Annotated in this window: 62 protein-coding genes (2 of these 62 cut by a window edge); 14 read left to right on the top strand and 48 right to left on the bottom strand. The window is 40.8% G+C overall.

The window, feature by feature from the left end; translation table 11 throughout:
* The 12 genes from QNM18_RS09190 to QNM18_RS09240 all read right to left on the bottom strand — a co-directional run.
* A protein-coding gene (locus tag QNM18_RS09190; RefSeq protein ID WP_284136969.1) for a phage tail tape measure protein crosses the window boundary here: on the bottom strand, positions 1-1,047 show its beginning. Its footprint begins 1,728 nt before the window's first position; only the first 1,047 of its 2,775 coding nucleotides appear in the window; it begins with the start codon at positions 1,045-1,047; its stop codon lies off the left edge, out of view.
* A gap of 5 nt (positions 1,048-1,052) precedes the next feature.
* The gene (locus QNM18_RS27320) at positions 1,053-1,169 is read right to left on the bottom strand and encodes a DUF6890 family protein (protein WP_417714798.1); all 117 of its coding nucleotides are present in this window, start codon (positions 1,167-1,169) and stop codon (positions 1,053-1,055) included.
* A 53-nt stretch (positions 1,170-1,222) separates the two neighbouring features.
* Positions 1,223-1,507: a putative phage tail assembly chaperone gene (locus QNM18_RS09195; protein WP_284136970.1), complete on the bottom strand. Its 285-nt coding sequence runs from the start codon at positions 1,505-1,507 to the stop codon at positions 1,223-1,225.
* Positions 1,497-2,123 carry a hypothetical protein gene (locus QNM18_RS09200; protein WP_284136971.1) on the bottom strand — a complete coding sequence of 209 codons (627 nt, stop codon included), beginning with the start codon at positions 2,121-2,123 and terminating at the stop codon, positions 1,497-1,499. The genes QNM18_RS09195 and QNM18_RS09200 overlap by 11 nt, the downstream gene beginning before the upstream one ends.
* On the bottom strand, positions 2,123-2,575 hold the full coding sequence (locus QNM18_RS09205) for a phage protein (protein WP_284136972.1): 453 nt from the start codon (positions 2,573-2,575) through the stop codon (positions 2,123-2,125). The genes QNM18_RS09200 and QNM18_RS09205 overlap by 1 nt, the downstream gene beginning before the upstream one ends.
* Before the next feature lie 9 nt (positions 2,576-2,584).
* On the bottom strand, positions 2,585-3,685 hold the full coding sequence (locus QNM18_RS09210) for a DUF2586 domain-containing protein (protein WP_284136973.1): 1,101 nt from the start codon (positions 3,683-3,685) through the stop codon (positions 2,585-2,587).
* Positions 3,686-3,702: 17 nt separating this feature from the next.
* Positions 3,703-4,248 (bottom strand): hypothetical protein, encoded by a 546-nt coding sequence (locus QNM18_RS09215; RefSeq protein ID WP_284136974.1) that lies wholly within the window; start codon positions 4,246-4,248, stop codon positions 3,703-3,705.
* Between the two features lie 121 nt (positions 4,249-4,369).
* Positions 4,370-4,843 (bottom strand): phage tail protein, encoded by a 474-nt coding sequence (locus tag QNM18_RS09220; RefSeq protein ID WP_284136975.1) that lies wholly within the window; start codon positions 4,841-4,843, stop codon positions 4,370-4,372.
* Entirely contained in the window at positions 4,840-5,277 is a 438-nt protein-coding gene (locus tag QNM18_RS09225) for a phage head protein (RefSeq protein WP_284136976.1), read from the bottom strand. Before QNM18_RS09225 ends, QNM18_RS09220 begins: the two co-directional genes overlap by 4 nt.
* 80 nt (positions 5,278-5,357) lie before the next feature.
* On the bottom strand, positions 5,358-6,056 hold the full coding sequence (gpM, locus tag QNM18_RS09230) for a phage terminase small subunit (RefSeq protein WP_284136977.1): 699 nt from the start codon (positions 6,054-6,056) through the stop codon (positions 5,358-5,360).
* A gap of 75 nt (positions 6,057-6,131) precedes the next feature.
* Entirely contained in the window at positions 6,132-7,169 is a 1,038-nt protein-coding gene (locus QNM18_RS09235) for a phage major capsid protein, P2 family (RefSeq protein WP_284136978.1), read from the bottom strand.
* Positions 7,170-7,179: 10 nt separating this feature from the next.
* A complete protein-coding gene (locus tag QNM18_RS09240) occupies positions 7,180-8,079 on the bottom strand; it encodes a GPO family capsid scaffolding protein (RefSeq protein WP_284136979.1) in 900 nt (299 codons plus the stop codon).
* Between the two features lie 190 nt (positions 8,080-8,269).
* On the opposite strand from QNM18_RS09240, the gene QNM18_RS09245 reads away from it, so the two are divergent.
* From QNM18_RS09245 to QNM18_RS09255, 3 genes are read left to right on the top strand one after another with little or no spacing between them, the layout of a single operon-like run.
* Entirely contained in the window at positions 8,270-10,033 is a 1,764-nt protein-coding gene (locus tag QNM18_RS09245; protein ID WP_284136980.1) for a terminase large subunit domain-containing protein, read from the top strand.
* A complete protein-coding gene (locus QNM18_RS09250) occupies positions 10,033-11,091 on the top strand; it encodes a phage portal protein (RefSeq protein WP_284136981.1) in 1,059 nt (352 codons plus the stop codon). Before QNM18_RS09245 ends, QNM18_RS09250 begins: the two co-directional genes overlap by 1 nt.
* On the top strand, positions 11,088-11,402 hold the full coding sequence (locus QNM18_RS09255; RefSeq protein ID WP_284136982.1) for a phage holin family protein: 315 nt from the start codon (positions 11,088-11,090) through the stop codon (positions 11,400-11,402). Before QNM18_RS09250 ends, QNM18_RS09255 begins: the two co-directional genes overlap by 4 nt.
* Before the next feature lie 105 nt (positions 11,403-11,507).
* Here the strand turns inward: QNM18_RS09255 and QNM18_RS09260 are convergent, their stop codons facing one another.
* Both QNM18_RS09260 and QNM18_RS09265 read right to left on the bottom strand, forming a co-directional pair.
* Complete coding sequence (locus QNM18_RS09260) at positions 11,508-12,230, bottom strand: DUF2971 domain-containing protein (protein ID WP_284136983.1); 723 nt, start codon at positions 12,228-12,230, stop codon at positions 11,508-11,510.
* A gap of 426 nt (positions 12,231-12,656) precedes the next feature.
* Positions 12,657-12,899: a PapB/FocB family fimbrial expression transcriptional regulator gene (locus tag QNM18_RS09265; RefSeq protein ID WP_284136984.1), complete on the bottom strand. Its 243-nt coding sequence runs from the start codon at positions 12,897-12,899 to the stop codon at positions 12,657-12,659.
* A 346-nt stretch (positions 12,900-13,245) separates the two neighbouring features.
* Between QNM18_RS09265 and QNM18_RS09270 the strand changes: the two genes are divergently transcribed.
* Positions 13,246-13,497 carry an Ogr/Delta-like zinc finger protein gene (locus QNM18_RS09270; RefSeq protein WP_284136985.1) on the top strand — a complete coding sequence of 84 codons (252 nt, stop codon included), beginning with the start codon at positions 13,246-13,248 and terminating at the stop codon, positions 13,495-13,497.
* Between the two features lie 157 nt (positions 13,498-13,654).
* Here the strand turns inward: QNM18_RS09270 and QNM18_RS09275 are convergent, their stop codons facing one another.
* The 10 genes from QNM18_RS09275 to QNM18_RS09320 form a co-directional block, all read right to left on the bottom strand.
* On the bottom strand, positions 13,655-15,052 hold the full coding sequence (locus QNM18_RS09275) for a HEPN domain-containing protein (RefSeq protein ID WP_284136986.1): 1,398 nt from the start codon (positions 15,050-15,052) through the stop codon (positions 13,655-13,657).
* A gap of 94 nt (positions 15,053-15,146) precedes the next feature.
* On the bottom strand, positions 15,147-17,699 hold the full coding sequence (locus QNM18_RS09280; protein WP_284136987.1) for a replication endonuclease: 2,553 nt from the start codon (positions 17,697-17,699) through the stop codon (positions 15,147-15,149).
* A 2-nt stretch (positions 17,700-17,701) separates the two neighbouring features.
* Entirely contained in the window at positions 17,702-17,977 is a 276-nt protein-coding gene (locus tag QNM18_RS09285; protein ID WP_284136988.1) for a hypothetical protein, read from the bottom strand.
* A gap of 22 nt (positions 17,978-17,999) precedes the next feature.
* The gene (locus QNM18_RS09290) at positions 18,000-18,584 is read right to left on the bottom strand and encodes a hypothetical protein (RefSeq protein WP_284136989.1); all 585 of its coding nucleotides are present in this window, start codon (positions 18,582-18,584) and stop codon (positions 18,000-18,002) included.
* A gap of 17 nt (positions 18,585-18,601) precedes the next feature.
* On the bottom strand, positions 18,602-19,198 hold the full coding sequence (locus QNM18_RS09295; protein ID WP_284136990.1) for an SAM-dependent methyltransferase: 597 nt from the start codon (positions 19,196-19,198) through the stop codon (positions 18,602-18,604).
* Positions 19,195-19,392, bottom strand: coding sequence for a hypothetical protein (locus QNM18_RS09300; protein WP_284136991.1), 198 nt, complete (start codon positions 19,390-19,392; stop codon positions 19,195-19,197). The genes QNM18_RS09295 and QNM18_RS09300 overlap by 4 nt, the downstream gene beginning before the upstream one ends.
* Before the next feature lie 13 nt (positions 19,393-19,405).
* Positions 19,406-19,759 carry a hypothetical protein gene (locus QNM18_RS09305; RefSeq protein ID WP_284136992.1) on the bottom strand — a complete coding sequence of 118 codons (354 nt, stop codon included), beginning with the start codon at positions 19,757-19,759 and terminating at the stop codon, positions 19,406-19,408.
* Positions 19,759-20,061 carry a hypothetical protein gene (locus QNM18_RS09310; RefSeq protein ID WP_284136993.1) on the bottom strand — a complete coding sequence of 101 codons (303 nt, stop codon included), beginning with the start codon at positions 20,059-20,061 and terminating at the stop codon, positions 19,759-19,761. Before QNM18_RS09310 ends, QNM18_RS09305 begins: the two co-directional genes overlap by 1 nt.
* Positions 20,058-20,366 carry a hypothetical protein gene (locus QNM18_RS09315; RefSeq protein WP_284136994.1) on the bottom strand — a complete coding sequence of 103 codons (309 nt, stop codon included), beginning with the start codon at positions 20,364-20,366 and terminating at the stop codon, positions 20,058-20,060. The genes QNM18_RS09310 and QNM18_RS09315 overlap by 4 nt, the downstream gene beginning before the upstream one ends.
* Positions 20,363-20,677 carry a helix-turn-helix transcriptional regulator gene (locus QNM18_RS09320; protein WP_284136995.1) on the bottom strand — a complete coding sequence of 105 codons (315 nt, stop codon included), beginning with the start codon at positions 20,675-20,677 and terminating at the stop codon, positions 20,363-20,365. The genes QNM18_RS09315 and QNM18_RS09320 overlap by 4 nt, the downstream gene beginning before the upstream one ends.
* Before the next feature lie 80 nt (positions 20,678-20,757).
* On the opposite strand from QNM18_RS09320, the gene QNM18_RS09325 reads away from it, so the two are divergent.
* A complete protein-coding gene (locus QNM18_RS09325) occupies positions 20,758-21,246 on the top strand; it encodes a helix-turn-helix domain-containing protein (RefSeq protein WP_284136996.1) in 489 nt (162 codons plus the stop codon).
* Positions 21,247-21,264: 18 nt separating this feature from the next.
* Here the strand turns inward: QNM18_RS09325 and QNM18_RS09330 are convergent, their stop codons facing one another.
* From QNM18_RS09330 to QNM18_RS09370, 9 genes are all read right to left on the bottom strand, one after another.
* The gene (locus QNM18_RS09330) at positions 21,265-21,630 is read right to left on the bottom strand and encodes a hypothetical protein (RefSeq protein ID WP_284136997.1); all 366 of its coding nucleotides are present in this window, start codon (positions 21,628-21,630) and stop codon (positions 21,265-21,267) included.
* 2 nt (positions 21,631-21,632) lie between these two features.
* A complete protein-coding gene (locus tag QNM18_RS09335; protein ID WP_284136998.1) occupies positions 21,633-22,190 on the bottom strand; it encodes a hypothetical protein in 558 nt (185 codons plus the stop codon).
* Positions 22,191-22,228: 38 nt separating this feature from the next.
* Positions 22,229-22,396 (bottom strand): hypothetical protein, encoded by a 168-nt coding sequence (locus QNM18_RS09340; RefSeq protein WP_284136999.1) that lies wholly within the window; start codon positions 22,394-22,396, stop codon positions 22,229-22,231.
* Between the two features lie 223 nt (positions 22,397-22,619).
* Positions 22,620-23,624 carry a hypothetical protein gene (locus QNM18_RS09345; RefSeq protein WP_284137000.1) on the bottom strand — a complete coding sequence of 335 codons (1,005 nt, stop codon included), beginning with the start codon at positions 23,622-23,624 and terminating at the stop codon, positions 22,620-22,622.
* Between the two features lie 375 nt (positions 23,625-23,999).
* Complete coding sequence (locus QNM18_RS09350) at positions 24,000-24,740, bottom strand: hypothetical protein (protein ID WP_284137001.1); 741 nt, start codon at positions 24,738-24,740, stop codon at positions 24,000-24,002.
* A 212-nt stretch (positions 24,741-24,952) separates the two neighbouring features.
* The gene (locus tag QNM18_RS09355; protein ID WP_284137002.1) at positions 24,953-25,672 is read right to left on the bottom strand and encodes a GmrSD restriction endonuclease domain-containing protein; all 720 of its coding nucleotides are present in this window, start codon (positions 25,670-25,672) and stop codon (positions 24,953-24,955) included.
* A gap of 388 nt (positions 25,673-26,060) precedes the next feature.
* On the bottom strand, positions 26,061-26,741 hold the full coding sequence (locus QNM18_RS09360; RefSeq protein WP_284137003.1) for a hypothetical protein: 681 nt from the start codon (positions 26,739-26,741) through the stop codon (positions 26,061-26,063).
* Positions 26,742-26,992: 251 nt separating this feature from the next.
* On the bottom strand, positions 26,993-27,637 hold the full coding sequence (locus QNM18_RS09365; protein WP_284137004.1) for an HNH endonuclease: 645 nt from the start codon (positions 27,635-27,637) through the stop codon (positions 26,993-26,995).
* Positions 27,634-29,136, bottom strand: coding sequence for an AAA family ATPase (locus tag QNM18_RS09370; RefSeq protein WP_284137005.1), 1,503 nt, complete (start codon positions 29,134-29,136; stop codon positions 27,634-27,636). The genes QNM18_RS09365 and QNM18_RS09370 overlap by 4 nt, the downstream gene beginning before the upstream one ends.
* A gap of 151 nt (positions 29,137-29,287) precedes the next feature.
* On the opposite strand from QNM18_RS09370, the gene QNM18_RS09375 reads away from it, so the two are divergent.
* Entirely contained in the window at positions 29,288-29,716 is a 429-nt protein-coding gene (locus QNM18_RS09375) for a hypothetical protein (protein WP_284137006.1), read from the top strand.
* Here QNM18_RS09375 and QNM18_RS09380 read toward each other — a convergent pair.
* Both QNM18_RS09380 and QNM18_RS09385 read right to left on the bottom strand, forming a co-directional pair.
* Positions 29,708-30,427: a hypothetical protein gene (locus tag QNM18_RS09380; RefSeq protein WP_284137007.1), complete on the bottom strand. Its 720-nt coding sequence runs from the start codon at positions 30,425-30,427 to the stop codon at positions 29,708-29,710. The two genes, QNM18_RS09375 and QNM18_RS09380, sit on opposite strands and share 9 nt — an antisense overlap.
* A gap of 4 nt (positions 30,428-30,431) precedes the next feature.
* Positions 30,432-31,652 carry a tyrosine-type recombinase/integrase gene (locus QNM18_RS09385; RefSeq protein ID WP_284137008.1) on the bottom strand — a complete coding sequence of 407 codons (1,221 nt, stop codon included), beginning with the start codon at positions 31,650-31,652 and terminating at the stop codon, positions 30,432-30,434.
* Between the two features lie 106 nt (positions 31,653-31,758).
* Here QNM18_RS09385 and sbcB point away from each other — a divergent pair, with 106 nt between their 5' ends.
* Entirely contained in the window at positions 31,759-33,228 is a 1,470-nt protein-coding gene (gene sbcB, locus QNM18_RS09390) for an exodeoxyribonuclease I (protein ID WP_284137009.1), read from the top strand.
* 40 nt (positions 33,229-33,268) lie between these two features.
* Here the strand turns inward: sbcB and QNM18_RS09395 are convergent, their stop codons facing one another.
* The 8 genes from QNM18_RS09395 to QNM18_RS09430 all read right to left on the bottom strand — a co-directional run bounded on the left by QNM18_RS09395 (position 33,269) and on the right by QNM18_RS09430 (position 42,309).
* Positions 33,269-34,438 carry a cystathionine beta-lyase gene (locus QNM18_RS09395; RefSeq protein WP_284137010.1) on the bottom strand — a complete coding sequence of 390 codons (1,170 nt, stop codon included), beginning with the start codon at positions 34,436-34,438 and terminating at the stop codon, positions 33,269-33,271.
* A gap of 3 nt (positions 34,439-34,441) precedes the next feature.
* Entirely contained in the window at positions 34,442-35,395 is a 954-nt protein-coding gene (nudC, locus tag QNM18_RS09400; RefSeq protein ID WP_284137011.1) for an NAD(+) diphosphatase, read from the bottom strand.
* A gap of 258 nt (positions 35,396-35,653) precedes the next feature.
* Positions 35,654-36,448, bottom strand: coding sequence for a glucosamine-6-phosphate deaminase (gene nagB / locus QNM18_RS09405; RefSeq protein WP_211010247.1), 795 nt, complete (start codon positions 36,446-36,448; stop codon positions 35,654-35,656).
* A gap of 254 nt (positions 36,449-36,702) precedes the next feature.
* A complete protein-coding gene (nagX, locus tag QNM18_RS09410; protein WP_284137012.1) occupies positions 36,703-37,830 on the bottom strand; it encodes a transmembrane glucosamine N-acetyltransferase NagX in 1,128 nt (375 codons plus the stop codon).
* Positions 37,831-37,897: 67 nt separating this feature from the next.
* Positions 37,898-39,016: an N-acetylglucosamine-6-phosphate deacetylase gene (gene nagA, locus QNM18_RS09415; RefSeq protein ID WP_211010249.1), complete on the bottom strand. Its 1,119-nt coding sequence runs from the start codon at positions 39,014-39,016 to the stop codon at positions 37,898-37,900.
* 2 nt (positions 39,017-39,018) lie between these two features.
* Positions 39,019-39,930 (bottom strand): N-acetylglucosamine kinase, encoded by a 912-nt coding sequence (nagK, locus tag QNM18_RS09420; protein WP_284137013.1) that lies wholly within the window; start codon positions 39,928-39,930, stop codon positions 39,019-39,021.
* 246 nt (positions 39,931-40,176) lie between these two features.
* A complete protein-coding gene (locus QNM18_RS09425; RefSeq protein WP_211010251.1) occupies positions 40,177-41,019 on the bottom strand; it encodes an isopenicillin N synthase family dioxygenase in 843 nt (280 codons plus the stop codon).
* A 180-nt stretch (positions 41,020-41,199) separates the two neighbouring features.
* The gene (locus QNM18_RS09430) at positions 41,200-42,309 is read right to left on the bottom strand and encodes an ATP-binding response regulator (RefSeq protein WP_284137014.1); all 1,110 of its coding nucleotides are present in this window, start codon (positions 42,307-42,309) and stop codon (positions 41,200-41,202) included.
* A gap of 108 nt (positions 42,310-42,417) precedes the next feature.
* On the opposite strand from QNM18_RS09430, the gene QNM18_RS09435 reads away from it, so the two are divergent.
* Positions 42,418-46,200 (top strand): response regulator, encoded by a 3,783-nt coding sequence (locus tag QNM18_RS09435; protein WP_284137015.1) that lies wholly within the window; start codon positions 42,418-42,420, stop codon positions 46,198-46,200.
* 56 nt (positions 46,201-46,256) lie between these two features.
* Here the strand turns inward: QNM18_RS09435 and QNM18_RS09440 are convergent, their stop codons facing one another.
* Positions 46,257-46,943 carry a DUF3334 family protein gene (locus QNM18_RS09440; protein ID WP_284137016.1) on the bottom strand — a complete coding sequence of 229 codons (687 nt, stop codon included), beginning with the start codon at positions 46,941-46,943 and terminating at the stop codon, positions 46,257-46,259.
* A 117-nt stretch (positions 46,944-47,060) separates the two neighbouring features.
* Here QNM18_RS09440 and cmoA point away from each other — a divergent pair, with 117 nt between their 5' ends.
* Both cmoA and cmoB read left to right on the top strand, forming a co-directional pair.
* Positions 47,061-47,786: a carboxy-S-adenosyl-L-methionine synthase CmoA gene (gene cmoA, locus QNM18_RS09445; RefSeq protein ID WP_211010377.1), complete on the top strand. Its 726-nt coding sequence runs from the start codon at positions 47,061-47,063 to the stop codon at positions 47,784-47,786.
* 10 nt (positions 47,787-47,796) lie between these two features.
* Complete coding sequence (gene cmoB / locus QNM18_RS09450) at positions 47,797-48,765, top strand: tRNA 5-methoxyuridine(34)/uridine 5-oxyacetic acid(34) synthase CmoB (RefSeq protein ID WP_284137017.1); 969 nt, start codon at positions 47,797-47,799, stop codon at positions 48,763-48,765.
* 46 nt (positions 48,766-48,811) lie between these two features.
* On the opposite strand, the gene QNM18_RS09455 is transcribed toward cmoB, so the two are convergent.
* Positions 48,812-50,365, bottom strand: coding sequence for an AbgT family transporter (locus QNM18_RS09455; protein WP_284137018.1), 1,554 nt, complete (start codon positions 50,363-50,365; stop codon positions 48,812-48,814).
* 213 nt (positions 50,366-50,578) lie between these two features.
* Between QNM18_RS09455 and QNM18_RS09460 the strand changes: the two genes are divergently transcribed.
* The 3 genes from QNM18_RS09460 (at position 50,579) to QNM18_RS09470 (ending at position 54,698) form a co-directional block, all read left to right on the top strand.
* Positions 50,579-51,421: an HDOD domain-containing protein gene (locus QNM18_RS09460; protein WP_211010378.1), complete on the top strand. Its 843-nt coding sequence runs from the start codon at positions 50,579-50,581 to the stop codon at positions 51,419-51,421.
* Between the two features lie 251 nt (positions 51,422-51,672).
* Entirely contained in the window at positions 51,673-53,223 is a 1,551-nt protein-coding gene (locus tag QNM18_RS09465) for a response regulator (protein ID WP_284137019.1), read from the top strand.
* A gap of 173 nt (positions 53,224-53,396) precedes the next feature.
* Complete coding sequence (locus QNM18_RS09470) at positions 53,397-54,698, top strand: Xaa-Pro dipeptidase (protein WP_284137020.1); 1,302 nt, start codon at positions 53,397-53,399, stop codon at positions 54,696-54,698.
* 122 nt (positions 54,699-54,820) lie between these two features.
* Here QNM18_RS09470 and QNM18_RS09475 read toward each other — a convergent pair whose 3' ends face one another.
* Complete coding sequence (locus QNM18_RS09475) at positions 54,821-55,585, bottom strand: helix-turn-helix transcriptional regulator (RefSeq protein ID WP_284137021.1); 765 nt, start codon at positions 55,583-55,585, stop codon at positions 54,821-54,823.
* 82 nt (positions 55,586-55,667) lie between these two features.
* Between QNM18_RS09475 and QNM18_RS09480 the strand changes: the two genes are divergently transcribed.
* Positions 55,668-56,063, top strand: a complete 396-nt coding sequence (locus tag QNM18_RS09480) for a DUF4345 family protein (RefSeq protein ID WP_284137022.1) — start codon at positions 55,668-55,670, stop codon at positions 56,061-56,063.
* 177 nt (positions 56,064-56,240) lie between these two features.
* Here QNM18_RS09480 and QNM18_RS09485 read toward each other — a convergent pair whose 3' ends face one another.
* A complete protein-coding gene (locus tag QNM18_RS09485; protein ID WP_284137023.1) occupies positions 56,241-56,585 on the bottom strand; it encodes a hypothetical protein in 345 nt (114 codons plus the stop codon).
* Positions 56,586-56,676: 91 nt separating this feature from the next.
* Positions 56,677-57,114 carry the 3' portion of an alpha/beta hydrolase family protein gene (locus QNM18_RS09490; RefSeq protein WP_284137024.1) on the bottom strand. It continues 387 nt past the right edge of the window, so only the last 438 of its 825 coding nucleotides appear in the window; its start codon lies beyond the right edge, outside the window; the stop codon is at positions 56,677-56,679.

A 57,114-nucleotide genomic window follows, 5' to 3' on the forward strand; every position in this document is an offset into this window, starting at 1 on the left:
ACCCATGCTCACTAATGCCGCATTTAGCGAGCCACCGAATCTATCCCATGCGCTGCCCATTGCTTCGGCCATTTCGACGGCAACACCCATATCTGAAATATTTGAGAGCTGATTAATATTGTTCTCAAGCTGATCGACTTGTGGCATGAGCTGTTTAATCAAAGCTACTGCTTCTTTTGTACCAAAGGCTTTTTGTAATGCGTCACTCTCAGCAACGGTGTCAATGATCCCAAACTTTTCATGAAGCCGGTTCATCACATCAACCATTGGCAACATACGCCCCTGTGCGTCAGTGAGTTGGATACCAAGCTTTTGTTGGGCCTTACCAACTCCGCCTAAAAAAGCGCGATATTTGGTACCCGCTTCGCTGCCAGACATAGTGGCTTGTAGCTGGCCTAAAACCGCCATAGACTCATTCATTGTTATACCGTGGGAATTGGCCTCTGCTCCCAAGGTGCTGAAGGCCCCCGCCATTTCTGAACCCGTTGTTTTGAACATGCGAACTGACGCGGCTGTTTGCCCAGTCAGCATTTGGATCCATTCGGATTTGCCAACTTCTTTCGCCGTGTCTTGGTAAATACCGTACATTGTGCCGAAATAATCGGTAGTTGTGGCGGCGTCTGATTTGGTACCTTTTGCAAGAATGGAAGATGACTCAGTAAACTGGGCTAGCTCTTTACCAGTTAGCCCACTGATAGCAGATTGAATATCATAAGAGCTGCGAATAACTTCAGCAGTATTACCACCATAGTTACTCACAAAATTCATTGCAGTGTTATTGAGTTGTGTCAGTGCTTGGTTAGACACATCAAGTGATTGCACTTCACCAAGTGCTGCTTGCGCTTCAATTGCTGGATTGAGCGAACCAACTAGCATCATGGCCCCGCCCGCAGCATTCATTAACCCGCCAGTTAATTGCTCTTTGGCGCTAGCAGTTTGTTCACTAAGTTGGTTTATTTTCGCCATGATCTTATTCACAGGCCCTGTGACTTTATCAATCAGGCCTATTGAATATGTAAGCTTGTCCATTTTGCTTAGTGAACTCATGTGTTTTACTCTTCGCCATTAAGTGCCATGCAAATGCCATTGTTTACTGCAACGGTTAGCAACTCCTGTTGCTGAGTTTCAATAAAGAGCGCTTGTGCCAAGGCTTCATCAGTTATTGGCAAATTGCCAAAATGCTTGGCGTGATAAGCAAATAACTGATCTAAGCGGTTTTGCTTTATTCGCTTAGCTCGCTCTTCGATTTTTTTACTGAGAAATTAAACTCTGGTGTGTAGTCTTCAATTACAGTGCCGACCATATGTAACGCTGCACCGGGTTGCTGTAACAGTGCCTTAAGCTCTTTTTTCTGAGCATCATCAACAGTGGCTAATAAAAAGTTAGTTGCTGGCTGAATTTTATTGGTCGGTGTCGTGCTGTTTAAATATTTGTTGTAAGCCTGACCCGTCACCTTGAACGTAAACTCTTGTTCATCGGTTTCAATAACAATTTGCTTAGTCTGCATTTTCCTTGCTCTCTTTTAGTTGGTTTTGTTCAAGCAATGTATAGCTGAAGGCATTGCCATAGCGTTCAGCCGATTGCTCACAAAGATTAATAAATTCGTTAAAGTCATCGGGGTTCGCCAATACCTGGCAACCCGCAGACCACTTATCAACTCGTTTTGATTCGGTGTGTGCACTTGCTCGATGGCAGTTAATGCCAAAGTAACCAAGCTGCAACTCAGCCTGTGTTTCATCCGTTTCAAGCTCAGCGTTTTTGTCGTTGTCACGAAGCACTAAAACAGGTTTGTTTTGCACGAGTGCTTTGTACTTGCCTTGGTGATAACCTAGCCTCCAAAGACCAAGATGTTGCCCTGGCATAAGGACAGCCGTACCATCAATATTCATTGGGTGTTTACGCCAATATAGGCCCGCGTCAGTAGTCGCTTTAAACTGCTTAAGTTGCCACTCGCCATTTTGCTGATACAGCACACAAATTAAGTCATTAAAGGTATTTGATCGGGTATTTGCAGCACGAATACCAATAATGTTTAGGTTAAGCTTACCCTCAAACACTTTGTGTTTACTAAATGCCATGGCACTGAGTAACACTTGCGGGCTTAGTTTGCTAAAGCCTCGCATTACAGGTTTCTCACTTCATCAGCTGTTAAGTACGGCACACCATTGATGTGCACAAAATCTGGTGACGTTATTGGGCATTTAATAGAAAATGTATTCTCTTCACCGCCTTCAGCTTTAATATTTAAAAGCTCTTCGAGCTGCGGCATACAGCCAAAGGCTTCAACGTTTAGATCGCCCGCTGCAACGCTTGCAGTAAATGCCACATCAAAAGGTTCTATGCCTTTCCAGCTACCAGCTTGTTGTGCTTGCGCTTGCAGCAATAAGAAGTTTTCGTGATCAAGTTTTAACGCCAGTTCTGCTTCAACAGGCCCATCAATCCAACCCATGGGAATACCGCGAACAGTTTTAGCTTTTCGGCCATCAGTGATCTTTACGCTGGCCTCAACAACGTGAACCATAGAATTGCCGATGAAGGCATCAAAATCCTTTCCGCCTAATACTTTTTTAGTCATGGTCTGCCCTTACTCTACGTCGTCTAACATGATGTTTGCGAGAACTGTGTTTGGAGAGTCAATCGGTCTAACTTTGATTGAAACCTGTAGTGTTCGAGCATCCATAAACGTCAACGTAATACTGTCATCTTTAGGCGCATCAATCAGTCCAGGAAATTTATCAGCTCCGATATTTACAGATTTGCTCATATCACGGAGCGGTCTTCCCATAACGCGCTTACCAAATTCAATGCCGCTTGTACTATTGTTTAAGCGACGGTTTTTAATTTGCTGAATGGCAATAATGCGTACAGATCGAGATGCTTTATCAACAATACGACCTGTTTCGATGCGCTGAAAATCCCCCCCTTCAGCGTCGAGCATATTGACGTCACCAAAATAGACACCTTCAAAATCAGAGTAAAATTGCGTGCAGCTAAAGCGCAATGAATCTAATGCCAATGTTGTTGCATTTGTTAGCGGATTGCCTGAAGAGTCTTCTGGTAAAGGCATAAGCGACATTGAACCTGTTAACACTCGCATTGGTGAGTCAGCTATGGTCACTGAACGTTTACACAATCGTCCTAACACACCACCCAGCTCGTCACCAAAAAGTAAAGGAACAACAGCAACACGATTACCCACCACACCATCAGTTAGGGGTTGTAATGCCGTCACTAATTCTGACCATGTTTGTGTACCGTCTAAACCAGGAGCAGCCACAAGAGTGCGAACATAACGCGCATATTTGTTTAAGATTTCTAGGTTCTTAGCCTGGTATGCCTCGACTTCAGCTTTACCAGTAACGGGCGTACAAATGGCGATGACTTCAGGGCTAATGTCTTGCTCCATGGCTTTATCAATTAGCGCAAAAATATTTTCTCCAATACCATGAGAAATGGCATACCCGTTCACTAGATCATCGCCGTTACGCTGCCAAGCATTAAGTTGGGTTTTTAGTTGTGAATCAGCTTCACCAAATAGCGAATCAAAATCACTTTGTGCATTGATAGCTTGAATCACACCATTATTTACGGGCGCAGCACCAATCACTAAAACCGTGCGTTCGACTTCTTTAACCGCACCACTACCCGTTTGAATGGCTGCAACCGAAACTTTACCTTGTGCCATAATCGTTCCTTGTTAAATTAACTTTTCTGCTTTAAATACATTTTCCGTTCAAGCTCAGTTGTACGAATTTTATTTTGCTCGTTCACTGTATTTCCTAACAATTCACGAACTGGACGCTTAATGGTCCACTGGGTTTTCTTACGTTCTTTCTCTTCTTCTTTGAGCAAATTAATGATTAAGCCTGCTTGTCCAAAGGTGAGTTTGCTCATAATTTTTGTTTGACTCACTTTTCTGTAGGCCTTTTTATCTTTGTCCCACATTTTGTAACCCAAACTAATCAAACGCTTTGCTTGTGCTCTGGTTGCCTTCGAGCCGTACGCTGGCAAACTTTTCTTTTTTAGATTTTTTATGGATTGTTCAACAGTAAACTTTTCCTCTAACCCTTTAGCATGTGCTTTCGCGATTGCCCCTGCATAACCTTTCCCGCCAGATTTATATCCAATAACCGCATGAGAACCACTTGTTTTTATATACGTCCGCTTTTTTTGGTTTATCTTTTTGAAGATCGCTTTTTTCTTGGGTTGCTTCCACTTTCTACCATCACGGTTCTTACCTTCTTTCACTCTATCTATCGCCAAACTTCGTGACTTTCGTCCCATATCTCTCAATATGGCTCTGCGCTTTTTTTCCGGTAATGAAAGCGCTTCAAGTTGAACTAATGCGTCATTGGTATCGAGCTTGATATTAAGCACGGTCAACTTCACCGGCTAAAGTAAACTTCTCTGCAATCCAAGTGCTTTGTTCGCCAAAGTCATAACTTTTTCCACCAAGTTCAAAAGGGCCATTGGCAACTTCTATAAGTTCTAATTCTTCCTCAAAAGTACCGATTACAATTTCAATTTCATTTGAGTTGTCATCGTTAATTGAGCAATTAAACTCTGCACTTTCTGAATCATCACCTTCTGCGTTGTTTTGAAGCCAGAAACTCACATAGGCACTCACCAACTCAACTGGCGCATAACAAGGATCAATTGAAATGATTGAAGAGTAATAAAGTCTTGCAGCTAGTAAACCATTGCCGTTTATTTGCTTACTCGCTGGGCTAATAACCCCCTCTTCTATTCGCGCTTCAAACTGTTCGGGTAAAGCTAACTTATGCCCCTTGTAATTGGCATCAATTAAAAATCGCTTAAGCTTATCTAACTTACTCATGCTCATATCAATTCCACCGATAAGCTTGGACTTAGCGCTCGAAGTAAGTTGATTTGATTGCGATATTCATCGTGCCAAAACTCAAAATTATCTGACGCTAGTTCATTTTGTGCATTGGCTCTATCTCGATGCGTAGTACTTAGTTTTGATATCAAACTTTTGGATTTAGCTAATGCATAAACTGCTGTTCTGTAAAATAGAATTTGTTGCTCATTGAGCGGTGTACCATTAGTTAAAACAGCTTCTTTTAGTTCGTTGTTAACTTCGGCCTGTGACTCTTTGAGAATGCTAACCAACGTTTTTTCATCGTTCGCAAATTCAGAGGGGATCGCATAGCGCTTAATAAAGAATGCAGTTTCCAAATCGGGATAATATCCGTTACCAGGCACCACAACGTTGTGCTGATGCTGATCGGCCACTGGCATGTTTGATAAATTCATATTGCCCTCCTTTATTAGTGTGAGCGCCACTTAGTCTTAAGCAGCTATTCGTATTCCGTTAACTGATTAAGCTAAGTTGCTCACTGGCGTTGGAGCTTTTTCTGTAATTTTGCGACCAAAGTTTTTACTCCAGCATCCCTATTTATCTTCTGTGCCTGTTCACCAAAGCACACAGCATTACCAGTGTTATCTCTGGCGACCTCCAGCTTGCAAGCAATTGCATATAATTTACCGCCTGCGATTTCTTGTCCTGCCCAGTCCTGGCGGCGCAATAGGTGGATCACCTGGTACAGGCAAAATGCCATGTCTTTGTATCCATCACTTTTATTGTTTTGTAGGTGCCAGTTCACTTCGTCATACAGCTGATCAATTAAAAAAGTTGGCCAGTGCTTAGTATTAAAACGTGTAGGCAGCGGCTGTTGTTGCTCGATTAACAGCGGCAATAATTCGATTGCCTGCGTCCAGCGCTTCAAGTCAACCAACCAGATAAACACCCATGAAAGTACGATGTTTGGATGGTTGCCACCGCTCATTCGATACTGATTTATGTAACCCATATAGTCATTGCGTTCCAAGGCCGCCGATTTGTAATCCGCTTTGTCTGCAATATCAGTGAATGTTTTTAGCTGAGCCAAGTCAGAACTTATTGCCGCTTTAAAAAACGCGTACTCAGTTTGCTTTTCATTGCTGCGTTTCACCTTGCTTGGTGCCTGCGCATCCATTGCGCTTTTAGGTACTCCGCCTTTTGATTTGGCTAATGCTTTCTTAACTAGGCTCATTTAAAAACACTCTCTATAAATTGCTGCTTGAACGACTGAATCAAGCAGCCTTCGTACTATTCTCAAAGAAGAAAACTAAGACCAAGTACCGTCTTCAGCTTTATCAGTTTTTACCGAGTCAGATTCGATATAAACCGCTTTCTCAAGGTCTTCTACGTAATAACAAGCGTTACGTGACTCATAATCTTCAACGCGTTTTTTCTTGGCATTGTTCTCAATGCTCATACGTGTAGAGCCCGACTGTATGTAATGGCTTAAATTGTCAAAACTGGTAACCAAAATGCCACGTGATGGAAAGAAGGACACCTGAAAGCTAGGTAAACCACCATAAGTGTTGATCACCTGCGCCATTTCAACTTTTGTTTTTTCACTGGGTGTATGCGCATTTTTGGAGTAATGCTTGCCTTTATCTTGGGCAATCAATTCATCACCAATAATGGCAACTAAACCAACACGCTTATGTAATGGGATACCTTGAATTAAGTCATGTACCGCACAATCAAGGTTTTCGTAATCGCCACCTGCACCAATACGAATTTCTCCTGTCACTGCGCCTTCTTTAACTACACGCTCAGGCGCATCGCGGCGAAGAAGTTGCAACCAACCAATATTAACGTCTTGCATCATTGGGTATTTTGCTAAATCAGTTATTGGCTCTGCTTTGATGCCGTGCCAACCAATCTTGATAATATCGAGGGCTTTTTGTTGGCGAACATGATTGCGATAACGATTATGAAAGTCTGGAAACTTTGACCAGGCATCCATTTTTGCCCACGATAAATGGACGTCGATTTCTTCTTCGTAACAGCGATATTCACGCTTGCTTAGGCCAGACACGTCTTTAGTTTGACGTTCATTGTTGCCATCTTCATCAACACCGGCGCGGCCAGTTACACCCGAGCCCGCAGACATAAACACCGATTGGCCAACTAAATCATCAACTAGTGCATGGTTAATACGAGTTAAAAACTCAGCAGATTCATAAACCTTATCGTAAAGCTTTTGTTCAATAGTAGGCTCTACAGCAAAGTTTTCAGATACACTTGCTACACCGTAATTGGTTGCAAGAGCCGCACATATGGCGGTAAATATTTGAGTTGTTTTCGTGCGCATTGCTGTTTCCTTACAGTAAGTTGCTGTACTTGCCTTCATCACCTGTTGGCTCATCATCGGCATCAGTTGTGTCGTCGGCTTCTTCAGTTGAAAGTTCATCAAACTTGTCTTGAAGCTGATTAAACTTCTCGTCCGTTTTATCGAGCTTTTCACTTATTTGGGTGAGCTGCTCCGTCAGCTCTTTATTTTGGGTTCCACCCTGACCTTCTTCCTGTTGGTCCTTAGCTTCCTGCTGATTTTGTTTATTGAATTCAGCTAATGAGGTATTAAGCTGAGTAAATGAAGGGTTTAAAGCGTCGGCGACTGCTTTTCCAATATCTGCTTTATCTTGATCTGTTAGTGGCATGGTAGCTTCCTTGTTGAATATATTTTTAAAAAATGGCTTTTTTGATGGCTTTTCAATTTCGCTATACAAGCCAAGGTCAGCACGAAGAAACGAAACATCCTTGTTCTCTATGCCACTCTCTTTGCTAAATTTTGCTCTTGATGTATAAGCACTAGCCGGGTAATCAGTAACAGCTAACCCTGTTAAGTAAGTTTTACCTGTGTCCCTAAAATTACGGTCGATTTCAATTGAGAAGTAAACATGCTGGTCGGCTTGATTTAACAATACGAAACTGGCGTTTGGCGCAAGTACAGCTTTTAGTACTTGGACTCCGTCTTCATTTTTTTCAGTAGTGACCGATATCACATCACCAAGCATCCCCCCATTAAGTTTTACTGATGAAAGGGCTTCTGCTTTCCAACCAGACCAATCCGCATAATGGTCAATGTTTATGCGTGCACCATACATATTAGGGTTATACGTTTCGACAATATCATTAACGTCTTGCTCCTCAATTTCTCTACCATCAACCGTTAAACCAACAGCGGCGATAGCAAGGGGTATTGTGCGTAATTGACCTGACATATTTTACTCGTTTTAATAATTCGTTCCTTCAACTTGATTGCAGTTTGCACCTGATTTTTAAGATTTTCTAACTGTTTAATTCCTAGAAATTCCTATATTTGCGTTTTAGGAATAACTAGGAATTGAAGTTACAGAATTGAAGCTTTTTAGCCCTTAAACTCACTTTCATGGATTGATTTAGGGGCGCAGGATGCAGCCAAAGTACGGGCCAGAAATACGCAAACAAGCACAAGACTTGTATGTGGTTAATAGCTACACGTTTGATGAAATAGCAGAGCTGCCAAATATGCCAAGCGCACGAAGTATTCGACGCTGGGCTGATGACGGCAAATGGTCTGACATGTGTCCAAGCTACAATGCTGAGATGGCATTCAGCCGCCGCATTAATGTGCTTACCGACAAGCCCGAAAAAACAGACACCGACTATAAAGAGTTAGAGTTTTGTACTCGCCAGCTTTGCGCACTCAATAAAAGCAAACTTGCACCAGCACCTAGACAACGCACCGCTAACGACGACGAAGCCGGTACCAGCACACGCAGTAAAAAGAAGAAGAAAAAGAATAACGACTGTTCAGGTATAACGGTTGAAATGCTTGACGAGCTAAAAGAAAAGCTACTCTACCCACACCAGTTGCACTGGTTTGATAATCAAGATCACCGTACTCGCTTTATATTAAAACCGCGCCAGATTGGTGCCACATTCTATTTTGCATTTGAAGCATTTTACGATGCAGTGGTAAATGGCCGAAATAAGATTTTTATTTCTGCATCGCGTGACCAAGCCGAAGTATTCAAAGCCAATATTATCGCACTGGTGCGTGAGCACTTTAATATTGAACTTACAGGTTCACCCATGGTGTTAAACCTGAAAGGCGGTAAAACTGTAAAACTTATTTTTAAGTCTACCAATGCCCGCACAGCACAATCAGAAAGCGGCGACTTATACATAGACGAAGTGTTTTGGATCCCAAAATACAAAACACTTCGTGGCCTTGCTCAGGCAATGGCAACACATAAACATTTACGCATTACTTACTTCAGTACGCCTTCAGTAACTAGCCACGAAGCATACGACCACTGGAATGGTAAGTGGTACCGAAAAACCAAAGCCTGTAACGATCCCGAATTTGCAATTGATTGCAGCCACAAAGCACTCAGAAAAGGTCGCTTATGTGAAGACGGCATTTGGCGACAAATGCTTAACGTGCACGATGTCGTTAATTCTGGCTTTGACCGCATTGATATCTCAGTACTCGAAAACGAATATTCACAAGACGAGTTCGACAACTTGTTCATGTGTAAATTCATCGACGATGCACACTCGGCGTTTAACTTAAAACAACTTATGGCCTGTGTGGGTGACTCAAGTAAATGGGATGACTTTGACGAAGAATATGAGCGCCCATTTGGTTTAAAACCTGTAGTGATTGGCTTTGACCCTGCCCGATTTGGCGACAAAGCCTGTGTCGCCGTATTAAGTTTACCCATGCAACCTGGTGAAAAGTTCAGACTACTCGAAACACTTGACTTAAGTGGCAATGATTTTGAAGCCATGGCCCGTGAAATTGAAGAGCTCACGCATAAATATAACGTGCAACATATTGGTGTTGATACAACAGGCATTGGTTACGGTGTTTGGGAGTTGATAACAGCGTTTTTCCCTAACGCTGAGCCAATTCATTACAACCCGATTATTAAAAACCAAATGGTCATTAAGGCCTTAAATGTTATTAAAAACCGCCGCTTTGAATACGACAAAGACGCAGTAAACATTGCCAGCTCATTTATAAACATTCGTCGTAAAGTAGTTGGCGACCAAATCACATACGCAACTAATCGAACCGAGACAACGGGCCATGCTGACATTGCTTGGGCAATAATGCATGCCATGAAATTTGAACCTCTTGACGGCAACATGATGGGCCGCCAAACATCAGTAGGAATTGAAGCATAATGAACAAGCCAAGGATGAAAGGCGTTAAATCTGGCAGCGCACCAAACTATACAGGTATGAGTGACGTGTTTAGTTTTGGTGATCCGGAGCCAGTTTTAGATAATCGGCTCACAGACTACACGGGCGTATTTTCTGATATGAATGGCATATATGAGCCGCCTATCAGTTTAATGGGTTTAGTTAAATTACTTAGAGTGAATGCGCAACATGGGCCAATACTTGGTTTTAAACGCAACATGATCCTGAAATGGTTTAAACCAAACTCTGTGATCAGTAACGACGCATTTAAAAAGTTTGCCTATGACTATTTATGGTCTGGTAATGCCTATCTTCAAATCATCAAAAATAAGTTTGGGCAAATAATCAGACTCAAGCACCTACCCGCTTTGAACATGCGTTACACAACCGAGCGTAGTGTTTATGCACAATTAACTAACCGTACTATCGAGCCAATTAAATTCAATGCTGGAGAAGTGATTCATATAAAAGAGTATGACCCAGCCCAAGGTATTTATGGCATACCCGAATATTACGGAGGTATTCAAAGTGCTTTGCTAAATGAAGATGCGACGCTATTTAGGCGCCGCTATTACAAGAACGGCGCACACATGGGCTTTATCTTTAGCATGGCCGACCCAAATTTAAGCGCAGAAGATGAAACCAAACTAAAAAATGCAATCAAAAACAGCAAAGGCGTTGGTAACTTTAGAAGTTTATTTTTCAACTTTCGCAGCAACAAAGCCGACGCGGAAAAGTCGATTAAGATCACCCCTGTTGGTGATATCTCTACCAAAGACGAATTCGAACGCATCAAGAAAATTACTCTCAACGACATGTTGAGTATGCATCGTGCGCAAGAAGCATTAAGCGGGCAAACTTCTGGCGATTCACCAGGCTTTGGTGATTTAGACAAAATTACCCGTGCATACTACAACAACGAAGTAGTACCACTACAACAAACTATGTCTAGCATTAACCGCTATTTGCCAGCCAAGCTACATATTGATTTTGCAATACCCGAATACTCTGATTTATTCCCAAGTAAGGACGCCGCATGATTGATTTAGAAAGCTTAAAGCATGCAGCAAAGTTTGGTGTCATTGCGCTCGCTGCCGCTGCAATACAGCTACATTTAAGCACACACAAATTCACGTTTAGACGATATCTTATAAACGTCATTATGGCCTTGCTTGCGGCATATTTGGTTTCAAGTTTTTGTGAGTATTTGGCCGTGGCCGAAAGTGCCAGACCAGGCTTTATAGGCGTGGGGGCATATATGGCGCCGCACTTGTTTGAAGGGTTGAATAATTTAGGGCAAAGATTTAGTAAGGACCCGTTGAGCGCAATCAATAAATTCAGAAGTAAATAAGTCTATATGAAAATTTTTGTCCTAGACTGTCAGATTGACTATTCAAACCTGACAGTCTCATATGCGCCAAACTCGGCCGTTCAGCACCTTTTTCTTTTGTTAAACTTACCAGCTTTTAAAGGGAATTTTTGACTGCTTAACTTTTGCATTTTTAAACCCATTAGATTCAAGTAACATTGAAACTGAACTAACACAATTTTGCTTACTTGGATTAGGTCCAACAATCACCTCTCTAATAGCATCCTTAGAAAATTGTAAAATAGGTAAAGTTATATAAGGAATGAGGTGGCTCGAACCAGCTCTAAAGTTAATCTTACAAGTAGGGTTCTCAGCAATAATTCTCCATTCAGACTCTTCATGAAAACCGTTATCCTTAAACAAAGGTGCTAACTTGTTTATTGAATCACATAGGTTTCTCAATGCGGAATCTGCTAGTATTTTACCTTCACCATTCATTACGTATTGGCGATAATCTAGTTCATGCTTTACTCTGTCGTTAGATTCAAATTTATCGTATTCAGTTCTCGAGGCAGTTGGCATTGGGAATTCCGCCTGGCATTTGCGTATTAACTTTTTCATTTCAGAATTTTGTTCTGCTTCACTATAGACACACTTTTTCAAATCAAAGTTATTTTCACGACAATACTCTTCTAAAACATCTCGGCTAAAACCAATACAAATACCTCGCCCAGGCGGACAATATCCTCTCCATTGACTTAATAAATCAGGTTTTTCACTGAAAGATGAAACATAAACATCATTATGTTTCATTTCATCCAAGGCTTTTCTGATCGAAAAGCCAAATGGTGATAGGTAATCATCATCCATGTAAAGATGATTTGATAACGAAATGGGAAAGTTGAGCGCATGAATATATTCTAATGAATCGTTCAAATACTTACAGTGACTGGCCCAAACGCTACTACAGTTAATAATTCCTAGCAGCCCATCAAGGCTAGTGTAATGATAAAGCATCGGTAATCCTTGTAGAGTTAACAGCTTATATTCACACAAGAAAAGTCTCTTGTAAACAGTGCGTTATAATGGCTAGTTCTATGAAGTGTGATATCTAGACAAAATACAACGAAGTCACTTTAACTTAATTGTCTATGAATTTTGATGTTCTTAATCGGTATAAATATTGCTGACAGAACTATTGAATCTCACTTAACCAGTGAAGTTAGTTTTAATTAAGATTAGCATTTACCCAATGGCCGCTATTCGCTCATCACTGTCTTTTCGGTCAAATATGAGTTACTTAACCCCATCAATCTCTTTGATCATTTCAACGACGGCCGCCTTTTCTTCAAGTTTTTTGAGCGCTGCTGAAAAGTTTGGCATTTCAACATGGTTTGTGATTGCAGCAGCTTTCTTATCCATGCCACGAACTAAATAATCTCTAAGTGCTGAAATTACTTTCTCACTGCTAATTCGTGTCAGTGATAAAAGCAGTTCGAACCGCTCTTGGCTTTGCATTCCTTTAAATAAATATCTCATGAAATAGTTATGAGTTAAGTCATAATAATTTAAATTTAAATGAGTTTTCGTTGAATTTCCAATATTTTGGATCTTTTCTTGTCACTCTCATGTCAAAACATGTCACAAGTTTGACATCCTGATCCTTTCGTAATTGCTTGCAGATCCTTATGTATAAAGGTTGCCACAAAACCTTGGTGTCATCGGCGATGTCAAAGTCGTCAATTTTTTGTGCGAAAGCGGAAGGCGAGGAGGAGTGAATTTTTCGCCCTTTTGGTTTCTTGCGATCGTTCTGGCGGTGATATTTGCGCCACGGCGTTAACTGTATATAATCACAGTATCCAGATTGAGATATGAAGGTGTAACAATGCGAGTGACGTGCCCACACTGCGGAAGTAAGGCGACAATAACATCTAGGGAAAACATCGCTGATAACGTATCGGACTTATACGTTTCATGTACTAACGTCAAAGAATGCGGGGCAACATTCGTATCATCATTAGCATTCAAACACTATTTGAATCCGCCAAGGGGTGATGTGGCAAGATTGGCTGCGGGTGTGTTGAAGAACCTGCCGAAGCCAATGCAGATTGAGTTGCTTGACCGGAGTCAGCTTTAACTTAATTTTTCAGTTAACCGGACGATTTTCAATCGAAAATCAGTAATTGAGCTAATTTAAAAAGCTTAACCACTGTCAGTTAAGAGCAATATACCAAAGCATCTAAGCACATGAAAATACATTACTAACCTTGAACTACTTCGTAATACTAAGCTTCTTAAGCTAAATCAGATTCTATCGGATACATCTTTCTAAATGCCTTGTCATTATCTTCACCAGTGTATTCACACAAACATTTAACAGCAGATATTAACGTAAGACGTGCTATCTGATAGGCATGCTTCCTTTCAGCCTCTAGGGATTCCAATCTATCGTAGTAAGTGCCATGTAATACTTTTGATCGACCATCATCATAAATTTGTTTAATCAACTCATTTAGCGTTTTAGGTTTATCCTGTTTTATAATATGTGTTTTCCTATCCATTCCAAGTAAGTTTGAAACCATATCTGCGATTCCTCCGAACTTTCCTCCATTAGAAAGCACATCTAAGCTGGTCCCTAACTTAGCAATAGCTACCGAATCACTCGACTCACGACATGCCTCACCAAACCAATCTAAAGCAGTGGCCCAACGCATGACTAGCTTGGGATGTGAATGTTTCCCCGGATTTAATAACCCTTCTAAAATAGAAATAATTGAAGGAAAAAATGACTCAATCTCCTTAATGAATTTCTCACGCCTTTCTTTTGGTAATCTACCCACTCTATCACTTAACCCTCCTCCTGGAAGCCAAAGATTTCCGTTTGTTTCAACCAGGCGATGTGTATGAATTGGTCCTAACCTTTCTTCATGAAGGGCTTGCTGTAAAAAGTAAGAACGTTGACCAAGGAGTAACGAAAGTGAATCAAGCGCAGTCTTCGAAACTATTAGAGCGAGTTTTCGAGAGTAATCTTTCTCAAAACCTGTGACGGTGACTTTTATCAAGGAAGGACAGTCTTTTACCACATGGTAAACTGTAGAAGCCAATCCTAGAATTTCCGTTTGATGATTCGGGCTCTTTAATGCCTCTTTCAACAAATTTTTCCAATTATTATTAGCGTCGGTTTCCCCCAAATATGTATCCTTACCTTTTTGGGGGAAATCAACTGTATCTATCCAATTTTCTCTACTGATCAGAGAGACAGGCCCTAACACAAAAGGGTTTTCAGACTCCATTCCCAGAGTCCAAGCTGGGAAATAGTGTGTGAACTCCTTTACACACTTAGAAATCAAATTTTCCGTCTCAAGCTTCAGCTTATTAATAACGGATCTATCACCAGTCCTAACATATTCATCAAAGTCACCTGCTACGAATAAGTTTGCAACAGCCTGTCTTGCTTGATTAATGTAATCTGGCAATTCGATTCTTGGCTGTTCCGGGCGACGGTTTTCAAAAATAACAATCGCTAGTTTTCTTAAACATTCATTAGCAGTTGGTGTAAAGTTTACTTGCCCCCCTTGCGGCATAGCTGTAACAAAACAGGGAATACCATGCTCTACACCCCAAGAAAACTCTTCTGAATGAATAAATTCCAATTCATTAACTAACTCGTTTAGGTGCTTTCTAATACTCATTTTCAAAAATACCTCAAGAAAATATTTTAAAAATAATTCAATAGTTTATATAGTTAAATTAATTTTTAAAACTTTTACTCTACCTAGTTTCTGACTATGCCATCATCCCTATCCCCCACCAGTCATTATCGCTAATCGTACTTGCCCCCCCTGCAACAGCGAGTTGGGCAAGTTCAAGATCACCTATCAGGTCTAAGCCCTTTCCAAGTGTTCGGTTGTGGCCATATATGGTGTTGGATGGAATCGTTCGTTCTTCTAATTGAGCATAGGTAAAGGCGAGGTCTACAATCTCCCTAGCTTTTTGCCAATGCACGTCTTGTGCTGCTGGCGTAGTTACCCGCTCCATGTCGTTTAACTCTATACGTTTGAAAGAGTTAAGTTTATTGCCGACAATATAATACACTCGACGACCCGCGACAACGTGGCCAGTTCGTTTTATCTGGTCAATTTGATCTTCATTAAGCACATCCCAATCTGCAATTGCCGACTCTTGGGCTTCATAACGCTGCTGCTCTGCCTCTTTTTGGGCGAGTGAATGCGCTACATGCTTGATGTAGTCTTGTTTAAGTGAGTTAACCTGGGCTTTTTTATCTAAAATGAGCAATTGCCCTCCTCTGATTAGGTAAATAAAGCCGTTTCTCATGATCCTTTTTCCTGCTAAGAGATCATTTTTAATGTCTCTGATCTCGTTTTCGCTGCAACCTTGCATATCTAGCACTAACTCGTCGCTATGCCCTGTCGTGCAAGGCGTACAGTTATTCCCACTAGTCCAAGAATAGTCGGCTACGCCGACGGAGGTGCTGTCTGCACGTGCGTTTTTCTCTGCCGTACCTTTGAGTTGTCTGGTCCATTCCACCAACCTAGTGACGATAGAGCTGTCACTAGCGGCATGCAAAACACCCTTTATACGCTGAACAACTTCACCGTAGTCGTTGCCAAACTCGGTGTACTCATACAGTAGTTTGAAATTGGCATCTTTACCTACAGACATGCCGCCTTGCAGTTTCACGTAATCCTTCCAGTGCCCCTCATTGGCTGCATACCTGATCGGCTCAATATTCTGGTCATCACATTCATTGCGTAACCGGCGCAATTCACGATAAACAGTAACGCTTGGTGAACCTAAAAATTGAAATTGACGAATACCCCAAACACTCGCCCACGCTCGAACAGGGTTTATATTGTTTTTCTTAATCTTGCCCTTTTCATCAAATTCAGCAAAACCTTCCCCTGTTTCAGCGTCTTGATGATCGAGTAGCATATATCCATCAATGTTTTTTGAGATGTACTTAGCTATATAGCTTGCAGCGCTACCTTTGCTTTTATCAATCAAGACAGCTTCAAATCGTGGATTAAACGTCTTGTAAAATTTGCTTGGCTCCTTCGCCTTTTTACCTAGCTTCTTCTTTAGCCCCCACTCTTTGCGCTTTTGTTTGTATAGCTTGAATTGACGGGTCCGGTCTGCACGTCTTTCATATAATTCGTATTTGTTTTCTTGGATAAAGTACCAACGCAAAATAGCGATGATTTCTTGCATCTTCTTTTTGGGCATAAAAAGCATCATATGCCAGTGCGGTGTGCCATCTGCGTGAGGTTCCGCTACACGAACACCGAAGTAATCAAGCCCTCGCCTGTTTAGCTTTGAACGTGCACATGACCATGTCCTGTTTAAATAAGCCTGTGCATCTTTAGGTGTGGTTCCAGCCCACTTGTGACTATTTGCGTGATAACGCGATGGTGCGGTAAGGGTAAGAAATACGCCAACATAACCCATTTCGTCGGCCAGCTCCTCCGTTTCACGAATCCTAAGCATTAGTTCATTACGACGGTTTTTAGGGTTTGCCATACCCGACTTAACGGCTTCAACTAAATCGATTACAGTTCCATCTGACCCCTCTAGCTCCATTAACTTTAAAAACTCCAAACCAGACTTTTCTGATTGAATGTACTCTTGCTGAGCCAACTTGCTCGAGTAAGGAGAGATACCTTTGCGGGAGTTCTTTTTGGTTCTCGGGTTATAAAACAAGTCTTTTCCGACCTGACCCGTTGAGATTTCCAAAAGCTCTAAATACTGGCGGCGTACAAGCTTTAATTTTCGCGCCCACCACTTGTCGCACTTTAACTTGAGCAAAGTCGACTGCAGTAATACATCTGGCAACTTAGAATACTTGGTGTTTGAAAATGGCACCCTCACGCCTAGGGGCTTAGTGAAGGACTTTAAAGCTATATGCGTCTCTATTAATAACTCTCTGTATGAGTATTCAGTATTGCTATCAGCAAGATCAATCATCAGTTGCATAGCTTCAGTTGCAACAAGCCTTGCGTGGTCCTTGGTCTTTTCAACACTGCTCAAAATATGCCAAGGAAGCGGCATACTTTGAGCAACCCTGAACAACACACCAAAGCGAGGTTTTAAACGCTTAATAGTGCGGCGCATCCATTCATTAGCTTTGTATTTGCTATCAGCTTTTTTACCGTTGTATCGGTCAATGTATTTGCGGGCCATACGGCCCTGCAATGGGATAGGTAATGTGGAGAGTCCGCGAGCTAGGTAGTTGTAATCATCTATATCGGTAATCGACGCTAATACACCTTTTGCTAGCCCGCTTAAGTTAAGTGTATCAACGTCAATGGGCCGAACAGTCATAACTAAACTTCTAGTTTATGAAGTAGCTCGGCGCCTAAATGCAACTCGTCTAATACCTTTTTGATTTGCGCGTAAATGTCAAAGTCTGCATGTTCACAAATAAGCTTTGCCATTGGCTGCAAATCAGTCAGTACATCTTCGCATGCAATTCGAGTACTAGATGTATCTCTTTTCCAAACCAGGTTAATCGCTTCGTTGGCCTGCTCTACAATTAAATTAACCATTGATTGGGTGATACTCTGATTTTCAGATAGATCTTGGTCTTTGATATACGTCATTTTCTTGTTCCAAATATTTTATTTAAAAGGGGATGTCATCTTTGCCAACAGTGATTGGTGCTTGTTTGTGGATGTAAGTACTTGGCCGTCGGATATTGAAAATACCTTTACTCGCTAATGTTTCTCTTTCAAAAGTGAGGTAGTCGATCCATCCACCTATGCAGCGCCCCATATATAATTTCCACAACCTTTTAAATAACTCTGGAGAAAACGCTGCAACAATATCGAACCAACTATTGAGTTTATACTGGGCTGGCGGGTAGCTTCCGTTCCACCTGTTTATAATGGTGTCATTAATCTTTTTGACAGCAGATTTTACAATTGAGGGAAGTCTAAAAGTTTGCTCTGCTTGAATTGCTCTTTCGGCTGCAATTAATGTAACGAATCCCCTATTTTTTTTACGCATTGGATTTTTATGAGAAATTTTACAAACTTTTATATATGCTGAATTGCACTCAGAATGTAGGTCACCAATAAACTGCTCTAATTGGTTTCTCAGCTCAGCAATTTTATATTCCATCACGAAAACCTTTTTCATCGCTGCCTTTTCATGTTTTGACAGATTTTTGTGATTTTCAGACGCAACTTGGTCTTTGATATGTTCCATTTCTTTGGTCCTTTGGATTAAATGATGAAAAGGTTGGGGACTAGCGTTTCGGTCTTGCTTTTACAAAACACAAAATGAGCGTATTCGATTGAGTCTTTGCGGCTTGGCTTTTCGGGATTAAAGCCGGGGCGCTTGTGGTGAACAAAAACAGAATGTAGAGGTAACTCTTTCCAATGCTCAAATCGCTTTTTAGAACCAAGCCAATTTAGGCGCTGTAGCATTATCACTAAACCAAAGTCACTCACGTGCTCTAAGCCTTTTTGTACAAACTCCATTGAAAGGCTAAATGGAGGGTTTGTAACCACTGTGTCGTATTCACCCCTTCCTTCTGTTTGCAAAAAGTCGACGCATGTTTTAGCTGCTCGGCTGTCTTCGCGTATATCCCATGTTTCAACATTGAGGTGACCCATTGAATTGAGCACTAGCGGGTAACTCATTTCATGCTTAGCACAACCACCTGCACTTGGGTCAAGAATGCGATTACCTAAGCACAAAATCGTTTTACGGTCTGGATTTTTATAATCAACCGCCTCCAAAAACTCCTTAATTACCCAATGCGGTGTTACGTAGTAATCGTCGTCATTACGCACGGTTAGTCTATTCGTAGAACTCATAACGCACTCCTTACTTTGTATTCGTTTACGTCATTGCACTCAGGTAACTTGGCGTAGTCGTCGGACGAAAGCTTGGTTAGCTTTTGCAACACCCACTTGTCCATGTAACTGTCAAAGACTTCGGGGTAACCGCTGTTAAGGCGGCGCTTTGTGTATTGGGGTTTACTGAACAGCTTTTTAATAAAGTTAAGCATGGTAGCTCCTTGCTTAGTTAACTTTGGCGAAACTGCTGCCTTGAATAAACTTTTGTGGGTCAATGGCCTTAGCATCAAAAAACTGCTGAGAAAGGCCTCTAAATTCAATTATCGCGTCTCTGATAGAAAGTCTCTGGTCATTACTCATTTCATGCCACAACATCCCGACTTGTGTTCTGCTAAAGCCGGCGGCGAAACAAAGCAGGTGCTTTTGCCTTTCTGGGAGTTGCGCATAAATGCGGCTTGGGCTGTTAAAGTCACCTTTTAGCTGCTTGCGTGCATTTAAAAAGCAATCAGGTAGCTCGCGCTTTGAGCCATTGATAACTGCTAATTCTGGTACTGTTTGAACTTGGTTTGGCTGTCTCATCACTTAGCCTCCCCGTTTATGCCTTTAATGTACTTGTCACGAAATGCTTTAACATCACCAAGGCGGTAGTAGTTTCTGCCGAACTTAATAACTTTGGGAAAGTCTTCGTAATTAGCCGCCATATCCCAAAACTTTTTATTTTTGCAGAGCAAAATTTCTTTGGCCTCGCCAGTTGTAATAAGACGGTCGTCTCCCTCTTTGAGCTGCTCTTTTAGCTCGATGTTTTCTTTAACCACTAAAGAGATAATGCCTTTTACGTCGTCAGGTACATTAAGTTGATCGACTACGTTTAATGAAATCATGAGTTACCTCCTGCTCTTGCTTCATCAACCAGCTTTTTACGAAAGGCTTTAACATCACCAAACCGATAATAATGGGTATACCCATAAGTAACCGCCTTCGGAAAGTCATCATGCTCTTTCGATAAGTCACAAAACTTGTTGCGAGCAACACGTAGGTAGCTCATTGCCTCAGCAGTTGAAACCAAACGCTCGTCCCCTTCGTCTAACTTTTCGTTAAGGACTTCGATTTCCTGATGCATGCTCATAAAAATACTTTCAGCTTCAGGAGACAAGCCAAGTGATTTGATTGATTGTTCAGTGATCATGCTGCACTCCTTTGAACTTCTGCCCATTTCTGCGGGCCAAGTGCGATATACGATTGAATTTCACTAGCACGCCAAGCAACGGAGCCCTCGCTAGTCTTTTCGTTGTGTGGGAAAGCGCCATCTCTCATCTTCCTGTAGATGTTGTCTTTCTTCAACGTTGTACGCCTCATCACTTCGTTTAAGTCTAAGAACTCATCCTTTTTAGATGACTCTGCGATTTTAACTAGTTGCTCAGCAAGGTAATTAAGCACATTAACAACAGTGTTTTTTCCTTCGCTTTCTGAGCATTGTTGGATAACTTTTTTGCTCATTATGTGTTACCTTTTACTTTAGTGTGTTTTTAAAAAGCTCTAACTTTTTAAACTTATCCTACCTACAAGGCAATATTAGTATGACAAGTCCTACTACGTCAACTTATGATCCAAAAAAATTAAAACAGATCCGTCAAAAATTAGGATGGACGCAATCTCAATTGGCTGAAAAAATTGGCGTAAGCCTGGCTTCTATAAAGAGTTATGAAACAAACGCAAACGATATAAAATTTGAAATTGTAAGACGTTTACTACAGGTTGAAGAAGTCAGACCTTATGCACTTTGGTTTGTGACTGGCTCGGCATACTCGTTTGATCAGGCTGACCCAACAACAACAGAAGAAGAGCAACAAACAAACTCAGCTCAGATGACAACAGACGAAATTGAGCAAAGCTTTGTTGATGGTGTTACTGAAGCATTATTGATGTTTACATACTTTGGATGGATTAAAATAGATAAGGACAAGATTGACTTTGACGCGTGTGGAAAATACGTATTAAAGCAAGTTAGCCCGACGGTAAAGGCTACATTCCAACTGCAAGATATTCAAAAGCTAAACACAAAATAAAAGCCGCTTGAGCGGCTTTTATTTTTTAGAGCTAACGAGTTTAAGCTGGACTATTTCGGGCTGTTTTATTTCGACTGGTGAGCTTGTACACTTTTGATAGTATTGCTCTGCGCGATGTATAAATCCCTCTGTCGCATCCATTCTTTCAAACACTGTTTTGCTACTAACTTGTGCTTTTCCAATTTGAAAAGCTATATAGTGCGCTTCCGTATCTTCTATTTCTTGTTTTTCTTCTTGATAAAAATTTTCATAAAAAGAAGTGCTTTTAATTTTTTCTAATAGTCTCTTCTCTAGTTTATTATTTGAATGGCTGGCAAAGGAACTCCCAGCCGCTATTAAAATCATCAAAAGTATCGCTGATAAGGCGATGATCACTAAACCCATATTTACGCTTCCTTAGCACTTTTTTTCTTAATTTTCTTAATTTGTTTAATTGGATAAATTGCGACTACGCAAAGTACAACAATGTTAGTTACATTCACAGCCACTTTATAAAATGGAGAAAGCCCATCAAAATCATATATGCCTCTCGCAACTAACTGAATAAAACATAGAGAAGTGGTAACCACTGCTAGGTACAAACACAGCTTAGCTGTTTTTGAAAATGTGCACTTTCTTATCAAATGAAAAAGGAATATAGCTGCGGCACAAAAGAAGCTATTCATAATCATGATGAAATAATAGACTCGCCTTAGTTCAAGCTTTTCCATTTCCATAACTAAAAGCTGACCACCTAATACACCGCCAATATTATGAAAAACAACCACACACAGAGCCGCGATAAAGCAAGAATGTAATTCATGGTCTTCAATGGATCGTAAACTGCGTTTACCTCCAAACAACAAACTCCATTTGTGTTGTCTGAATTTAACGAGGAAAAAAGCCACTATAAATACTTCTAGCGCTTTAATAACCCAATCCACTAAACCTAAAATATCATTCATGCTTTTCCTTAAACGCATTTTAAAAATTTGAACTGGTATTAGTTACCTTCGACACCGATTGTAAAAGTAACTGGAAAAACCTCAATGGCAACTGCGGCTTGCTGTGGAGGCTCCGTTCCTCCATTTGCACCACCTGTACCACCTTTTACTTTAACTAAGCTCTTGCTACACAGTACTTTTAATTTTCTTTTCTTGAGCTTCATCATTTAATCCTTATTCATTATTTTGAAATGTCCCTATTCCTTACATTGCACAAATGTTAACTTAATTGGTTATTTGTAACAAGCGCTTTAGTATCTTAGCGCATTTAAGAAATAAGTGACAAGAAAACACTGGTTAAAAACACAGCGGTTATTAAGCCAGTTAGAACAATGATAAAATAGCGATGCTTTATTTGGTAGTTATTCCGCCACCATAGCGCACGCTTCACTACGGCGCGGTTACCAAAGGCTTCTTCTCAACCTTTCCTGTTATTAGCAACTCCAAAAACTCCATTTGAGTCAAACTAAAACTGCTACCTTTTAGCCATTTAGCTTTCGCTGATACTGTATAGAAGTCGAAGGTAACTATTCCCTCATACATTGAGTCAGTATCTGTATCCCAACCCATTTCCATTGCATACGTAACTTGGATAGAAGTTTCTCCAGAGTTACTCTCAAATAAATCACCTTGTTTGAATGATAAAAACAACCCTTGGACCCACCTCATCACTGCCTTTTTGTTTTCCATTCTTTCTAGATATTCGATTTTTAACGCTTCTCTATGCCCGTATTTAACGTGGTACGCCCAATGGCTAGTCGTCAGGATTTGATTGCCTTTTCCATCCTTGATAGGAGCACAGATCAAGTTTTTACCAGCAATTGCTCGTGGCTTCCAATTTGCCCTCATAGTAGCCATAAAATCCAATTCGAATTGATATGTCACCGGTGCTTTGTAGTTGTCCAAGAATAGATCTTGGAATCGATTGGCTGCGTTTGAAAATTTGGAGAAATGACTATAGCTATTATCACCAGAGACTAATTGCCATGGTTTTTGTTTTTTAAATCCATTCTTATCTAAAGCAGCAAAGCTAAGCCCTATAAGGAGAGCACCATCTTGAATGTTGATAAGGTTTAGTGACTGTTCTTGCAACTCAAGCTGATGCTCCTTACTTATATAAGGATTTAGCATCGCAGCCAATTGGTGCAAAGTATCAATGCGCGGTGGAAGCTCAGCAAGCTCATAGGCTTCCACTTCGTCAGGGGCAATGAAAACTGACTTTTCTAAGTCGAAAACCCTTGTCTCACCTCTAACTTTGCAAAAAGCCGTTAAATAGTTATTGGATATTTCTGATGGAATAACTTCTCGGACTTTGCCCGGAAAACTACCAGCTGCGTATATCATATGTACACTAACTTTGTCGTCTAGTGCTTTGTGTGCAAGTGCAATTGACATTGAATCTCCTTGTCAAAAAACAAAACACTAACAATGCATTAACACTGATTCAAGTTGTTGATTTGTACAGTATCTACTCAAATGGAACAAAAAGGAATTCTGTTGGAACGGAACAACTGCCTGGGGTTTATCTTATGGTTTTGCGATGACCACATTAAATATTGGGTCTTCGAGATAGGATCTATGATAGCTAGATGGGTAATAGAATTGATAAGTTTAGCCGACTTATTCTAAAACCCTACACAAAAGGCAATGGAATTGCCTTTTCTTCTACGTTAAGTGTTTATTTACTTGCTTAACAGATTCAACACAAAAATATTAGTCCATACAGATCGCCCCGTCTACAGGTTTTATACATCATTTTTTCGCTCGCTCTCAGCTAGGTTGATGATATTTTGATATCCCTTCATTTATGAGCTCCGCTATGTCTTTTTCATCTACTTGATCCATCACAAGGTTGCACCTTAAGATTTCTTTACACTTGCGCCATTCTTTTCTACTGCAGTTTCGAGCTAAAACGAGTATATCTTGATCTAAGTCTTCAAGTGCTTTTTGACGAATAACTTGTTTAAAGGCATCTATAACCGCTTCGACTCTTTCTGGCTCACTTGATTCTACGTCTTTAAATACTGATTTGCTGTCAGAAAAGAAAGTATCCAATTGGTCACTTGTTGTTGAATACACTTTTTCAACTGCTCTTTTTCCTCTTAGCTTATAGGCAAGAACTGGTTCATCTTTTGACAGTTCAAACAGTGCATCATCATAATACTTTAAAATTTCGGTTTCTAAATTTGGTTTTATTGCTTCTTTGGTCGATTTAAAATGTGGCTTAAAGGCATTGTTTCTCATGGTCTCTATTTCTTCGTCAGAGAATTGAGTACCTGCAACATTTTTAATCTTCTCAGTGTATGCATTCACTTCGTCATTGGAATCAAATTCATTTATATAGAATGAGTACCTAATTTCTAAAAGCAAGTACAAAACACGTCTCGCACTGGCCTTTTTCTCTTGGCGGTTTTTGTAGTAATAGCTCCCACAAGCAAACATAGCAGTGATGAGAATCCCTACTAGAGCTGCTCCCCCAGTAATAAGGCTAGCCAGAACTTTCGTGTCCATATCTATGTTAGTATCCTTTAATCATTTGATATATAAGTGGGCTAGTGTTTTAACTCAGATTGAGTGGCGATGTAAACCTCAGTGAACCCTAAAGGTCAAAATTGTCTGGTTTGTTATTACATTAGCGGGTACTCGTAGATTACTTACAAGTATGCCGAAATTTCCCCAAATAATCCTAACTCCACAGGCACTCCTTCCTACAGTTAAACTTGTTACTCACACACTACACCATCTCCATCCGCATCCCTCATATATTGATAGGCAACATGAGCGCGAGTCACTGGTGCGATGTTATGGTTTCGGGCCTCCGTACAGCTTATCTGCCCGTTTTCGTTATCATCATATAGTGCCAAGGCATCTTGTCTTGGTAAATCATTATTTTCAGTATAAAAAATCATTGCGAAGCTTTGGCAATTGCTCAAAACCGCGTCTAGTGCATTTGCTTCTGCTCGGTCAACGCTTAAGGCGTATTTGGTTTTAATCTCTACAATGCGGTTTGCAAACCAACATTTGTTTTTGTTGGGCAACCACTCTGCTGCGTCATAGCCACATTTACCACCAGGGCCACAACGATTGATCTCGGGTGCGGCAAGCGTTAGGTTGAGTAAGTCACTCGCGAACTCTTTTCTGGTTTCTGCTGATGCATCGCACAAACCACTGTCGTGCCCTTCAGATGCAGCGACTATGTGCTCAATGTCTGTAGAAGTATCGGACTCAAAGTACCGGCCCGTATATGGCCCATAAACCAGCCCATCCATATCTTCAACAATGTCATCTTCGACGCTTTGGGAGTAAGGGTATTGTTTTTTCTTATCGTATGGTGAACAGCGGCTTTCTTCTGTGACCACCAAGCCCCGCCAAGTATCTTGAGCCATGGCGATAAATGGTAGTTGAGTACTAATGAGACAAACAATTGATAGACGTTTAAACATAGATTTCTCCTTGTTATTTGCAGCTCAAAAAAGTTTACTGCTCGTTTGTTTCAGCACTGTTTACCCTTGTCACCGCTATAGGGTTAATAACAGGCTTTTCACTTTTTCTGTGGATAGGTCAATTTTGATCTTCCTGTTGATCTAACTATAACAATTGCACATAAATCAATAACTGTTTAATTTGTTCGTGTGGGTAGTTGAATGCCATTACGGAGAAGGGTTTCGATTTACTTCATGGGGATCCGATAGGTAAGTTGAAAAGTGATAGGCTACATGAAGGTGCTTTGGTATTGAGGTTAAAGCCAATAAATTAGGAGATAAATTTGCTAGTCCATTCTTAAAAGCGCATCTGAACAATGCGCTTGATTATCAGGTACAAATTTGAGGATTAAGTGATTTTGGCTTTTATTTCATCAAATTGCTTTTCAAGACTATTTAAGTCTGAAAGGACTGATTCAAGCTCACCGTTTGAATTTTCAAATTTTGACGTGTATTTGATGTTTACTCTGACGTTCTCGTTGAGTTTGGTTGCTCTATCTAAGTACTCGCGTAAAAGAGTAAAACTTCTATTATCTAGCCTTTCAAAATACGCATCAAATAAATTACACAAACTTTGACCTTCAACGACATATGTGTTGATACCATGCTTCAAGTGACGATAGACAATATCTTCACATACTAAATGGTAAGCATCAAATAGGTTATCAAATAGTTTAACAAGATTTTTTTCTGCTTCACTCTCCTCTTTTCTCTTCATTATTTGGATTCTTGATTCAATATTAGTTTTAGAAAGCTCCAGTATTTGCTTTCTATTTTTATCTGCTTCGAACCTTTCTGACTCTGACTTTAGAAACTCCTTCCTTTGTGAATCTAAAGTGTATAACACAAGTAAAATGGATATAAAGCTGAGAAATGGGTTGGATATTCCCCCAAAGAAATCTCCAAATAAAGCCCATGTTTCTCGACTACCTTGAAACCCTAGCCCTAAACTAAATTTGTATGAGATAAGTACTAGACTAGTAAATATCATTATAGAAATAACGGTAATAAATATTGTAATTCTTTTCATAATAAGATTAGTGCCTTTTTGGTTATTTTTCTTAAGTTAGTTCTGTATCAATCCTACCATTAAAATATTTAACATCCACAAAAAGTACAGAATAAATTAATTATACCAAACAGAGTTCCAATGCTTTTCTCGTCACCTTTCATCAGGTCACAATTGACCTGTTCATCATAATTATAGTTGCACAAAATAAAACACTATGTACTTAATCAGGAGTGGATTAGCTGCTGAACCTTAGACGTCAACCACTTCCTCTAAGCAGAGCCCTTTATTGCAAGCGCTGCAATTTCCTTTCTTATTGCTTTTTGAACTTCAACCTCACTAGAAGATCGAAGCTGCTCTGACAATAGCAAAATCCTCTCGTCATCATCAACAGATGCACCAAAGTCAGCATATTCATAGAAACGATTCAGTTTACATACTGATATAGTTTTCTCGCCCTTACTTTTAATTGCAACGTAATAGAACCCTTCTTTTATCATTAATATATTTTTTTCGTAAATATCAAGGTAAGGGTGAACTATTGAAAAAAGAGTGTTCTTCATCGGGTAAGTTTTTTTAGCTTTGCTTGTCGTCACATTTTTATTTGATTTTGCGTTGTTACAGTCGTGGCAACTCGCACACAAATTGTAGGGTTCAAACATAAATGATGGTGCAGTATCTCTTGGGATTATATGTTCAATAGCCCAGACTTGGCCATTTGTAGTCTTATAGTCTTGTTTGCAATAGGCGCATTTGTATCTCTGAAACTTAACACAAGCAGTTTTTATTCTGCTTTTCAGGTCTTTAAGTTCTTCATCAGACCATGAGTTATGTGTGAAACTATTACTTTTTAACTTTTTATCTATTAGCTGTTGCTCTTCAGCTGTATACTTTATTGGAGATTGAACTACGCTCATTTTTTATTGACCTTTCTCCATGCTGAGACCAGAATTTCAATCAGATCTTTTACATGATCATCGTCTTCCATTTGCTTAGATAGATTTTTCAACATTTTTAATTTATCCTGCTCTGTAGCAGTCAATGTGCCATTTTTGCTTAGAGAGGAGAGAAGAGATACAGATAAACGATTTAAATACTCATTATTATTCCCAGCAACACCAAACACTTCGGCCAATTGAAAATCTGAAGAGTTCTTTTGATATAAATCTACTTGTTGAATTACTTGCTTTTCCATACTTAAGACAAAACAGTTTTCTTGAGAAAACTCAGAAACTATCAAAGGAGAATGTGTTGCAATAATAAAGTGGCAGTTTTTGTACTTGTCAAAAAGTTTAGTAAGGTAACCAATATACTCTTTCTGCCACCTAGGATGTAAGCTAATCTCAGGTTCATCAATGCATATGACACTATTATCCTTTATAACGCTTCCGATATTTAGCATCGTTAAGATTATACATTTTTGACCAGAACTTAAATCAGACTCCTTTATTAATTCAAACCCTTTATCATCACGAAAATAAACATCAGAAACATTTATAAAATCATTATCAAGCAAAAACAATAAAGACTCGAATTGACTGCTATCTATTTCATTTATATTAGCACGTGAAATACACTCATAAGAAAGCAAATAATGCTTAACAACTTTCAATGAAAAACCAAGGTCATTTATAACTTTCTTGAATTGCTCATTGGTCATACCTCTCTTGTGTTTTTCTATACTTTTAAAATCAATATTTTTTTCCACAAAAAAGCTCATTATCTCTTCTGCACTTTTGGCTTTATATAAATCAGCTTTTTCCCAATTAGTTTTCCAAGTCATAGTGTCAGATTTAACATCATAATGAGCACTTCGCCATATTATCTGATGGTATAGGCCATTTAGCCTTGTACTAATCTCGAAAGAAATATGAGGGCTTAACCCTAATACCTTAAAAATATCTGATTTGTTGAAAAAGCTGGAATTTCTAAGATAAGTTCTAAGAAGAAGGTTTAGCAAGTTTGACTTTGATAAAATATTTTTTGATTGCTTTAAGCCTATATAGTGATAGTTTTCATCATCATGGTACCTTACATTAGTACCCTTTTTATCCACTAGAGGGAACTTGTCAAAAGGCGAAGAAGATACCGAGATAGCTTTCGTAGCAGGAGGAGTTATAATTTCATCATCCTTATTTTTGGATAAGAATGAACTACTTTCACTTTTTGGCCCAAAGTAGGTGTATATACCTCTTTCTAGAACGACGTCTAGATGCCTACTATAATTAAATGGAATCGAGAGCCCCTCACCAGACAAATTGTTCTTAATACAATTTGCAATAGTTCTGAGGAGTGTGCTTTTTCCAGTTCCATTACTACCTACTAAGACTGTAAATGTATTTAAGTCAGTAGGTTTATAACTCTCAGCAATGAAGTCATATTTTTTACGATTTAGATAAACTGATTTTATTAACACAAATTTTCCTTTTTTATATGCTCACCATATGTGATTAAATAGTAAAGCTCTAACTGCACCAACTATGGTCACTAAATTCTATACTTTTTTAACATTGCAGGTCAAAATTGACCTGTATATTAGCCTCATAATTATAAACAATATAGCAACAATGTTTTCTCCTGTATTCGATATGCCTGTTGTAAAATTTAAGTTCAATTACGGACACACTTACCTTACTAGCGGTGGCTTAGCCGCCAAGACCAATTGCATAACTGCCGATAGCGTGGCGTGCACTATGGTAGATGGCACAAGCCAATCATTAAAGTTTCGTGGGTTTACTTCAATTTTTAGAACTCGCCAATTTGAATGTGTGACAGTGCATAACATTATTGCCATCAAGAGTGGTAATGCGTTGTTTGGCGGTGGCAACTGGGTTGATGTCAAAGGTGACTTTATTGGCGTTTATATTGATGGGTATGTGTATTTGGTGCTCGGAGATCGGGGATTACCTGTTGTAGATGAGAGCTACGAAAAGCCCAAAGAGAAGCCCCTTGGGCAGGTTGTAAGTTTGGAGGAGTTTAGAAAACTCTCATATTAAACAGAGGTTTTGTAGCTTAGTTAATATATCTTTTTCCACGTGCTCTTTTGGAGTGTCATTCAATAGCGTTTCAGTTTTGTGGCGTCTAGGGTAGAGTAGTTCTTTCAGTTGCACATGAAAAAATGATGATGTAAGGCCCATCATTTCAATAAGTGCAGTTGCCGATTTTGCCTTTAAAAATAGAGATTTTTGCAATTTAACCTTATCATGAAAATGCCCGCTATTTAGTTGCTGAATTAATTTATCGGCACATCGTTTACTGATACCATTCCCAATAATTTGAAGTTGAAACAGCCTGATTATTGAGAGGTCTGTGTAGTGATAAGAAACTTCTATATCGCCAAGCAACATTTTAACTTCCTGAAGGATTACACCTCCCGAAACACCAACTTCCATATTAGCGGACATTCCGAATTTTAAAGATTCACTTAGCTCGGGCCTTAACAAGCCCCTCTTAATGTCCCAGCTAGTTGTAGTTGCATCAAGCATTCTAGATTTGACTTGGATTTTTCTGCTGACCATTTCTGTATCAAAAATAAGATCATAACCGTTATCGTCAACATCTGTTCGATATGCTTTTATGTATTGACCAGCTAGCGCACTCGACAATTGAACATCGTAAAGTAGCTTATTTAACAGCAACGCTTCTCTTTTGGTCGAGTTTTCAGGTTTGTAAAAAAAATCCCTAAATCTATGATCAGTTTGTTCCATATTCTTAGTCTAACTCCTTTAAAGCCAACTCAATTTTATCCCAATACAGCTCATATGCCCCAGCCTGATCTTTTAAGTAATCATGTTTATTGTATACAGCCATGACTCCACGCATAGCATGGCCTAACATTTTTTCTGTTACATGGGGCAATACCTCTTGTTCACTTAGCAATGTACTTAAAGATCGGCGAGCATCGTGCGGAACGAATTTAGCAACTTTGTGATTTTCGTTTAAGTGTTGCCACATGCGCCCACAAAATCGGTTTACTGAGTGGGTTGTGATTGGAGTGTTCGGTTTGCTGCCTGGTAACACGATTCCTTGGTTGCCATATACAAGCGCGAGATTGTCTAGTATTTGATGCATCTTTTTGCTTATTGGGCGACGTATTGCCTGATTGGTTTTTGAGTTCTCAGGCGGTACTGTCCAAATATTGTTTTGTAGATCTAGGTCTTCCCACTTCATTAACCTGACTTCAGACTGGCGAGCGCCGGTTAAAAAGATCAGTTGTAAGCATGCTTTGTTAGCTGGTGTTGCTTTGGCCTGTTCTATTTGACGCCATAACAATGCGATTTCATTGAACTGCAAAAAACGCTGCCCTTGTGATGCAGGCTCACCAACATGCTTAGTTTTAATATTAAATAAGGAATTATCGTTGGTAACCTCTCCTCTTGCGGCAGCCCACCTAAAAGCAGTCTTTAACCTAACCAGCATAATGGGAGCAAGTTTCGGTGAACCAGATTCAAAAACAAAATCAAAATAATTGTTCCAATCTAGTGGCTTCATTTGGCTGGCAGGCTTTTCGGTGAGGTATTTACTTGGTGCAATCCACTTACTGATATTGTTTTCATAGAGTGTTTGCGTTTTGGGCTTGAATAAACGTTTATTTTTGTTGTACCACCTATCTACAATTTGAGCCGGCGTTAATTGCTCTTCTTCACTTGCTTTGTGCAATTTAAGCTTAAGCCTCGGGTCTTCACCATCGGCTATCCAGCCTTTGAGTTTATATGCCAAATCTTGCGCACCTCGAATAGAGAGCTGTGGATAATAGCCTAATGTAATTACTTGCTGCTTTCCCGCATATCGACAGCGATACTGCCAAGATATTGTTCCGTTGTTATTACGTCTTACTCTTAGCCCGTCTCTATGAGATAATGTGACGGGGTCGTTCTTCTTATTTACTAGGTTTCTTAATTTAGCATCAGATAGCATTTTACGACCATACACACACTTGCAAGTTTTGATACACACACCTATACACACACTTGGGCGATATTGCAAGAGACACGAACAAACAAAGTAAAACATTATTTTTATATAAGCCAATGATTTTATGACGAATAGCGACCAAAAAAAGAATCAAGAAAACAACGATAATACCCCAACAATTTATTGGCACGATTATGAAACATGGGGCGCAAGCCCTCAAAAAGACAGACCAAGTCAGTTTGCTGGTATTAGAACTGACTACGACTTGAATATTATAGGCGAGCCACTAATTGAGTATTGTCAGCCTGCGCCTGATTACCTTCCACACCCTGAAGCTTGTTTGATCACTGGGATCACGCCACAACACGCGCTAAAACATGGGCTGCCTGAAAGCGAATTTATGGCAAAAATACATGCTGAATTTAGCCGCCCAAATACCTGTGTAGCCGGATACAACAGCATTCGATTTGATGACGAAGTCACACGCTATAGCCTTTACCGCAATTTTTATGATCCGTATGAACGAGAGTGGCAAAATGGTAATAGCCGCTGGGATATCATCGATTTGGTGAGAGCGTGTTACGCTCTGCGCCCTGAAGGCATTGAATGGCCAAAAAAAGAAGATGGTTCGCCCAGTTTTCGCCTTGAAGAACTGACAGTTGCCAATGGTATTGAACACAGTGCTGCCCACGACGCGCTAAGTGATGTCACTGCCACAATTGCACTTGCAAAATTGATTAAAGAAAAGCAGCCAAAGCTGTATCAATTTTTCTTTAATCTGAGAACAAAAAAAGCACTGTCTGACATTGTTGATGTCTTTAACATGCAGCCTTTAGTGCATACTTCTTCAAGGATCCCTGCTACACAAGGGTGCACGACTTGGATTGCACCAATGAGTTTTCATCCCGTCAATAAAAATGCCGTTGTATGCTTTAACCTAACGCACGACCCGAGTGTACTGGTTGATCTATCTGTAGAAGAATTGCGCGATAGACTTTATACCAAGCACTCTGAGCTTGAAGAAGGCATGTTGCCTGTGGGTTTAAAACTCGTTCATTTGAACAAGTGCCCAATTATTGCACCAGCAAAAACCTTGCTACCTGAAAATGCAGCAAGATTAGGGATAGACAGAGAGCAATGTTTAGAACATTTAAAATTCTTAAAAGCGCATCCAGAGTTACGCGATAAGGTGTCGCAGGTATTTGCTGAACAAGGCGACTTTAGTGAAAACACTAACCCTGACTATCAGCTATATAACGGCTTTATTAGTAAATCTGATAAGGCAAAGTTAGCAATTGTTCGCAGCGCATCGCCTGTTGAGTTAGGTAGCCTAGCCTTAGAGTTTGAAGATCCCAAATTCCACACTCTGCTGTTTAGGTACCGCGCACGTAACTGGCCTGAAAGTCTGTCTCAGTCAGAACTAGAAACTTGGAGAAAATACTGTCAAGGTAAGCTTATGCACGGTGAAGATAATCCATCCATCAATGCACAAGACTTCATGCTCACCCTTGAGAACCTAGTTTATGAACATGAAGGAAACGAAAAGAAGGTCTCGATTTTAAAAGCCCTGTATCATTACGCTCAGAGCCTTTAATTTAAAGAGGCTGTGTTTTTGCAGCCTCTACTAACCTTGCTTAAAGGTGAGATTCGTAAACAGCTAACGCTTGCTCTAAGTCAGCAATTAAATCTTCCACATCTTCCAAGCCGATATGCAAACGAATAATGGGGCCGTGCTCCCAACCAGTGGTTGTTCTCAGCGCAGCCATAGAGCGGTTGGCAGTCACCAAACTCTCAAATCCCCCCCAAGAAAAGCCCATTTTAAAATGATGTAAACTGTCTAAAAAACGGTTAATTGCTTTTTGGTTTCCTGTTTTCATAACAAATGAGAACAGACCATTACTGCCGTCAAAGTCACGCTTAAAGTGCTCGTGACCTGGGTTTGACGGCAATGCTGGGTGACGTACATGATCAACCAGTGGATGCTGCTCAACCCATTTAGCTACCGCTAACGCACTTTTTTCATGTTGCTGCAAGCGAACTGGCATTGTTCTTAAACCTCGCAACGCAAGATAAGCATCGTCCGCCGATGTACACTGCCCCAACAAATATGAGTTTTCTCGAAGTACAGGCCAATATTCCTCGTTGGCTACAGCAACGCCCATCATTACGTCCGAGTGACCAACAATATATTTAGTTGCAGCTTGAATACTGATGTCTACACCGTGTTCCAATGGTCGATAATGCCAGCCATTTCCGTAAGTGTTGTCAAGCATGGTGATCAAACCATGGGCCTTGGCTTCTTTCACTAAGGCGGGAACATCTTGTACTTCCATTGTGATAGAACCAGGAGACTCCAAAAAGAGGACTTTGGTATTTTCCTGTATCAAATCCTTTATCCCTGCACCAATCATGGGATCATAATAAGTGGTTGTAATACCGAGACCAGATAAGATCTTATCACACAGATCACGAGTCGGCTCATAGGCGGTATCAACCATAAGTAAATGATCACCAGACTTTAAGAAAGACAACAAGCTCTGGCTGATCGCAGCTGCACCACTGGGATAAAGTGCACAACCAGCGCCATTTTCTAGCTCTGTGATTGCGTCTTGCAATGCATAGTGCGTATTGGTGCCTCGACGACCGTAAAATAATGTACGATTACCACGCTCTTTAATTGCTTCATGCATATCTGCTACTGAGTCGAAAACAACGGTCGAAGCACGTTGAACTACAGGGTTCACTGTACCTTGCGTATATTGAGGTTTACGGCCAGCACTGGCTAGTTTGGTATTCTTTTTCATTCTTTACTCTTTTTCTGGAAGTTGACGCCAATGTTCAACTAAGTAACGTGATATTGAATCTGGTCTGGTAAGTTTAAAGCCGGGTTTATCGTCACCCCACTCTCCAAATGTATCGAGATCGGCGCGAGAAAACCATTGCGCTTGCTCTAGTTCATCTTGCTCAACAAAAATGTCTGTGCTTTTCGCAGTCGCAATAAAACCGAGCATAAGTGATGAAGGGAACGGCCAAGGTTGAGATGCCATATACTGGACATCATCGACTAATACGCCAGCTTCTTCTTCTACTTCTCTGGCTACCGCTTGTTCCAATGACTCACCTGGGTCCACAAAGCCTGCCAATGTCGAAAATACACCGTCAGGCCAATTCTCTTGGCGGCCTAATAGGCAACGCTCCACCCCATCTTTAAAAGTATGAGTGACTAGCATGATCACAGCAGGATCCGTTCGAGGAAAAGTCATATGATTGCAGCTTTTGTTAGTACACACTCTCGCATGTCCCGCTTCAACAGGGATATTCTGGTGTCCGCAACGGCCACAAAAACAATGTGTTTTGTGCCAATAACACAGACCTCTGGCTAAAACTCCAATAGACGCACTCACATGCTCAAGTTTAGGGCCTACCTTTCTCATATCATCAAAACGATATTCGCCATCATCACAACCGTCTGAACAGACATCTATATGCGCTCGTAAATCGCCTAATTCAATTTTGGAAACATCTAGAGCAAAATAAGCGTGTTGTTCATCTTTGCCCAAAAATACTGCCTGGCTTTTATCAAGCTGTTCTATTTGCGATTGCTTTAAATAGGCTAACTGGCTCAAATCTTCAGTGTATAGGTTTTTATCATTATGAATAAGCAACCAGCGGCTTTTGTCTCCGTATTGAGTCAACAGCCAGTTTTTATCTTTTCGCTGAGCAGACGCCCTGTCTAGCGTCATTTGTGTATAGTACAACAAGCACTTTATCCTTTAATGTGAGTTACCTAATATGATAAGCAGATAATCCTAGATTGTATGAATTAAATTTGGGGTTCACAGCCAAGCACTCATAGTGCCACCTAAATTCAATGCAAAATCAGAGAAAACACGACCAATAATTAACAGAAATCTAATTTTAGTTTCTACGCTGTCACGCTAACAATAGTCGCGTTGTTTGCCAAGTATTTAGGCAAAAAAAAAGCCCGTAAGGGCTTTAAACTACAGTGTGAATTCACACTACAGAGAGGCAAGGTGCGCTTGAAGCTTTTGATTCTCAGCTTCGATATGTTTGTAAAACTCAATATTCTCTAATTTGCTGGCAGCGGCTTCATCGATCACGATCACCGCATCACGGTGCAGTTGCAATGCTGACGCTGGGCATGAAGCCGTTAATGGGCCTTCAACCGTAGCTTTAACTGCTTCAGCTTTATTCTCACCAGTAGCCAGTAAAACTACTTTTTTAGCATCTAAAATTGTTCCGATACCCATAGTAATTGATAAATGCGGCTGATACTCATCAGGACCGAAGAAACGAGCATTATCATCAATAGTCTCTTTAGTCAGCGTTTTAACACGTGTTCTCGAAGTTAAACCTGACGATGGCTCGTTAAAACCGATATGCCCATTGCGACCGATACCTAATAGCTGAACGTCCACTCCACCAGCAGCTGCGATCTGAGCTTCATATTCTTGACACGCTTCAACCGGGTTTTTCGCGTTGCCTGGAGGCACATGTGTATGATCTTTATTGATGTCGATATGGTTGAACAATTGCTCGTTCATGAAGTAACGGTAGCTTTGTGGATGCGTGCCTTCTAGGCCTAAATACTCATCAAGGTTAAACGTCACGGCATCTTTAAAACTGATTCCGCCCTGCTTGTTTTTTTCGATAAGGTTTTGGTACAAAGCAACCGGGGTAGATCCTGTTGCTAAACCCAACACAGATTCTGCTTTGCGATTTAATTGTTTTTCAAATATATCTGCACCATAAGCAGCGACTTCAGCAGCATTTTTTAAAATTACTATTTGCATGATATTAAAGCTCAATGTTGAGTTTGAATTAAGAAAAATGGGATCTGAGCCCTGCTTCGCGTGCAATCAAAACAAGGCCAGATCTAAACCTAATTGGGATACACTATATTAGGTCATTACCATTATGACAACGCTGTCATTATTATCAGAAAAAAAGCCTTTGTAAAGTAAAAGTGAAGAAAAATTTGTGTTTTTTTTGAGCCAATAAAAAACGGCCATCAAAATGACGGCCGTTTTTACTCAGAATTAGGGGATTATACGCTGACAAATATTTTGCGTTTGTACATCCAGTGAAGAACCAATAACTGCACCAGTAACAAAGCAATCACCGCAAATAAAGGCTGCCAATCTGGTCCAACTGCATTGATAAATCCACCAAATACACTCTTACTAATAAACTCCCAATTAACCAAACTGGAAGCTAAGTAAATAATAATCGAGTTAGCGCCGATGATCACAAATGGATAGGCAAATCTCTGCCCATTCAAAATATCAACCAACGCATAAAATAGCGCAAGTAAAATTGCGCTCCAACCTACGGTTACAAATACAAAAGAGCTGGTCCAAAGTTCTTTGTTTACCGGAAATTGCAAATGCCATAGCCAACCTAGCGCTACACTGATTGCACCTGCTCCGAATAGGTAACCAGCAGTTTTCCATTGCCCTATTTTGTCTACACGCGCAATAAGTTGACCAGCAAATACACCTGCTATTGCATTAACAATGGCCGGTACACTAGAAAGAATGCCTTCAGGGTCAACCGGACGGTTTTGATAAGTAATACCTGGCAGTAAGTTTTGATCAAACCAAGCGTTCCAGCTGTATGTGCCTGGCGCGGCAAGTTGACCAGCACTTCCTCCGGGGACCGGGATAAAGTTCAATAATACCCAGTAGCCTAATAAAATGGCCCCAGCCACGATACCTGTCGTCCGCAAGCTTGTATGCCACACCAACATCGCACAGAAGAACCAAGCAATTGCAATACGACCCAAGACACTTGAGTAGCGAATTTCATCAAGCGCTAGTGGAATACCTGTTCCCCAACCATGGTTGTACATAATCCCTAAGCCACATAATAAAAATAACCGCTTGAGCGCTTTTTGGTAGTAAGGCTTTCTTTCACTAAATGGTAAATGATCTATACGCTTTGGGGATAACCCCATAGCAACACCAGATAAGAAGATAAACAGAGGAAATATTAAGTCATAAAATGTAAACCCATGCCACGGGCTGTGCACAGTGTGCGCTTCAAAGAGTTTCCAACCTTGCCAACCAGTCAGTACAAAAAGCGCCGCGAAAATAGACTGACCACCTAAGATCCAAAACATGTCCATACCACGCAGGGCATCTAATGAAGCCAATCTTTGTTTTTTATTCGTCATCAATACCTTTCCTGTAAAAACAAAAAATCCCCGCTAAACTGCAGCGGGGTTTTTTACCCAGGGAACTTTAAATTTTTTTTCCGCCAATGAAGTTACTTAGAACTTCTTGACTGTTGTTTAATACTACAAAGTCTGCGTCAGCCCCTTCCAATAGATGGCCTTTGTCAGATAACCCTAAGTATTGCGCAGGATATAACGAAGCCATTCTCAATGCTTCAGTTAACGTTATATCAAGTGTATTAACCGTATTTCTCACCGCACTTGCCATATCAAGCACACTACCCGCTAATTCACCAGTTGTGGAATTGAGTCTGTCACCGGTCCTAATCACTTTCCGGCCGTCAAAAAAGTCAAACTCCATATCATTAGTACCGACTGGAGGCATTGCATCGGTGACAAGCATAATTTTACCACGTTGTTTGGAGCGTATCGCAAGCTTTGCAGACGCAGGGTGCACATGGTGACCATCTACAATCAAACCACACCAAGCGTTATCTTCCCACAACGCGGCACCAACAACGCCAGGCTCTCTCGATGTATATGCCGACATCGCATTAAATAAATGCGTAAAGCCATCTACACCGACCTCAAGTGCAGCCATGGTTGTTTCAAAGTCTGCATTTGAGTGGCCAACACTTACCTTCACACCCAAATCAATTAAGCGTTTGATGTCTTCCAGCGGTACGGTTTCTGGCGCCAAGGTTACCATCTTTATACCAAGGTCCTGCCTTGCATAAATCGCGAACTCTTCTTCAGAGATAGGTCTGATGAACTGCTCACTATGCGTACCTTTTTTAGGGTAAGACAAATGTGGGCCTTCAAAGTGGATCCCGACAACACCAGGCTCTCCTTGCGCAATTGCTTGTGCAGTTGCATCCGCAGCACGTGCCATTACTTCAACTTTATCGGTAATAAGTGTAGGCATTAACGCTGTTGAGCCATATTTTGCATGTGCTGTAACAATGGTTCTTAAGCATTCGATGGTTTGTTCGGCATTAAAGAAGCCGCCGCCGCCACCATTTACTTGCACATCGATCAATCCTGGTGCAACCAGCCCTTCTAGGACTTCAGGGTTTTCATCACTGTTTTGAGTTGCGAATGAAATTTTTCCATCTACTACCAAAAACTCGACATTATTTTTGAGTTTGTGCCCATCAAATAACTGGCGTGCTAAATATTTCTTCATTTTTATACCGCCTTTTCGGACTGCTGCTCAACACTTTGGATTGCAAAGAAAATTGCGCCCATTTCTGGCGGCTGTTTTGGAGATTCAACAATCTTTGCAATTTCAGGGTCAAGCCATTTACGCAATGGTTCAGAAAGACCACCTATCATAGATAAACGAGGCGGGTTATTTTCCATTAAGCGATGCGCTAACTTGCTAATATAGTCGGCCCCTTCTTTGACAATGTTCAAAGCGACATCATCTTTGTCTTCAGCAGCAGCCAAAACGAATCTCGCTAACTGAGCATAACTACTGGAAGGTTTACCTGCCATTTGTTCAGCAATACCCATCGCTGTTGTGGTGTTAAAATGCTGTTTTAAGGTATCACTCAAAGAAGTAGTTGGACCGAGTTTATCAATTGCTAATAAAGCAGCTTTTACCGCTTCCAAACCCATCCATGCACCACTGCCCATGTCACCTTGTGCAAAGCCGTGTCCGCCATAATTGACCGAAACACCATCAACCATTGCAAAGCCACAAGAGCCCGTGCCAGTTATAATTACAGCTCCATCTCCACCTTCGTGCGCGCCAATACACGCCGTATGTAGATCTGTAGTTAAAAACATTTGTTTAAATGGGTGGTCCCATCTCATTATTTTTTCGTGCAATGCTGGAAGGTTCACACCAGCAAGACCTAAGCCCGCATATAAGTTGTGAACAGCTTCAATTCTAAGTCCTGCATCCTGCAGTGCTAATTGAGTCGACACCATTATTGACTCAATGGTTCTTTCAAAACCATGAAGAGGATTAGCAGGTCCACCTAGACCAGTTCCCAAAACGCCGTTTTTGATTGAGTAGATGGTAGCGCGGCACTTTGTCCCCCCTCCATCAATACCTATATACAACTGGTCTTGTTCAACCTGTTTAGCCATCATTAAGCGACCCCTAAAAAAAAGATATGAACGCAAATTTCTTCGCGACACAGTATTCAGTCATGTTGATTTGATGTTACACAATAAATGACAGCGTTGTCATTAAGTTTTTTATTATTTTTTCTCAGTTTGAGAAATTTTAATATTGCACACTTTGACGTAATTGTCAGGAAAAATTCAAAAATCAGGACTTTAAAAATATAAAAAAGCGGCTATAACAAAGCCGCTTTTTTATTTTAAATCAGAGTGTTACTTAACACCTAGTTCTCTTAGTCGCTCTTGCAAATATGAGTCCGCAGTATATCGTTCTGACAACACTACTTCCGGCTTAGGGTGTAAAAACAGCGGTAGTGAAATTCGCGATTTGTCACTCGCCTTGCCCGTCGGATTGATCACACGGTGAATTGTTGATGGGAAGTATCCACCTGATGCCTCTTGCAGCATATCACCGATATTGATGATTAGTGAGCCAAAATCACATGGTACATCTAACCAACTACCATCACCTTTTTGAACCTGTAACCCAGGCTCATTAGAAGCTGGTAATACAGTTAATAAGTTAATATCACCATGCGCTGCCGCACGAATTGCACCTGGCTCTTCGTCACCAGTCATTGGTGGGTAGTGTAAAACACGTAACAGTGTTTGATCTGAGTCTTTGATCATATCTTTTAGATCGATCGAAAACTTAGCACGTACATCTTCAGGCGCTTCGGATTGAACCCAGCTTAGAAGCTCGGCTGCAAACTCGTTTGCTAAACGGTAGTATTCTCTGATCTCAGCATCTAACTGAGCAGGTACTCGGCCTTTTGGATAAACGTGAAAATATTCCTTAATGTCTTTTACAGTAAAGCCTTTAGCGACTTCTGAAACTTCCGGTGGGAAATAGCCATCTTGAGTGTCCTTGTCAAATAGGAAGTCGTGCTTTTCTTCTGAGTAGAAGAACTCTTGCCAGTTTTTATATATAGACTCTACAAGCTCTTTAGGAATTGGGTGATTTTTAAGAACACCAAAACCCGTGTTGCGAAGAGACTCAACAAATTCTTTTGCTGCTGTAGCTGACTTATAATCAACTGTAGGTAGCTGTTGCATAATGGTTCCACCAATTTTTTTGCGTGACTTCAATTCAAAACATTAACTATAAGAATTATTTATAATTAACCCCTCGAACAAAGATATAATATCTTTGTTCGCGAGCTTAGTGAAATAAAGGCACCTACATAAGGACTTATGTCCGCTTCACTCTCGATAATTATTAATCGTTGATTCAGATCAAGCTGAATTTAATGGAATTTCAATTGACCACTCTAATCCTCTACCCCGGTTAGATAACTGGTAAGAACCGCCTAAAGCACTTCCAATTAAATTCGCGGTAACAGAAGCGCTCAACCCAACGTGTCCGCTATTGCCTCGCTTAGTTGTAATAAAAGGCTTTATAACCTCTTCCGGGGTGATATCAACTAGACCCTGCCCATGATCGTAGTACAAAAACTCAATGTACTGCTCTTTTAATGTCACTTCTATGGAAATGGCTTTACCACTGCTCAGGCCGCCATGGGACAATGAGTTGTCTATCAGATTGTCAAAAATGGTCAATAATATGTCCCTGTCGGCCATAAAGTTTGCATCCATCGCGCGCACCTCAATAGAGATGTTCTTTTTAGACCAACTACTTTTCAAATCATTTAATAAAGCAATAACATTAACAGCAGAGGGGGTCGTTGGACGCTCAACGCGTGCGATCTCTTTTAACACTTTAACGAACTGTGCTACTCGCGTCAGATTTCGCTCACATAGTTCCACGCCTTGTTTGGATTCTTCTAGTCCCGTAGCAAGCTGCTCGGCGCTGAGCGTTTCACTGCCAAATGCGTCAATCAATTGAGATAAGATACCTTCAAAATGCGTCACAGCTGTGATAGCTGCACCTAGTGGTGTATTGATTTCATGTGCGACACCAACCACCATTTGATTCATTACATGGGACAGCTGCTGGCGCACAGCCAATTTATGCGCATCTAACAGCTTTAATTGGGTATTTACTCTTGCTAATACTTCTGGGGGCTTAAAAGGCTTTGTAATATAATCAACACCACCAACTTCTAACGCGGCGACAATATTGTCCGTCTCTCGCTCTGCACTAACAAATATTATTGGGATCTGTGCAGTTCTTTGTGTTTGCTTCAATGTTTTGCACAATGTAAGTCCATCCATACCTGGCATTTTTATGTCGGAAATAATCAAAGTAGGAAGATGTTCGTTTGCAATTTTCAAAGCAACTTCGCCACTAATCGCAGCAAACACCTTATGTCCTTCGTTCCTTAAAATAAGTTGAAGGATTTGCAAGTTTTCTGCAACATCATCAACTATGAGTATTTCAGCCATCTTTTGACACCCTTCACATTTCGTCAGCTCCCTACGTCATCTCACACCGCTTGTTAATTACGTGCGTGCGACTATTGTTAATATTAGTCAAGTTTTGGAAAGTAAGTTATGTCAATAAAAACAATGTTTCATTCGTTTTTTGTAATACTCCCTACCTTACTCGTCGCCAACTTAGTTTTTATGTCAAGCTGGGAAGGCGAAATGACGTCACAGAAGCTTCACATCAATCAACTCAGTGCACGTTATGACGCGCTAAATCAACTTCAAATGACGAACTTAACGCTGCTGTTTGATGTAAAAAACCATGTGTTAGACAACTCTGAGAGCAGAACACAACTAAAACAACAATTGATCCGCTCTCGCGTCACACTAGAATCGCTCAAATCAAATTCAGAGTCCCTCGATACCAATAGCAAGCTCAATCAAGCATTTAACACCTATATGGTGATGCAAACGCTATACGAAACACTCTCTGACCAGCAGACAAACATTCAGCAACAAACCTGGGATAAAAGTTTGATGCCTGCCCACCAGCAATCAACCAGCGCAATTGCACTTGCCTTAGATGCGACCAACGCACAATTACTGTTGGCAAAGCAGCGCATGTATCAAAGCAGTAACAATTTACTGTTTTACCTCTGGGTAAGCCTAATTACTTTGTTGTTTATTACGTTGTTTATATTGTATTACTTGAATAAACGCTTTATTTCCCCTTTTAGTTTGTTACACCGCGCTTTTTGCATCGACAAAAATTACAATGGCCAGAGCATTTCATTGCCTGCAAATTTACAGGGGGAAGTCGCTGACATCGTGCAATCTGTTTCACTGACCTACCAAAGCCTCGACGAGCGCGCTGATACAGCCAAAATAAGACATGCTTTTAGCGGCGAAATACGCCACTGTACCGCTCCCTCACAAATGAACCAGATAGCCGCAAAATTTATCGCCGAACATTTTCAAAGTCCAAGCGTCGCCCTCTTCAAATATGAGGGCGAAAGGTTTATACAACAGTCCGTTATAGGTTTCCCAGCCTATTTTGATGAACAATCAATTCAAGTTAATAAACTCGTGTCTGAAAAGTGTACGCAAGCCTTCATTAGTGAGAACAAAAACGCTGTGTTACACAAAGATGGTTTAACTCTTGAAGTACATACCATACTGTACTTACCACTCATTATTGGTGAGGAACTTACGGGGTGTGTTGTCGTTGCCTTTACTAGCCCTTTAAAAAATGCCCATGAACAATGCTTAAAGCTATTGTGTGAAGACCTGAGTATACAGCTAAGGTTAAGTGAAAATACGCAAAAACAAATTGAAGCAGAAAATGCCTTAGCAGCCCATTTAGAACTCACCTTACACATCATCAATGCTATCCCTAATCCAACCTATTACCGAGACACAAAAGGCATTTTTATGGGGGTCAACCGAGCCTTTTTAGCGTTTATCGATAAATTCGAAGTCGAAGTCACTGACTCCCATTTAAACGACGTGTTTGATGATAAAACTGCGACTTACTTGGATACAAAGTCCCAGCGTACCATTACAGAAAAGGACGCCCACTCATTTGCACTTTCCATGGAGAATAGCCTCAAAGATCCCCGAGAGCTCATTGTGTACGAGGCACCATTTTTTGATAGCTTAGGAGAAGTGGGCGGTGTTGTAGGCACCTTCTTAGATGTGACTGAGCGCAATGAACTTGAACGTCAGATGCTAAATGCAAAAGAAGAAGCTGATAAAAATGCGCAAGTAAAAGGGGAGTTTCTTGCCAATATGAGTCATGAAATCCGCTCACCTATGAACGCGATTATCGGTATGGCTCACCTCGCCCTTAATTCAGACTTGTCACCAAAACAGCATGGATACGTGACCAAAATTGATTATGCGGCAAAACAGTTACTGAAATTGATCAACGACATACTGGACTTTTCCAAAATAGAAGCAGGCAAAGTCGACATTGAGCATATTCCCTTTGAATTGGATAAAGTACTCGATAATGTAACTACGATAGTCGGACTCAAAGCACAAGAGAAACAGCTAGACCTGATATTTAATGTACCAACAGATCTCCCCAATAATTTTGTGGGCGACCCGTTGAGACTGTCACAAATACTCATCAACTTAGCTGGCAATGCAGTTAAGTTCACTGAAACTGGCGGCGTAACTCTCTCGGTATCAATACTGAACAAGCAATCAGATCAAGCCAAGCTCACCTTCTCCGTCAAAGACACCGGAATTGGTATGAGTAAAGAGCAACAAACAAAGTTGTTTCAATCCTTTTCTCAAGCAGATACCTCCACCACCCGAAAATATGGTGGCACGGGACTTGGACTGACTATTTCTCAGCAGTTGGTAAAATTACTCGGTGGCGAGATTTTCGTTGAGAGTGATCTAAATTGTGGTTCGGAGTTTTATTTTACTCTGCCGATGGCTATCAATAACTACGCATCAACACCTGCGAAAAGTGGCCAAAGCTTTGAAGGTAAATCAGCCTGTGTTATCGATGACAACGAAGATGCTAGAGACATCATGGAAACCATGCTTGAATCTCTGGGTTTTAAGGTGTCACTATTTGAAAGTGGAAAAAGCTTTATCGAGCAACTAACGCAATCACACTATGAACACGATATCTACTTTGTAGATTGGCATATGCCTGATATCAATGGTGTGGATACCATTGAGCAATTGAAGGAAAAAGGCTTGTCCGGCTTTTTTGTACTCGTCACCGCTCACGGTCATGAAGTTGCGTTCAAAGAATCACACAAGAGCATGATTGATAGTATGCTGCTGAAACCATTTAACCCGTCGAGCTTGTTAGACTGTATTCAAGTTTGCTTTGGCGCAACCCCCTCCCCCTCGACACAACAAAAAATTGAAGATAATCAACAAGTGCTTGCAGGTCTGCATATTTTGGTCGCAGAAGATCAGCCAGTAAACCAAGAGATTGCCGTTGAGATCTTGAGCTTCCACGGCGCACAAGCAAGCGTCGCCTGCAATGGTGAGGTGGCACTCAAAGCCGTGCAAGACCATGATTACGATATAGTCCTTATGGATATGCAAATGCCTGTGTTAGATGGGATCGAAGCGACAAAGGCCATTCGTAAACTTATGCCTATGGATAAGCTACCAATTCTTGCAATGACAGCCAATGCAATGGGACCTGATATTCAACTTTGTTTGGATGCAGGGATGAACGGGCATGTCTCAAAGCCGATAGATGTCGAGGGGTTGCTCAACACCATTGTAGATACTTTAGCATCTATACAACCTCTAGAAGAAAAAGCTGAACGTATTATAGACGACCCTCATCAACCACAACCTGAAACCATTAGCCACGTTGAACTCAATGGAATTAACGTTAAAGAAGGTATACAGCGTGCAGCAAACAACGAGTCTGTTTATTTCAAGTTGTTAAATAAATTCATAACTCAGCAGATTGAAGAGGTGATCAATTTAAAGCAGGCCATAAGCATGGGGAATTCAGAGTTATCGCTCGATATTCTTCACGCGATGAAAGGCGCTGGGGCCAATCTATCAATGGAGTACTTTGCAGAAATTGCACATGACATTGAAGGGCAAGTAAAAACTGACACTATAGATCTCACTAAACTGGATCAGCTATCAAACTACCTAGCCGAGACAAAAAACAAGGCTTCTTTATTACTTGAACAGAAAAAGGAGAAAGCAAACGAGCAGCATCAATACTCTGTCAATGAATTTGCTATGGCGCTAAAAGAATATGACTCAAAAGCAACCGATATTGTTGAACACCTTGCAGAGACCGAAGGTTTAGACGAGCACACCATTAACGAACTCAAAATTATGGTGGCAAGATTTGAATTCGCCGACGCGTATAAATTACTGCAAAGCGTAACAGGCGAACTAGAAAGTTAAATGGGTTTGCTTGCAACAAACAGCCTTGCACGGCAAACCCAGATTATTAAATAAATTTACAATCCTAACTCTGCCATGAAGTCGTCATCTGCCGCGTCTTCTTGCGTCTGCGCTGGCTTCTTTGTTGCTTTGTCCGAAGTCGCATTTTGATTTGCGATGATATCATCTGGGTCTACAGCTTCTGAAATATCAAAATCATGCAGCTTAATAAACTCGGTTTTATCCATCGCTAACTCAAGATAAAAAATGTTCTGCCCTTGTGTAGTAAACGTAACTCGTCTCGCTTGAGGCCTATCCATCGTTGTATCTACCGAGATCTGCACCTGTTTGTTAATCGCCATCATCTTCGGCTGGTTTTGGGTAATGGAAGTATGTAGCTGCTCCCGCACTTTACCAGTAAAGTCACCCACTATCTGGTTCATCAATTCGCCCATCACATTGGACACATCGTCAGATAAGTGGCTTTGAGCTATTTCGCTTTCAGGCATCCCCATATTTCGCATGTAATCCTGATATACTTCCATTGCCGCTTGTGCTGTAAAATTCGTCACGACAAGCCCTGTAAAACCACCGTCAAACAAAACAAAACAACCGATATCAGGTCTCATACATGTACGAGTGATTTTTTGTACCATTGCTGAATACGATATTTGATTACCGCTTGCAGAAGAGAGCACCTCAGTAACTGAGTGACATAGGGTGGATAGGATATCTTCTGTGCTGACAACTTTATTTTTCGCCATTTTTTATCTCATTTTTTACTTCTTATGACTAATAGTAGCCAAGCTACTCAATTTATCACTGACTATCCAGTATAAAATGCTAAAATGGCAAGATTATTTTTGTATGAGAGTAGTATTGTGACTGGCAAAGACAGTATTTATGCCGCAGAGCAAGAAGTAAAAGACTTTACATTTGACGCTAATGTCGTTGAAGTGTTCCCCGATATGATCCAACGGTCGGTACCTGGCTACGCCACAATGGTGAGCACAATGGGTAAGTTAGCGGGTCAATTTGCACAGAGTAATTCTAATTTATATGATCTTGGGTGCGCGTTAGGCGCAGTTACACTCAGCATGCGACGTAATATTGACAAAGAAAACTGTCAAATTATCGCGGTTGATAACTCAGCCCCTATGGTAGAGCGCTGCCAACTTCACCTCAAAGGCTTTAAATCAGAGGTGCCTGTCGATGTACAACTGGGCGATATCAACGAAATCGAAATAAAGAATGCAAGCGTCGTAGCAATGAACTTTACATTGCAATTTATCCCTCAAGAGCAGAGACAAACTGTACTTGAAAAAATCTACGCAGGACTAAAACCCGGTGGTGTTTTACTTCTATCCGAAAAAATCAAAGGCGAAAATGATGTAAAAGACAATCTATTGATTGACTTACACCATGACTTCAAACGCCAAAATGGCTATTCGGAGCTAGAAATCAGCCAAAAAAGAACTGCCATTGAGAACATTATGCGTACGGATGCATTAAGCACCCACATTGAACGACTCCATACTGTTGGATTTGGAAATACCCAAGTTTGGTATCAGTGCTTTAACTTTTGCTCAATGGTAGCAATCAAATAACGAGAACATTATGAATACCTGGTTTAACGACTTTTATGCAGCTATCGCCAAAAATCAACTGTGCCATTGGCTAGATACTTTGCCTGCACAATTAACGCACTGGCAAAAAGAAGCACAGCACGGTGATTGGCCAAAGTGGGAAAAAGTTCTTAAGAATTTACCGCAGTCACAAACAAACCATATTAATATCGCTGACCGTGTTGAGTTTGGCCTGAGTGAGGAACTTTCAGAGGGCCATACTAAACAGCTGACACACCTGCTCAAACGCATGATGCCTTGGAGAAAAGGTCCTTTTCATATACACGGAATTCATATTGATACTGAGTGGCGTAGCGACTGGAAATGGGATCGCCTATTACCACATATTAGCGATTTGCACGGCAGAACAGTATTAGACATCGGGTGTGGCTCTGGCTATCACTTATGGCGCATGAAAGGCGCTGGGGCTGAATTTGTCGTTGGTATCGACCCTTCAGACTTATTCTTGAGCCAATTTCAAGCTATCAAACACTTTAACCCGGATCCAGACGTGCATTTGCTGCCACTTGGAGTGGAGCAGTTGCCCGAGCTAAAAGCATTCGATACCGTATTCTCTATGGGTGTACTCTACCACAGACGCTCTCCAATCGACTTTTTAAGCCAATTACGTGCGCAATTACGTAAAGGCGGTGAACTGGTGCTAGAGACCTTAGTCATTGAAGGTGATGTCAATACCGTTTTGGTCCCGACAGACCGCTATGCAAAAATGCGAAATGTATGGTATATACCGAGTTGCGACGCTCTGAAACTTTGGCTCGAACGTGTTGGGTTCAAAAACGTTAGGGTTGTTAACGAAGATACAACGTCATTAGATGAACAACGAAGAACAGAGTGGATGGAAACCGAATCTCTAGCAGACTTCTTAGATCCATTAGATCCGAGCAAAACCATTGAAGGATACCCTGCCCCACTGCGGGCAATTTTTATCGCAGAAGCTTAAACATTTCAAATAAAAAAAGCCGCTCAATTGAGCGGCTTTTTATGACTTACCCAGCAGGATATATGTAGCTAGATTGCAAGCCCAATGGAATGCTAAGACCCCAATAAGCTAACAAGAAGATACTCCAACCAACTAGGAAAGCGATAGAGTACGGGATCATAAGAGCAATTAGCGTACCAATTCCTGTGTTTTTAACATACTTCTGACAGTAAACAACAACCAATGGGAAATACGGCATCAAAGGTGTAATGATATTTGAGCTAGAGTCACCCACACGGTATGCAGCCTGCGTTAAATCAGGAGACAAACCAAGCTGCATCAACATAGGAACAAAGATAGGACCTAACAACGCCCATTTTGCCGAGCTTGAACCAACAAATAGGTTCACAAACGCTGTTAAGAAAATAATACCAACAACCGTTACAGAACTTGGTAGCGCAAGCGCTTTAAGTACTTCAGCACCTTCAATTGCAAGTAACGCGCCCAAATTAGACTGACTAAACGCACTGATAAAGAGCGCACAGAAAAACGCCATAACAATGTAATACGCCATGCTGCCCATGGATTTACTCATTGCATCAATCATATCTTTAGACGACTTAAATGTACCGACAAGGAAGCCATATACAGCACCAGGGATCCAAAACAGCAAGAATATAAGCGGTACAATGGATTGCATTAGCGGTGCACTAAATTCGGTTAACGCACCACTTGGGCTTCTAAGTGCTGAGTCTTCACCACTTGCAGCAAAAATTAGCAGAGCAATACCAGAGAGCATAACGCCAGACGCAGCTAAAAACGCACGTTTTTCTTTTGCATTTACTTCGTCAAAAGAAGGCAAGCTATTTGTGTCACCATCAATTTCCGTATTTTTTAAACGAGGTTCGATGATTTTATCTGTGATGTACCAGCCTAATAAAATGATGAATAAGCTAGAAGCTGAGGTGAAAAACCAGTTATTTAACGGATTCACCGCAATATCTGGGTCAATGATTTGCGCTGCACTTTGCGTGAAGCTCTGCAGCAATGGGTCGATTCCTGATGGAATGAAGTTTGCGCTAAATCCACCACTCACACCAGCAAATGCTGCCGCAATACCAGCGAGCGGATGACGGCCCATCGCGTAAAAAATAACACCGGCAAGTGGGATCACCAATACATACCCAGCATCAGTTGCCGTATGGCTAACAATCGCAATCAAGATAATTGAAGGCGTTAGGAGCGCTTGCGGTGTACGTTTTAACATAAGCTTTAAGCCCGTATTGATGTAGCCAGAATGCTCAGCTACACCCACACCCAACATGGCGACCAATACGACACCCAAAGGCGCGAAACCTGTGAATGTTTTAACCATGTTGGCTAAAAAGTTAGCAAGTGAATCACCGCTTAGTAGATTGTGTATAACAATAGCCTCACCGGTACGAGGGTCTATTGCATCAAAAGTAGTACTTGAAAATATCCAAGAAAGGAACCATATCAGCAACATTGCCGACAAGAAAATAATAGCTGGATCGGGCAGTTTATTCCCTACACGTTCGATCCCGTTAAGAAAACGCGCAACTGCCCCACTCGGCGCTGCCGTTTCAGGTGATTGACTCATAATTATTCCCAAACAATAAAATTATCTAACCTTAACTTAACAAAGCAAATGAAAGCAATAAAACGTCCCTGAATTACCAACTGGTTGATTATTTAACAGGCAAAAGACACAAAATCAGCTAAGCCCGCTCAAAAATTAACAAGGTAGGGCTATACTCAAATGCAGTCAGTGTTAATATCTCAGTTAGATGTCATTCATCACAATGGAAGAACTATGATAGAAATAGACAATGTTGTTCTAAATGATGTAGAAAAAGGTTTTTCTCTTCCTCCAAAGCCTGAATTACTTACAGATCTACACGATTTACTACAATCAGATGAACCAGAGTTAGGTCAAATAGCAGATCTCATTGCCACCGATGTTGCAACTTCAGCAGCGGTATTAAAAGTCATCAACTCTTCATCTTACGGCTTCTCGCGGACGATAACAGATATTCGGCAAGCGGTTATGTTCCTCGGTTTAAATAGCGTCACTCACCTTGTTACCGGTTTTTTGCTCAAACAAGCTTTTGATCAATCCCAGTGCTGTATTAGTTTGGAAAGGTTTTGGGATACCGCAAACGAAATATCTGAAGTCGCAATGATAATTGGCCGAAAGATCCCAGTTAAAATACCGTTAGAAAGCTTGCATATGTTAGGACTATTTCATGATGCTGGCATACCTGCAATGGCGCTCAAATTCGATGATTACGCCAATGTTTTGTCCTGTGCAAATAGTAACTATGACATGTTATTAGTAGACCAAGAAGAGGCCATCTACAATACCAACCATGCAACTATAGGTTACTTTTTAGCAAACAGCTGGAACTTACCAAAGCCGATTTGCAAGCTCATTTTAAGACATCACGATATGGAGTATTTCAAAGAAAACCACGAACAAGAGCTCGCATGCACCATGGCCACCTTAAAGATGGCAGAGCATTTAGTGCAGATTAATAAACGCTTTGTATCTGTTCCTGATTGGGCCCATATAAAAGCAGACGTATTACATGTTTTGGAGCTTGACGAAGACGCATATCAAGATATCAAAGATGATGTAGAAGAAATATTCAATTAGACCATACCAGACCAATTGTGTTTTGCACCACAAGCGCCTATTCAGTAAAGCGCCATGTGGTGCAACAATTGCTCAACATTACCAAATAATTGCCCTTTCCAGCTAAACTTTAAATAAATGTAAATGAAATTACATTTAGCGCTATGATTATGTGTTTAAAGCGATTAGAATAGTGAGTTCCAAATTTAACTACAAACTGGATGTTTTTTCAGCTTTGTCAACATTGCTAAAGACTGAACAAGGGAAAAAGAGTGCAGTATACAGATCTAAAAATTGCAATAGTCGATGATAATAGCGACAACATCAGATTTTTAGAGGCTTTGTTGAATAAACAAGGTGTTTCTCATGTTCGTTCGTATCGCTCAGGCAGCGCTTTTGAGATCTCAGCGAAACAAAATACCTATGACATTGTCTTTTTAGACAACCGAGTCGACACAATAAAAAATCTATATGACCTTGTTAGTGAGTTGGTTTATAACGAAACTTTACCCCCAACTACGCGACTAGTTTATATGGCCAAGAGGCAAAGTGCATTTGACTATGCTTGTGAATACCCATTTCACAGTAATCAACACCTCGAGGTACCATATACGCCACAAGATTTAGCAACTATATTGGAAGAACATACGCTTCAGGTTCAAGAGTTCAAAAGTGCCTATCAATTTATACGCAATAAACAGTATAAAAGCGCCCTGCTTAAGCTTAAAGAGCTACGTAAACAAGAGTATCCTAATTATTTAAAAAAGGCGCGCAATCAATTACTCGTTAACTTATTGCTTAAATTGGGCCATTACTCGCTAGCTAAAAAACTGCTGCTGCCGCTGACGGAGCGCAATATACAGTGGGCAAAATGGTCTCTATTTCATGTTAATTATGAACTTAAAGATTTCGAAGCATGTAAATCTTTCTTGTCGGAACCTCAGACTAGGTTGGACTACCCGGTACGCGTATTTTATTGGCAAATTTACATCGCATTTCAAATGAACAATCGGGAGCTTGCAACCGCTCAGGTACTTGCATTTCCCATAGAGGATATGTCTCCAAGTATGTTCCGATTGAGTTTAATGGTATTGCATGTTTGTAATGAACGCGATGCTGTAGACAACTTAATAAAACGTAAAGAGCGAACATACCAAGAAGATGCGGCACTTACAGCACTGCTATCCGCTTTAACTATCAAGATAAGTCTGTTAGAAACCCTCAATAAAAAAAGTACTTTAGACGCAAAAGTGTTCAAAGTAATACAGGGGGACTTAAAGTCCGCACTTACTAGGAACGCTAGCAACATTCAAAAATATTGTCCTGATGAGTTCAATCTATTGCTGATCATGATGATGCTTATGGAAAACAAAACCGCCGGAGCAAGTGCAAAGCTGTTACAACTTAGCCAAACCTTGATGGATGACCCCTGTGCGATCACCGTCATTGCATATTTGTTTTATTTTGTCGGCGATATGGAACGTGCCAAAGAGATGTTGTTCAACGCACATAGGGCGCTAGGCAAACAGCATAGAAATAGCCACTACGTTCTGGCAGGTTTAATGCACAGAGAAATTTTCGCACGAATATATACTGTTGAATCCGAGCAGCAGGATGCATATATGCAATTTGCTTCGCGACTATTCGAATCAGGCGAATATAGAGACACCATAAAAATGTGCAGCAAAGCGCTCAGAAGCGGCATAAATAACCAAGCTTTAAATGATTTACTACTTCGCTCTAGCCGTGAAGCGGGTCTAAAAGAGCAAGATTATCTCCATTATCTTCAGTTAAACAAACCGAGAGAAACCATTGTTAGCTAACAGGTTTACCTTCACAGCATCGTACGTTCCAGCCTGCTATAGACTTGCAGCAATACCGGTTGGTAATATTAAAATACCCCTTTAATTACAAAAACATCACATATTTTATGCCAACAATCGTAAATTGCTTGCGCACAAAAAGTACCCATGGCTAGACTGTAGTCGAAAAAATAATGATAAAAGAGGGGATAATTTTGAAATCAACGCTTATTGGTACTGCCATACTATTTACCACCACCAGTGTGTTTGCCGATACACTTATTCTCAATGCGGATGCTGCACTTGATGTCAAAACTGGTAAGTTGCTTAGCCCAGCAACTATTGTCGTCGAAGATAACACCATTACATCGATTTCTAAACGCACGCCTAGAAATGCCCCAAAAAACGCAAGAATAATTGATTTAGATGGCCACACGCTAATACCTGGCTTATTTGACATGCATGTTCATCTCACAGGTGATGCACAGGTTCACGGCTATAAAAGATTACGCCGAACAGTGCCTCGATCTGCGATTACCGGAGTTAGAAATGCCAAACGTACCCTAGCAGCTGGTTTTACCTCAGTGCGCAACCTAGGCGCTGGTGGCTATGCTGATTTGGCGCTGCGCGATGCAATTTATGACGGCGATGTACCCGGCCCTCGCATATTTGCCTCTGGACCTGCGCTAGGTATCACTGGTGGTCACTGTGACAACAACCTGTTTACTCATGAGCATCAAGTCACTGCTGCAGGCGTCGCAGACGGACCATGGGCTGTTCGAAAAAAGGTCCGAGAAAATATAAAGTATGGCGTCGATGTCATTAAGTTCTGTGCCACTGGTGGTGTTTTATCAAAAGGCACAAAAGTAGGAGCACAGCAATACTCGCTCGAAGAAATGCAGGCGCTGGTTGCGGAAGTGCATTTAAGAGGCCTCACCGTTGCCGCTCATGCACACGGCACTGATGGTATAAAGTCTGCGATCCGAGCTGGTGTTGATTCAGTTGAGCACGTGAGTTTTTTGGATGATGAAGCCATCAAACTCGCCCTTAAACATGGAACCTACTTCTCAATGGACATATACAACACTGAATATATCCTAGGCGAAGGAGAAAAAGCCGGAATATTGCCAGAAAGCCTCGATAAAGAACGTAAAGTAGGAGCGAAGCAGCGCGCCAGCTTTTCCAAAGCGGTTGAGGCAGGCGTCAATATGGTATTTGGCTCTGACGGTGGTGTCTACCCTCACGGAGACAATGGCAAGCAGTTCAGTCGCATGGTTAAATTCGGCATGACTGAGCTACAAGCGCTACAGGCTGCAACGATAAATTCTGCAACTTTACTAAAACAACAAGAGAAGCTCGGCTCACTAGAAGCAGGTAAACTCGCGGATATTATTGCCGTGCCGGGTAACCCTTTGGACAACATTACTCTAATGGAGCAAGTTACTTTCGTTGTCAAAGACGGTAAAGTTGAAGTTGATAAGCGCACTGCTAAATAAACCTCAAACCGACCAGTCAGATGTGGCATTTGGTTAAATCTGATTGGTCAACGCAATCTTTAAGCTAAACAAGTGATATGAGCGCGCTGCTAATTTTGTTAAAAATGACAAACAAGTACATTTTATTGGTGTACTTTTTGTAATCCGTCCGCAGGTTTTTGCATACGTTCCTGTTGACGAATTTTCTCTTTGAATTGACTCAATGGGATCAAGGTAAAGTCATCCCCTTTCGCTGCAATTGCTTTAATTCGGTCACACCGAAACCTTCTCATATCTTGCCTAAGGTGATCCCAAGCAAGTACATACCAAACCGGGTAACTTAAAAATAAATAATGCGGTTCAATGACTCGAATTGTTTGATTGCCTTTTTCATCTGAATAGGCGATTTCGATATGTTGCTGCATCAAAAACGCTTGGTGCAGCAACTCAACGGATGACTTTTCAGGCGCATTAAAGTGAGCTAATACATTTTCTGACGCCACTTTACCGATAATGATCCGAGACTTAATGCCATTCACTTTGTGCTTCATAGATGGGGAAAAAGACGCCATGACCTTGTGCCGTACGCTACTCAAGTGGGCCATAAAGAGTGGGGAATTCATTTGCTCAGCAATGGCCAAACTTATCATTAAGTCCACCGCTTCTGTATAATTGAGCTTGATCCGCCCAACTCCCCAGCGCCTATCGAGCCGTATACCACCGCCGCGACCGGCATCTGTTTCAATTGGCAAGCCACGCTCTTTTAAAACTTCGATGTCTCTGTTGAGCGTTCGAGTACTAACGCCAACTTCTTTGGCGATCTGGCCAATCGTCGTAGGTTCGTCGGTTTTTAAACGAGCAGTGATGACTTCAAGCCGCTCCATTCTGGAAAGTATTGAGTTTCGCATAACCAAACAAATATGACATAAACTGTCATAGTTTTCCATATCCTGTTTGCAAGTTATACGTCGCAACACATTTGGAACAATTATGACAAAAAGAAACATGGCTAGAATATTACTTGGGTTACTCGCAACATTTTTTATTACAACAGGTTTGATATTTATGTTTGCCCCAAACACCATGCTTGCGCATGTTTTTATTAGCCCGATTGAAACGGCAAGCGGCTTGTCCAGTGTCAGAGCATTGTGGGGAGGTACTACAACGGCAATATGGGTAAGCGTGCTGATTGGTGCCTTTAAACTTCGCAAAGAGTACTGCCTGGTTGGCATTCTCTCACTCACACTGGTGCTGCTTGGGAGACTAGTGGGCTACATTTTTGATGGCAGCTTTTCAGAGCTGGCAGTTAACTTAATACCCACTATCATTGCGCTCTCTTTACTTTTAGTGGGTACTAAACTTATCAACAGCCAACACTCAGATTAATTCTCTACACATAACTAATTTAAAGGCTGAAAACCAAGGGTAAGTTCAGCCTTTAATTCACTTCCATTATCTTTCAATCACTGAACCTTCATCAAGAACATTGCACCCGCCCCTTTAAATTACGCTTGAAAATTGCTCCTGACAAACCTTGCTAAAAGTTCAAACACGTTTAGTCAATCACATATTAGGCTCACAATATTTAAGTCTCGGTTTCGGGTTAAAGTAGACTAAGAAATTATTTAAGTCATTAGCAAAATATACTCTTAACACCAACTCTCCACCCCAATTCTGAAAAGTAATGTTAGTAACTTCTTCTTTGTATATATGAAATACTAATTCTGTACTCTGAAATAGTTTTACATTTACTGAGTTATTACCAAACGGCGAATGTGCAAATATTAATCGTTCACCGGTATCATAATCCATCAAGAATGAAAATTGCGCTTCATCATGGTCATATTCACTAGAATAACCAAAGCCTCTTTCAAAAAACTCTAGTTCCTCTGGAAATTCATAGTTCAATTTTTACTCCTAAATTCAATTACATATAACGCCCCAAGCAGCACTGGCGCGCTTTTGGCCAAGAAGTGGGAAAGAAAAAAGCGCGACAATGTTACGAATCCGGCTGACTTGGCTTGTTATAGTCATTTACCACGTCCACTACCGAATTTAAAATGGTTTGGTTCAGAAATAATCTGTGATCGCCATCAATTACATGGTAATCAACTTTTTTACCTGCTTTTTTAAGTGCAGCAAAATACTCATTGCTCAGATATGGTTTCGTTACCTTATCATCTTTACCAACGAATAATGTAATACCGATTTCGTTAGCCACATTGTCAATCAACTCAATTGGCGAAATAGTAGCTAAGCTTTTTTTAAAGCCTTCGTAATGAGAACTTTTATACATATCAGCTCTCCATTGAGGGATATTACATGGGCAGGATACAATAAATGCGTGGTTAATAAGTCTAGGGTATAGAGCAATCAACTTAGCTGTTATGGCAGAACCTCCTGAATGACCAGCAAGGATCACTTTATCTGAATTATG

It is taken from the genome of Pseudoalteromonas obscura, from assembly GCF_030135505.1.
In the GTDB taxonomy this organism is placed as follows: Bacteria; Pseudomonadota; Gammaproteobacteria; order Enterobacterales; family Alteromonadaceae; genus Pseudoalteromonas; species Pseudoalteromonas obscura.

Bases quoted from the DNA above. Each gene is read 5' to 3' on its own strand.
- QNM18_RS09195 (WP_284136970.1), bottom strand. From the start codon at position 1,507: ATGCAGACTAAGCAAATTGTTATTGAAACCGATGAACAAGAGTTTACG.
- QNM18_RS09200 (WP_284136971.1), bottom strand. From the start codon at position 2,123: ATGCGAGGCTTTAGCAAACTAAGCCCGCAAGTGTTACTCAGTGCCATG.
- QNM18_RS09205 (WP_284136972.1), bottom strand. From the start codon at position 2,575: ATGACTAAAAAAGTATTAGGCGGAAAGGATTTTGATGCCTTCATCGGC.
- QNM18_RS09210 (WP_284136973.1), bottom strand. From the start codon at position 3,685: ATGGCACAAGGTAAAGTTTCGGTTGCAGCCATTCAAACGGGTAGTGGT.
- QNM18_RS09220 (WP_284136975.1), bottom strand. From the start codon at position 4,843: ATGAGCATGAGTAAGTTAGATAAGCTTAAGCGATTTTTAATTGATGCC.
- QNM18_RS09225 (WP_284136976.1), bottom strand. From the start codon at position 5,277: ATGAATTTATCAAACATGCCAGTGGCCGATCAGCATCAGCACAACGTT.
- gpM (WP_284136977.1), bottom strand. From the start codon at position 6,056: ATGAGCCTAGTTAAGAAAGCATTAGCCAAATCAAAAGGCGGAGTACCT.
- QNM18_RS09235 (WP_284136978.1), bottom strand. From the start codon at position 7,169: ATGCGCACGAAAACAACTCAAATATTTACCGCCATATGTGCGGCTCTT.
- QNM18_RS09240 (WP_284136979.1), bottom strand. From the start codon at position 8,079: ATGTCAGGTCAATTACGCACAATACCCCTTGCTATCGCCGCTGTTGGT.
- QNM18_RS09245 (WP_284136980.1), top strand. From the start codon at position 8,270: ATGCAGCCAAAGTACGGGCCAGAAATACGCAAACAAGCACAAGACTTG.
- QNM18_RS09250 (WP_284136981.1), top strand. From the start codon at position 10,033: ATGAACAAGCCAAGGATGAAAGGCGTTAAATCTGGCAGCGCACCAAAC.
- QNM18_RS09255 (WP_284136982.1), top strand. From the start codon at position 11,088: ATGATTGATTTAGAAAGCTTAAAGCATGCAGCAAAGTTTGGTGTCATT.
- QNM18_RS09260 (WP_284136983.1), bottom strand. From the start codon at position 12,230: ATGGATGATGATTACCTATCACCATTTGGCTTTTCGATCAGAAAAGCC.
- QNM18_RS09265 (WP_284136984.1), bottom strand. From the start codon at position 12,899: ATGAGATATTTATTTAAAGGAATGCAAAGCCAAGAGCGGTTCGAACTG.
- QNM18_RS09270 (WP_284136985.1), top strand. From the start codon at position 13,246: ATGCGAGTGACGTGCCCACACTGCGGAAGTAAGGCGACAATAACATCT.
- QNM18_RS09275 (WP_284136986.1), bottom strand. From the start codon at position 15,052: ATGAGTATTAGAAAGCACCTAAACGAGTTAGTTAATGAATTGGAATTT.
- QNM18_RS09280 (WP_284136987.1), bottom strand. From the start codon at position 17,699: ATGACTGTTCGGCCCATTGACGTTGATACACTTAACTTAAGCGGGCTA.
- QNM18_RS09285 (WP_284136988.1), bottom strand. From the start codon at position 17,977: ATGACGTATATCAAAGACCAAGATCTATCTGAAAATCAGAGTATCACC.
- QNM18_RS09290 (WP_284136989.1), bottom strand. From the start codon at position 18,584: ATGGAACATATCAAAGACCAAGTTGCGTCTGAAAATCACAAAAATCTG.
- QNM18_RS09295 (WP_284136990.1), bottom strand. From the start codon at position 19,198: ATGAGTTCTACGAATAGACTAACCGTGCGTAATGACGACGATTACTAC.
- QNM18_RS09300 (WP_284136991.1), bottom strand. From the start codon at position 19,392: ATGCTTAACTTTATTAAAAAGCTGTTCAGTAAACCCCAATACACAAAG.
- QNM18_RS09305 (WP_284136992.1), bottom strand. From the start codon at position 19,759: ATGAGACAGCCAAACCAAGTTCAAACAGTACCAGAATTAGCAGTTATC.
- QNM18_RS09310 (WP_284136993.1), bottom strand. From the start codon at position 20,061: ATGATTTCATTAAACGTAGTCGATCAACTTAATGTACCTGACGACGTA.
- QNM18_RS09315 (WP_284136994.1), bottom strand. From the start codon at position 20,366: ATGATCACTGAACAATCAATCAAATCACTTGGCTTGTCTCCTGAAGCT.
- QNM18_RS09320 (WP_284136995.1), bottom strand. From the start codon at position 20,677: ATGAGCAAAAAAGTTATCCAACAATGCTCAGAAAGCGAAGGAAAAAAC.
- QNM18_RS09325 (WP_284136996.1), top strand. From the start codon at position 20,758: ATGACAAGTCCTACTACGTCAACTTATGATCCAAAAAAATTAAAACAG.
- QNM18_RS09330 (WP_284136997.1), bottom strand. From the start codon at position 21,630: ATGGGTTTAGTGATCATCGCCTTATCAGCGATACTTTTGATGATTTTA.
- QNM18_RS09335 (WP_284136998.1), bottom strand. From the start codon at position 22,190: ATGAATGATATTTTAGGTTTAGTGGATTGGGTTATTAAAGCGCTAGAA.
- QNM18_RS09340 (WP_284136999.1), bottom strand. From the start codon at position 22,396: ATGATGAAGCTCAAGAAAAGAAAATTAAAAGTACTGTGTAGCAAGAGC.
- QNM18_RS09345 (WP_284137000.1), bottom strand. From the start codon at position 23,624: ATGTCAATTGCACTTGCACACAAAGCACTAGACGACAAAGTTAGTGTA.
- QNM18_RS09350 (WP_284137001.1), bottom strand. From the start codon at position 24,740: ATGGACACGAAAGTTCTGGCTAGCCTTATTACTGGGGGAGCAGCTCTA.
- QNM18_RS09355 (WP_284137002.1), bottom strand. From the start codon at position 25,672: ATGTTTAAACGTCTATCAATTGTTTGTCTCATTAGTACTCAACTACCA.
- QNM18_RS09360 (WP_284137003.1), bottom strand. From the start codon at position 26,741: ATGAAAAGAATTACAATATTTATTACCGTTATTTCTATAATGATATTT.
- QNM18_RS09365 (WP_284137004.1), bottom strand. From the start codon at position 27,637: ATGAGCGTAGTTCAATCTCCAATAAAGTATACAGCTGAAGAGCAACAG.
- QNM18_RS09375 (WP_284137006.1), top strand. From the start codon at position 29,288: ATGTTTTCTCCTGTATTCGATATGCCTGTTGTAAAATTTAAGTTCAAT.
- QNM18_RS09380 (WP_284137007.1), bottom strand. From the start codon at position 30,427: ATGGAACAAACTGATCATAGATTTAGGGATTTTTTTTACAAACCTGAA.
- sbcB (WP_284137009.1), top strand. From the start codon at position 31,759: ATGACGAATAGCGACCAAAAAAAGAATCAAGAAAACAACGATAATACC.
- QNM18_RS09395 (WP_284137010.1), bottom strand. From the start codon at position 34,438: ATGAAAAAGAATACCAAACTAGCCAGTGCTGGCCGTAAACCTCAATAT.
- nagB (WP_211010247.1), bottom strand. From the start codon at position 36,448: ATGCAAATAGTAATTTTAAAAAATGCTGCTGAAGTCGCTGCTTATGGT.
- nagX (WP_284137012.1), bottom strand. From the start codon at position 37,830: ATGACGAATAAAAAACAAAGATTGGCTTCATTAGATGCCCTGCGTGGT.
- nagA (WP_211010249.1), bottom strand. From the start codon at position 39,016: ATGAAGAAATATTTAGCACGCCAGTTATTTGATGGGCACAAACTCAAA.
- nagK (WP_284137013.1), bottom strand. From the start codon at position 39,930: ATGATGGCTAAACAGGTTGAACAAGACCAGTTGTATATAGGTATTGAT.
- QNM18_RS09425 (WP_211010251.1), bottom strand. From the start codon at position 41,019: ATGCAACAGCTACCTACAGTTGATTATAAGTCAGCTACAGCAGCAAAA.
- QNM18_RS09430 (WP_284137014.1), bottom strand. From the start codon at position 42,309: ATGGCTGAAATACTCATAGTTGATGATGTTGCAGAAAACTTGCAAATC.
- QNM18_RS09435 (WP_284137015.1), top strand. From the start codon at position 42,418: ATGTCAATAAAAACAATGTTTCATTCGTTTTTTGTAATACTCCCTACC.
- QNM18_RS09440 (WP_284137016.1), bottom strand. From the start codon at position 46,943: ATGGCGAAAAATAAAGTTGTCAGCACAGAAGATATCCTATCCACCCTA.
- cmoB (WP_284137017.1), top strand. From the start codon at position 47,797: ATGAATACCTGGTTTAACGACTTTTATGCAGCTATCGCCAAAAATCAA.
- QNM18_RS09455 (WP_284137018.1), bottom strand. From the start codon at position 50,365: ATGAGTCAATCACCTGAAACGGCAGCGCCGAGTGGGGCAGTTGCGCGT.
- QNM18_RS09460 (WP_211010378.1), top strand. From the start codon at position 50,579: ATGATAGAAATAGACAATGTTGTTCTAAATGATGTAGAAAAAGGTTTT.
- QNM18_RS09470 (WP_284137020.1), top strand. From the start codon at position 53,397: ATGATAAAAGAGGGGATAATTTTGAAATCAACGCTTATTGGTACTGCC.
- QNM18_RS09475 (WP_284137021.1), bottom strand. From the start codon at position 55,585: ATGCGAAACTCAATACTTTCCAGAATGGAGCGGCTTGAAGTCATCACT.
- QNM18_RS09480 (WP_284137022.1), top strand. From the start codon at position 55,668: ATGACAAAAAGAAACATGGCTAGAATATTACTTGGGTTACTCGCAACA.